Below are 57,671 nucleotides of genomic sequence, written 5' to 3'. Positions count from 1 at the left end.
TCCGAATCCATCCGGCATAACTTCAAGAATTCCATGTGCCTTCACACCGCTGTCTAAGTCCTTGTTTTCTTCTGCCACACGCTCCGTTTCATCTTTTTCCGAAATATGCTCATCCGGTGTATGTCTTACTGTGCTTCGACGCATCTCGCCCTCATGTCCCCTCGCTGCATTTTCCCGGTGCGGACGTTCTGCGCGATAGGTTCTGGTTTCTGCTACCTGCTCCGTAGTTTCTGTTGTACCTTCTGCTTCTTTCTTTGCTTCCTGCACCTTTGCTTCCTTTTCATCTTCCGCCAGCATAGCTTCTACTAATTCAGCTTTCTTTAAGGTAGAAATTCCTTTCATTCCCCTTGCTTTCGCCAGTTCACGCAGCACTGCCGCAGAAAGACTTTCATACTTCTCTCTCATTCTATTCTCCTTACCTCTTGCTTATTTGATTATCTGCTAAATAATTGGGATTTCTTTTTGAAATAAAAATAATTGGAACGTAAGATTCGTCTTTTCGTATTATACAACAGTTTCTTTCAAATAGGAAGTCCTTTTTCTTGCTTTAAAAATTTTTTAATGATATGATACTAGACGGAAGTAATCAATGGCTAAGAAAAGGAGACGAACTATGGATACCAACGAAAAAGCAATTGAAATGCATAAAAAATGGAATGGAAAATTAGAAACCATCTCCAAGACACCGGTAAAGACCCGGGAAGATTTATCTATCGCATACACACCTGGTGTTGCGGCTCCTTGCCGTATCATCGCAGAAAATAAAGAAGAAGCTTATACCTATACCATGAAGGCCAACACCGTTGCCGTTGTATCAGACGGAAGCGCTGTTCTCGGTCTCGGAAACATCGGACCGTATGCAGCCATGCCGGTTATGGAAGGAAAATGTGTACTGTTTAAAGAATTTGGAAATGTCAACGCTGTTCCAATCTGCCTTGACACACAGGATACCGAAGAAATTATAAAAACTGTTAAAAATATTGCTCCAGGATTCGGCGGCATCAACTTAGAGGATATTTCCGCCCCACGTTGTTTTGAAATTGAAGAGCGTTTAAAGGAAATGCTTGATATTCCGGTCTTCCATGACGACCAGCATGGTACTGCTATTGTTGTTCTTGCCGGAATCATCAACGCTTTAAAAGTAACCGGAAAAGAAAAAGAAAACTGCCGCGTTGTTGTAAACGGTGCCGGTTCTGCCGGTGTTGCCATCACCAAACTGTTACTGACTTACGGCTTTAAAAATGTTATTATGTGTGACCGCATGGGAATCATCGGCAAAGATTATCCTGACTTAAACTGGATGCAGAAGAAAATGACCGAAGTTACCAACCTTTCCAATGAATCGGGTACCCTTGCCGATGCATTAAAGGGTGCTGATATCTTCGTTGGTGTTTCCGCACCAAATATCGTGACTCAGGAAATGGTTGCATCCATGAATAAAGATGCCATTCTTTTTGCCATGGCAAATCCTACTCCGGAAATCATGCCAGACCTTGCCAAAGCTGCAGGTGCTAAAGTGGTCGGAACCGGAAGAAGTGATTTCCCGAATCAGGTAAACAACGTCGTTGCTTTCCCGGGAATCTTCAAAGGTGCTTTAGAAGGACACGCTTCCCAGATTACAGAAGAAATGAAGCTTGCTGCTGCAAAAGCAATTGCAGGGTTAGTATCTGATGAAGAATTAAATGAAGACTTTATTATGCCGGAAGCATTTGACCCGCGTGTTGCCGAAGTGGTAAGCCAGGCAGTCAAATCACACATCCGCTAATGAAAAACGACACGATTTCACTGTGGGGGGAGAAGCGCTACCACTCTCTGGACTACTATTTAAAAAATACCTATCACGAAAAGGTATACCGGATTGCATTAAATGCCGGACTCAGTTGTCCCAACCGTGACGGACGCTTAGATACCAGAGGCTGTATTTTCTGCTCTGCCGGTGGCTCCGGAGATTTTGCCGCCTCTCCCACACTTTCTATCACAGAGCAGTTAGAAACTGAGAAAAGGATTCTGAGAGCAAAAAGAAACTGCAACAAATTCATTGCATATTTTCAGGCATTCACGAATACTTATGGTTCTGTGGAACACCTGCGGGATCTTTATATGCAGGCAGTAAATGACCCGGATGTGGTTATTATTTCCATTGCCACAAGACCTGACTGTCTGCAGCCTGAGATTCTTTCACTGCTTGCCGAAATCAATGAAAAGAAAACCGTCTGGGTGGAACTTGGTTTACAGACAATCCATGATGACACCAGAGTGTTTACACGAAGCGGCTTTACTTATGAGACTTTTCAAAAGAGTCTCTTCGCCCTTCACGCCCTTTCTATCAAGGTGATTGTTCATCTGATTTTAGGACTGCCCCACGAAACAAGAGAAATGATGTCTGCATCCGTTCAGGCAATTGCAAATCTCCCGGTCTGGGGAATCAAGCTGCAGCTGCTTCATGTATTATCCGGCACCGATTTAGCCGCTTATTATGAAAAGACACATTTTCCGGTATTTTCCATGGATGAATACTGTGAAATGATTATTGACTGTCTGGAGCTTCTGCCTCCGGAAATGGTGATTCACCGGATTACCGGCGATGGTCCGAAGGATTTACTGATTGCGCCGATGTGGAGCACCGGAAAACGGACTGTTTTAAATCAGATTCACCGCCGCTTAAAAGAACGGAATACTTACCAGGGACGCTTAGCAACGAAGAGGTGATTTTATGGCTGAACCAGCTACTTTATATAAATTAATTATTCTGCACATGCTTGAACATATTGATTTTCCATTGTCCAATGCACAGATTTCAGATTTCTTTTTAGACAGGGAATATACCGACTACTTTACGATTCAGCAGGTCATTCATGACCTGATGGATTCCGGGCTTGTCCGTACGGAAAACACCCACAACAGTACACGGTATATCATTACTCCTGCCGGAAAAGAAACGCTGCATTTTTTTCATAACAAAATATCCCCTTCTATTGAAGAAGATATTGCTGCTTATTTTCAGGCAAATAAGCTTGCCATTAAAACAGAAAATGCATATCTATCCGATTATTACAAAACACCGGAACAGGAATACGGTGTGCGATGCCAGCTCCGGGAAAAAGGCCGTACCCGCCTTGATTTTACTTTAACTGTCCAGACAAAGGAACAGGCGGAAGCCATCTGCACCAACTGGCAGAATCAGGCAGATGATGTATTTGCCTGTCTGATGGATTTACTTTTAAAATAAATATCTAAAATAAATGTTATTCAAAAAGCGGAACAACGAGAAGATTTTTCTCTCTGTTCCGCTTTCCATAATTTCTTATATTTTCAGTTATTTTGTCCTTTTTATTTTATTCTTTTTTATTTCGCTCTTTTACTTCGCTTTCTTCTTTCTGCCATTCTTTGAAGGCTTCTGCTTCTTTACGCTGTAACCAAAGCTTCCAAGCTTCTTACCCAGCAGAAAATATTCTCCATGGGAATAAGTCACCAGTCCGCTCTGATTCAGTTCGAATTTACCTTTTTCATTCATATAGGAATCATCAACGGTAACGCCTACTACATCTGCCAGAAACATATCATGGCTTCCAAGATGTAATATCTGGCTTACCTTGCAGGCAATGTTTACCGGACTTTCTGCAATTCCCGGTGCCGATACCTGCGGAAGGTTCAGTGGTGTCAGATGCATGGCATCAAACTTGTCAACGTCACGGCCGGATTTTACGCCACAATAATCTGTGGCACAGACCAGATCCTTCGTCACAAGATTTACAACAAATTCACCAGTTTCCGTGATTATTCCATGGGAATATCGTTCCGGACGGACAGATATGGAAAGCATCGGCGGATTCGTACATACCGTTCCTGCCCACGCTACCGTAATAATATTCGGTTTTTCTGTCGGTATCTGACAGCTTACCATCACTGCTGGAACCGGATATAACATATTACCCGGCTTCCATGTTTCTTTCGCCATTTCAATTCTCCTGTATAAGTTGTTATCTTATTTCTGTCTCTGATATGGGCATTTATACCTGCTATCATCCTGCCGTAAGCATTTACGCTTGCTGCAATCCTGCCATTAATGTCGGAATCATCTGTTTCTTACGGGATACTACTCCCTTTAAGTAAAAGCTGCCTGATTCATCCGGCTCTCCAAAGCACTCCTTTAAAAGGCTGCCTGCCTGTGCTCCGGCATAGATTACTTCCGAATTCTCATCCAGAATGTCCGTCAGCATCACAAATACGGCATCCAGTTTCTGCTCTCCCAATGCAATTTCCAGATATGGCTGCAGCTTCTTCTTCGCCATGCCAAGCTGCACGTCACTCATGGCACTAAGCTGTGCTACACCAAAATCAAATTCATCGGTATGGAAGGTTTTAAAATCCTGATAAAACAGTTCTTCTGTTGTCTTTTTCTTAAAATCACTGCCGGCTTCAAACATCTTCTTGGCCAGCTCTTCAATATCTACTTCTGCAATCTTCGCCAGTGCTTCTGCTGCTGCCCGGTCCATCTGTGTACAGGTCGGTGAACGGAACATCAAGGTATCTGAAATAATTGCTGCCAAAAGAATTCCAGCTGTCTTTTTATCAATGATTGCTCCCTTTTCCTGATACATCTGATAAATAATCGTTGAAGTACAGCCCAATGGCTGGTTCCGGAAAAATACCGGAGCAATCGTCTCAAGGCTGCCTAGTCGGTGATGGTCAATAATTTCTAAGATTTCTGCATCTTCGATTCCATCTACTGCCTGGGATTTTTCATTATGATCAACAAGGATCACCTGTTTTTTCTGTAAATTTAAAAGATTTCGTCTGGAAAACATACCGACATATTTTCCATTCTCATCCAGTACCGGAAAATCACGATGACGCACTTTAGACATAGTCTCTTTCACATCATCCACATAATCCTCTAATTCGAATGTAATCAGATGCTCCTTTTTCATAATATATTTAATCGGCATACTCTGATTAATCAAACGCGCCACGGTAAATGTGTCATATGGTGTGCTGATAAGCATACAGTCTTTCTCTTCTGCAAGCTGCACAATGGTCTTTGTAATCTTCGCTCCGGAACAGACAATCACACAGCTTGCATTCATTTCCAATGCACAGAACTGTGATTCATAACGGTCTCCTAAGATAACCATATCGTCATCTTCAATATACTGCTCCATCATATCCGGTGTGGTAGCCGCAACAACAACCTTACCTTTTATGAAGTAACCATGCTCATTTCCTGTTACAAGAGTTCCATTTAAAGTCTCAACAATATTCTTATACTGCGTCCGGGCAGTTGCAAGAATCCGGTTGTCCAATACATCCATATAGGATTTTGCAATATCACTGGTAACAACCATTCCCTGCAGATTGTTCTCATTGTCAGTAATCGGCAATGACACGACATCTAAATTCTTCATCAGCTCCCATGCCCGTTTAATGGAAATGTGACTGCTGACGCCCTCCGTTCTACGATATTCAATATCCTTAATCTGTGCACCGACATCTGTTATCAGTTCCGGTTCCGGTACATCAAAAAATTTTAGGACATACTTCGTCTCTTCGTTCATATGTCCTGCTCTTTTCGGTATAAAAATACCGTCCTCTGTTTGATTTTTTAAATCTGCATAGGCAATCGCCGCACAAATAGAATCTGTGTCCGGATTCTTATGTCCAATTACCCATGTCTTTCTCTTTCCCTGTGTCATATAATTCCTCGTTTTAACTACTGCTTAAAAATTAAATACTCCAAGAGAATATAGAATAAATGCCACCAATACTACAAAATTGATAACAGAAAACCAGGTTAAGCATTTTGCATAACCTTTTACGGTATTCAAGCTCTTCTCTAAAGTATCATTTTCCTCTAACTTAACGGTAAGCTCTTTAATTAAGTCCTGCATATTGCGGTAGCACTTTACATCTTCGGTATGTATTTTCTCAGCCAGTTCCAGTTTCATGCTGTCTAACTGCTGGGAAATTTCCTGTAAAGATGCCTGCATCTGTGCAGTCTGTTCTGCGGTTCTTCCGGTGGAATCACTTACGTCTGCTGCAATCTTTTCAGACAGTGCATTCAATTTTTCTTCTACACGGTTAATCATTTCTTCCATCTGACCGTGTACTCCGGTAAGAAGAACATCTGCTTCTGATTTACGTGCATTTAAAACATGCTGCAGTTCTTTTGCTTTTTCTTCTCTTTCATCTACGATATTCTGTAATTCCTGCACTTTGTCTTCTTTTGTAACAAGCAAAGCCTGAAGCTGTTTTGCTTTCTCACGGAATTCATCAATCTGCTTTAATAAGAAATCTTCCTTATCCATTCCTTTATCCACCTTACTGTTTGTCCTCTCTGACCTGTTATGCTGTTCGTTTTCTTTTAACGAAGGGGCTGCCTTTCTGGTCTCTGTATTTCTTATCTGTACCTTCTGTTGTGTCACCGGCTCTTTTCTGCTCCGGTCCGGCGTCCCATAACTCTTCGCATTTTTACGGTAAAACATCGTTTTCAGCACATCAAAAAAGCTTTTCACTACCGTCTTCCTCCTGCGGAATCTCTTCCATTCCTATTACTGCTAGACACATTCTAGCATTTACCCTGTGATTTGTCCAGCAAATGCTCAACCATTGCTTTCTCCTTTGCTGTCAAATCTGCATCTGCCAGCAAATCCGGTCTTCGTTCCATGGTTCTTTTAATGGATTGTTCTCTCCTCCATGCTTCTACCTTTGCATGGTCTCCGGAAAGTAAAATAGCTGGAACTTTCTTTCCCATCCAGTCTTCCGGTCTGCTATACTGCGGATATTCCAATAAATTTCCTTCAAAGGATTCTGTGGTTCCGGATTCATCATTTGCCAGTACGCCAGGCACCATACGGGATATCGCATCCACCATGACCATTGCCGGAAGTTCTCCTCCTGTCAGCACATAATCTCCAATCGACACATAATCCGTCACAATTTCTTCTAACACACGTTCATCGATGCCCTCATAATGCCCACAAAGCAATACCAGGTCTTCTTCCTTCGCATAATCCTTTGCCATTTCCTGCTGAAACGTATTGCCCTGAGGTGTAAGATATACTGTTCTTGGCTTTCTTCCAATCTTCTGCGCCACTGCCTGCCACGCATCATAAATCGGCTGTGCCTGCATTACCATCCCGGCTCCGCCACCATACGGATAATCATCTACTTTTTTATGACGGTCTAACGTATAATCCCGGATGTTAATTGTTTCTATATTTAAAAGTCCTTTGCCAACTGCTCTTCCGATGATACTGGTATTCAGTCCCCGTTCTACCATATCCGGAAATAATGTTAATATATGAAAATTCATTTTGCTACCTACTTCTTATTAATATCACGAAGCCCATTTAAAAGGTGTACCGTAATGGTGCCTTCCTCTATATTGACATTTTTTACACAATCCTTAATTGCCGGAAGTAAAATATCATCTTCCCCATCTTTATGTAATACATAAATGTCATTTGCACCGGTCTGAAGTACATCCTTTACTTCACCTAAATCTTCTCCGTCATCTCCGACTGCCTTTAAGCCAATCAAATCAGCCACGAAATATTCATTCGGAGCCAGCTTTACAGCATTTTCCCTTGTTACATATAGCCCTCTGCTCTTATACTTCTCTACATCATTTATATTATCAAATTCTTTGAATTTTAATATTACCAGATTTTTAAAGAAGCGCGCCTGTGTAACCTGAAGCTCCATCGGTTCTTTTCCAGTATCCAAAAATACCTGCTTCAGCTTTTTAAAACGCATGACATCATCTGTTGTCGGATATACCTTCACTTCGCCACGCACACCATGTGTATTGGTAAGTACACCTACCTGCAGCATTTCTTCCTTCCAGTCTTCCTGCACTTTCTTCATATCCTATCCTCTTTCTCTTATACTTCCCGTTCTTCAGGCAAGCCTGAATTTAATTATACAAAAGAAGCATAACTGCCGCAAGTAAAAAAGGTAAGATTCTTAAGAATTCTTAGGAATCTTACCTTCTAACGGTCTCTTACTTTTTTATAATCAAAATTGCTCTTATAAATTAAAGTTTTCTACATTTCGCACTTTTGCAGTATCCGTTGCAGTAATCTGCCGGATTCCGCTCTGTTCAATGTTCTCTCCAACAAAGAACTGATACTGCTGCAGTACCTGATCTTTGTGCATATCGGATAATGCCTTCTCAACATCCAGACTATGTATATCACTTTCAGAACCTTTCATCTCGTAGGTACGATCCGGCTGATACTGTGCTGCATAATCTGCTGCCCCAAAATCCTGTTCTCTTCGTACCGGAGTCTCTAAGGTATCCTTCTGCTGCTGTTCAGATGCACCGGCATCTGCTGCCGTCTTAACAACCGGTGTATCTTCTACTGCATTCCGGATATTCTGTATGCTGTTGTAATCGTAAAATCCCGCATTGGGACGAATTCCTGAAATATTCATAACGATCACGTTCCTCACATCATAATTATCTGCTACTAATTTTATCGGATAAATTCAACAAAAGTTAACCCTTTTCTCCAAAAAGATTTTCTTTTATTTATCCAGCATTTTCTTTAACTCATTCATAAAGGTATTTACATCCTTAAATTCACGATATACAGATGCAAAACGAACATACGCCACTGCATCTAAATCTTTAATCTTATCCATCAGGATCTCACCAATTACAGTACTTGGGATTTCCTTTTCTTCCCGATTAAAAATCTCTGTCTCCACTTCATCAACCAGTCTGGTTATCTGCTCCACGGATACCGGTCTCTTATGGCAGGCACGAAGTACACCTGCTTCAATCTTGGAACGGTCATACTGCTCTCTGCAGTTATCCTTTTTTATTACAATCAATGGAATTGTCTCAACTTTTTCATAAGTTGTGAAACGTTTTCCACAATCGTCACATAATCTTCTCCGGCGAATGGAGTTATTGTCATCTGCCGGTCTCGAATCAATTACTCTGGTATTTTCACTGCTGCAAAATGGGCACTTCATCTTTTTTCTCCTATTCTAAAAGCTACGCAAAACACGCTTTGTGAATTTTGCGTAAATAATACCGTTTTTCCATCACCAAACGTTCATAAAGAACTGCTGATATCAGCTTTTACAAATATTGGTCGTACTATTTTTAGTATAACTTTCTCGGATTCTTATGTCAACTAACTTTTCACATCTTCTACACAGACATCTACCAGAATAATATCCGGTCCAATCCGCACAACACGTTTCCATGGAATAATATATTCGCATGCCGGACAAAAAATACAGAAAAATTTTCCCGGCGCAGCTACAACCAGTGCACAGATTCTTCCATTGCACTCATCCAGTTCCAAATCCACCACATTTCCCAGGCAGCAACAGTCTGCAATATTAATCACCTGCTTTTCACACAATTCACAATAACGTATCATGTGCCTGCCCCACTGTGCCTTTTCTTCTATTTATACTATGCCGGATTTTTCAAAAGGTTCCTTATACGTTGAAACGGAATAAAATAATATCGCCATCCTGAACAACGTAATCTTTTCCTTCCAATCTTACCAGTCCCTTTTCTTTTGCTGCTGTCATGCTTCCACACTCAATCAGATGGTCATAGGATACCACCTCTGCACGTATAAATCCACGCTCGAAGTCGGTATGAATCTTTCCTGCCGCCTGCGGTGCCTTGGTTCCCTTGGTAATAGTCCATGCTCTTGTCTCATCTTCTCCTGATGTAAGGTAGCTGATAAGTCCTAACAATTTATAGCTTGCTGCAATCAGTTTCTCAAGTCCGGATTCTTTTAATCCAAGGTCCTCTAAGAACATTGCTTTTTCATCATCATCTAATTCCGCAATTTCCTGTTCAATCTGTGCGCAGATAACAAATACTTCACTGTTTTCTGCGGCTGCCTGTTCTCTTACTCTTGCAACATGTGGATTATTTGCGCCATCATCTGCAAGGTCATCCTCACTTACATTTGCTGCATAGATAACCGGTTTTGCAGTTAATAAATTATAAGATGCAAACCATGCCTGCTCGTCCTCATCATCACTCAACGGATAAGTCTTTGCCATCTTTCCTTCTTCCAGATGTGCCTTTAAGGATTTCAAAAGTGCCTCTTCTTTTGCAAGTGTCTTGTCCATTCTTGCCTGTTTGGTAACTTTTGCAATTCTTCTCTCTAAGATTTCAATATCAGAAAAGATAAGCTCTAAATTAATGGTCTCAATATCACGAACCGGGTCAATGCTTCCGTCTACATGGACTACGTTGGTATCTTCAAAACAACGTACAACATGAACGATGGCATCTACTTCACGAATATTGGCAAGGAACTGGTTTCCAAGTCCCTCTCCTTTGCTGGCTCCTTTTACAAGTCCTGCAATATCTACAAATTCAATGACTGCCGGTGTTACTTTCTTGGAATGATACATCTCGCCTAACACCTTCAGACGGTTATCCGGTACGGTTACGATTCCCACATTCGGGTCAATGGTACAAAACGGATAATTGGCTGATTCTGCGCCTGCTTTGGTCAGTGAATTAAATAATGTACTTTTTCCTACGTTTGGTAAACCTACGATTCCTAGTTTCATTTTATCTTTTACCTGTTCGAAAATCCTTAAGTTATCAGGTTTTTCGCCTTTCTATGTTATTTTACTACATAATTTATCATGCAAATTTTTAAGCTGTATCAAACTCTTTTCTGCCATGTTGGCAAAAGGAGCTTAATACAGCCTATTATTATATCATAAGTCTTATTATTTTGAAACCATCAAAATTTAAAGTTCATGTTTTCCGCCTATTATCGGTGAAAACTTTATTCATCCACAGATACCTCTGCAAGATTCCGGACAGAAAAATTGTCCTTTTCAAGTTGTTCTTTGGATTCCCTCTTGTTCTTTTCAATAGCACTTGCTTTGTTGAGGTCTGTCTCTACAAACACACTATAGTCTTACCACCATTGCAGGCAACCAGTGAAAAGACCAGCTTCTTTTATCCGGCTTCCGGTTCTCTTTTTATAATACTCTTTGAATAGCATCTACTACCTGCTGCCACTCTTCCATGGCTTTCGGATAAAAATGCTCTATCTTTTCGATGTTTTTTTCTTTTCCGGCACACTCCAGCTGGTAAAAGAAATCTCCAAGCGTTCTGGCTCCGATGCCCCAGGCTTCACCCTTTAATCCATGGGACTGGGTTACGAATGTTTTCCATAATTCGTTCATGTTTTCTGTATCTGTTGTAGTTTCTGAATCTATGATAGTTTCTGCAGTTTCTTTCATTGTTACTACATGATTTATCTTAAGAGTTTGGAATGCTTTCTCTAAATGATGCTGCTTCTTCTCTTTTTCTTTTGCAAAGATGCCTAACAATTCTTTATAGAACTGTTCATCTCCATCCGCATAGGATAAGCCTTCCTCTGCTGCAATTCCATTCTTCTCAAGATAATGTAATAAGCCTCTTAGCTTTATTATCTTTGTATCATCCATGTTTCCCTGGAAAACCATATTTTCTTCCGGCTGATAATCCCTAAGATATTTCTGCAGCATAATCTCCAGTGTACCCGGTTTTACCGGCTTGGTAATATACTCTGCAAATCCTTCGTTTTTGTACAGTTCTTTTGCACCAGCTGTTGCATTAGCGGTAAATGCCACTGCCTGCGTATAATGATTTCGTCCTTTCTCATCTGCACGGATGAGGTGCAGCGTCTCTATGCCATCCGGCTTTGGCATCATATGGTCTAAAAGAAGTAAATCATATGTTTTCTCTTCACATTTTTGAACGGCAGTATTTCCATCCATCACGGTTTCCATTTTAACCTTTGTCTTATGTAAAAGATGTTCTAATACCATCAGATTCTGCTCATTATCATCTACCGCAAGAATGGTAAAGCTGCTGTAATCCGCATTCATACTTTTCTCACTCTGCTTTGTAAAATGATGTTTTTCCGATACTTCTATCCACGGAATCCGAACCGTAAAGGTACTTCCCTTCGTCACTTCACTAATCAGGCAGAGGCTTCCACCCATAGCCTCTGCCAGCTGTTTCGCAATATCCAGCCCGAGACCGATTCCGTCTTTTCTGCTGTTCCTGGCAGTATTGCCCCGTTCAAAGCTTTCAAAGATTTTATCCTGCTCTTCTTTTCCTATTCCAATTCCACTGTCTGCCACAGCTATCTTCAAAAAGGTATCTCCATTTTCTGCTGCTTTTTCTACACCCAGCTCCACAAAGCCTTCATCTGTGTATTTCACCGCATTTTCCAGTAGATTTATGATAATCTGACGGATATGTGCCTTGTCTCCATAGAAATGTTTTCCTGGTTTTAATAATGGTTCCTCCATCCGCAGCCGGAAGTTTAAAGATTTCTTCTCTGCCTGTGGCCTCATCTGGGCTGCTGCGTCATGGATAACCTCTTCTAAAGCAAATGCATCCTTCTTTATCTGAAGCGTACCACTTTCTAACCGGGAAGCATCTAACACTTCTTCTATCAGTGCAATCATACTGTCACCGGCAGATGCAATTTCTCTGGTATATCTACGGATTTTCTCTTCTGATGTTTCTTCCGCAATCACTTCATTCATACCAAGTATCGTATGCATCGGAGTCCGCAGCTCATGGCTCACTTTCATTAAAAATCTGGTCTTGGCTTCATCCGCACTACGAAGTCTCTGCATCATTTCCAAGTTTTCTGTCTGATCGATAAACCAGAGCATGCAGCCATCTTTCTCACCATTTTCCACAATATCCTCCATACGAAGTTCATAGATGCGGTCATTTTTATGCAACAGCCTTTCCCGGTTTGTCAGTGCCTGCAGGATTTCTTTTTGCCTGCTTGCGGCACTTCCTACCTTTATTTCCGGGAAAAGTTCCTTCATACGCTGATTGACGGAGATAATTTTATTTTCTGCATCCAGGATAATCAGGCCTTCTTTTCCATAATGAAATGCATTATCCACAGCAGCCTGCTGAGAACCAAAATATCCATAATGAATCATTGCCATCATCATGCAGAACATCATAGTTGTCATGGCAATGACTACCGGATTATAACTGCCAAATACACCCAGACCCTTTAAGATTAATTCCAGTGCAAAAGTTCCCACACCTGCTATCATATAGAGAATCCGTTTCTTATGAATTGGCGAACTCTCCCCGTAACGCATGATACACAAAATAAGTACCGCAAGTATTACCGTTCCCAGATGTATATAATGTAGTTTCCAGATGATTCCGGGTATAACTTCAATCCGGTGATATATGCCATCTTTCAATATCCGCATTGTTTTATAAAAATATGGATGATATTCTGCCGTAAATACTCCTGTCAAAACAATTGTATTAATTACTGCCTGAATAAAATAAATAAATTTAGGAATTTTAAGTCTTCCAAACTCCGATGCAAACCAGAGAAATGCCATTAAAAATCCTGCCTGTCCCACATACTGGATACACAGCCCGGCAAGTGCCTCACCAACGGTATCCGAATGCACCAGTTCCAGATGAACTCCCACCACAAACAGCATGGAAAAAATATCATAAATAATAAATGCAAGCTGTGCTTTGGAGCGCTTTTTACGAAGGCAGATTGCCAACATAAAAAGCATCAGGATAATCGCTATAATATTTACCGACACAAGAAAATAGAACATACTTATTTTCCTTTCGTAAAAGTCTTTTTGACTCTTTTACCATATTATAGCGGAATGCCTGATGCTTTTCCACTGATTTTATTTTGCAAATAAAGGAGTAGATAAATAGCGGTCCCCGGAATCCGGAAGCAATACCACAATGTTCTTTCCTTTATTTTCTTTTCTTTTTGCCAGCTCAACAGCTGCCTTTAATGCAGCTCCTGCACTGATTCCCACAAGAATTCCCTCGCTGCGGGCAAATGCTCTTCCTTCTTCAAAGGCATCATCATTTTTGATTGGAATAATCTCATCGTAAACAGAAGTATCCAGTGTATCCGGAATAAATCCGGCACCGATTCCCTGAATTTTATGAGGTCCGACTTTTCCCTGGGAAAGAACCGGACTGGTTGCAGGTTCTACTGCAACAATGTGTACGGACTTCTTCTGCTTTTTCAGATATTTTCCAACTCCGGTTATGGTTCCACCGGTTCCGACTCCTGCCACAAAAATATCAACGCTGCCTTCTGTCTGTTCCCAGATTTCCGGTCCTGTGGTTTCTTCATGGGCTTTTGGATTTGCCGGATTTTCAAACTGTCCTAAAATAATTGAACCTGGAATCTCTTTATGAAGTTCTTCTGCTTTTTCGATTGCACCCTTCATTCCCTTATACCCGGAGGTCAGTACAATCTGTGCTCCATACGCCTGCAGAAGATTCCGACGCTCTACCGTCATGGTTTCCGGCAATGTTAAAATTGCATGATACCCTTTTGCAGCCGCCACAGAAGCAAGTCCGATTCCCGTATTACCGGAAGTTGGCTCGATAATCGTAGCTCCCGGCTTTAATTTGCCCTTTCTCTCTGCATCTTCAATCATGGCAAGAGCCACTCGGTCTTTTACCGAACCTGCCGGATTAAAATATTCCAGCTTGGCAATGATTGCCGCATCCTCTACACCTGCCTCTTTCATATAATTATGAAGATAGAGCATCGGCGTCTTTCCAATCAGTTCCGAAGCACTGTCCACTATTCCTTTCACACACGTTTCCTTCTTTCTATTCCATTCCTTTGATATATCCGGTTGCAGACTGAATTGCCACTGCACCATCTGCAACTGCTGTGACTACCTGACGCAGGCTTTTCGTCCGCACATCTCCTGCCACGAACAGTCCCGCAAGACTGCTGCTGCAGTCTTCTCCTGCAATCACATAGCCTTTCTCATCGAGAACGTCAAGGCTCTTTAATAATTCCGTATTTGGAATCATTCCAACCGCTTCAAAAACACCATCTACAGCTATTGTCCCACCGTTATCTAAAATAATACCATCTACTTTATCTTCCCCGATGATTTCCTGTACTCTCGTATTGGTAAGTATCGTTACATTGGAAAGCTCTTCTAATTTCTTTTTTGTCTTCTCTGCTCCACGGAATTCTGCTCTCCGGTGAATGAGATATACCTGTTCGCAGATATCGGATAAATACAATGCATCATCCAAGGCGGTATCTCCACCACCGATGACTGCGGCTTTCTTTCCCTTATAAAAGGCACCGTCACAGACTGCACAAAAAGAAACTCCTTTTGCCAGCAGCTTTTCTTCTCCCGGCACCCCTAATCTGCGGTTCTGACAGCCTGCCGCATAAACTACGGTTTTCGTTTCTATGTTCTTTCCATCTTCACAGGAAATGACAAAGCTTTGCTCTTTTTTTGTAATGGCTGTAACCTCTGCCTCTTCAATGGTTACTCCAAGTCCTTCGGCATGCTCTAAGAATGCCTCTCCTAAAGAATAACCGTCTTTGCCCGGCAGTCCCGGGTAATTATCTACCCGGCTGCTGTATGCAATCTGTCCGGTTCCAAGATATTCTTTTTCCAGTACAACCGCATCGAGGTTTGCCCGCTTAGCATAGATTGCCGCACTTAAACCTGCCGGTCCACTTCCAATGATAACTACATCTAACATATTACCAGATCTTCCTTCGTTGATTCGTCGCCTTCAATATGAAATGAATTGAGTACCGGCTGTTCCGGTTCCATCAGAGAGAGAATCATATAGCTTGCTTTACTGTCATATGCAAGACGCTTATCTTCTTCGGATGGTCTTGAAGGAGATTCCGGATGGGAGTGCCAGTTGCCTAAAGGCATGAGACCATTGGCACGCATATCCTTTACGGCTGCTAACTGCTCTTTCGGATCCAGTGTAAAATGCTCATTGGAATGGTCGATATTGGCCAACAGATATACCTTTTCTACCACCTTATCCTCTCCGTCTTTGGTTCCGGCAATCAGTCCGCAAGCCTCTTCTGGTACACAGCTTTTGGCATGTGCCAGTATTTTTTCATAATCTGCTTTTTTTAATGAAATCATGCTATCCTCTTTCTATGTTTCATGGGTTATGTATCTGATAACATTTATTACTGATACATTTATTTATCTGTACATTCTGCCTGTTCATAATCAATCAGCTCTGTTATGGTCGGATGTTCTCCACAAACGGCACATCCCTTGCCATTCCAAGGAAGCTTAATCTTGTGGAATTCCTGCTTAATTGCATCATAGGTCAATAACTGACCGGTCAGCAGATCTCCTACTCCAAGGATGTATTTGATTGCTTCCATTGCCTGAAGGCTTCCGATGACACCACCCATTGCGCCGATAACACCAGCCTGCTTACAGGTCGGTACGGCATCCTTTGGTGGTGGATTCTTAAATACACAACGGTAACATGGTCCCTCTCCCGGAACATAGGTCATTAACTGACCTTTGAAACGGATGATTCCTGCATGGGAGAATGGTTTCTTTGCCATAACACAGGCATCGTTAATTAAGAATTTTGCCGGGAAGTTATCGGTTCCGTCAATGATAAAATCATAATCTGCAATGATGTCCATGATATTTTCACTGGTAATGAATTCACGATATGTACGTACTTCTACATCCGGGTTCATTGCATTAATAGTCTCTTTTGCAGACTGCACTTTTGCTTTGCCTACATCTGCTGTCTGATGAATAATCTGTCTCTGAAGGTTACTTAAATCTACTTCATCTGCATCTGCAATTCCGATGGTACCTACACCTGCTGCTCCAAGATACATTGCTGCCGGTGCTCCAAGTCCGCCTGCTCCGATGATTAAAACTTTTGCATTTAAAAGTTTTTTCTGACCCTTAGCGCCAACTTCTTTTAAAATGATATGTCTGGAATAACGTTCAATCTGCTCATCCGTTAATGCCATAGCTTCCACCTCCCATGAAGTAAAGGAATTCTACATTATCACCATCCTTAAGAACGGTTGTTGCCTTTGCTTCTGTTTCTATAAATTCATCGTTAATGGATACGGTTACATATTCCGGTGTCTCTACATTTTCCTGCTCAATTAATTCCGGAAGTGTTAATCCGTCTTTTACTTCTTTCTTTTCGCCTGCTACTGTAATCTGCATAATTTCCTTCCTCTCACTTTTCTTTATTTTTATTTGTCAAGGGACTGGGTAATCCACTCCTCAAGTACCGCTTTTTTCTCTGCACCACTCTTACGGGCAATTTCTTCGCCATCCTTGAAGAGTACAATGGTTGGTACAGACATTACACTGTATTTTTCTGCCAGTTCTGAATCAAAGTTGGTATTTACTTTATAGACATTTAATTTTTCTGCCTGTTCGTCTGCGATAGCACCAATGACCGGTGACATTTTCTTGCACGGAACACAACTGTCTGAGTAAAAATCAATCAGCACCGGAATGCTGCTCTTCAATACTTTTTCTTCAAAAGTGTCTTTTGTTACGCGTTCTGCCATTTTTTCTCCCTTCCAGATGTTTAGTCCTCAACCTTCTTTACAATGAGGTTATAGGTTCCATCTTCGTTATTAACCAGTTTTAAAATCTGATGTCCTTCTTCTTTAATACTGCGTGGTACGTTCTGTACCGGCTCGCCGTCATTCATACGGATTGCAATGACTTCGCCATCCTCTAACTCATCAATTGCAACCTTTGCCTTTACAAAAGTAAGCGGGCACACTTTATCGGTAATATCTACTGTGTCATCAATTCTGATTCCTTCGATTTCCATCTTATATCTCCTCGTATAATAATTTTTATTTTGAATTTTCATTCCGATTTTTTCTTTCTTTTTCTGCTGCTTCCGGCAACTTTATTTTTCTTCAAATGCATTGCGGATTACTTTGCGGAATTCATCTTCTCTTACACGCTGTAAAAGTAAACGGAAACGCTCACCCGGATTTGCATGCTCTTCAAAGAATCCAATGGCTGCATCGGTCACACGGAATAATGTCTCTTCATCGGTAATCAGTGGAAGTAACTGTTCTCCTTTGTAAATATGATTTCCAAATAATCCACCAAAGGATACGATATATCCGCTCTTTCCTTCCCATGCATCTGTCGGGCAGGATTTTACACAACGGCCGCAGTTGGTACATTTATCATAATCAATGGTAACTTCTGTTCCGGTACATTTGATAGCATCTTCACGGCATGCCTTTTCGCAGACACCACAATTGATACATTTATCTGCTACCCAGCTTACTTCCATACCACCTTTTACACCGATATCATTTTCTTCTGCCTTAAGACAGTTGTTCTGACATCCGGTAACACCAAATTTAAATTTGTGCGGAAGCTCTCTTCCGAAGTAATGCTCATCTAATTTCTTTGCCAGGCTATAGGTATCGATACATCCGCTTGGGCAGATTTCAGAACCCTGACATGCGGTAACGGTACGGACTCTCGGTCCACATACACCAGGTTTTACACCACCGTCTGCTAACTTTGCACGAACCTCTTCTATATCTTCAAAGTTAATAAATGGAATCTCAATGCCCTGTCTGGAAGTCATATGAACATAGCCTTTTCCATATTTTTCTGCCACATCTGCTACTGCTTTAATATTTTCTGCTGTCAGGTTTCCTCCAACTACCTGAATCCTTAAAGAAAAGAATCCTTTCTGTTTCTGGCGCATAAATCCGCCCTTTTTCAATGCCGCATAATCAATTTTTGCCATTATCTGCTTCCTCCATTTACTCTTCGCTTTTCTCTGGTTTGCTCTGATCCATTGCCTGTCTGAAGTCTTCGATTAAATCTTCGACATCTTCAATTCCGACACTGATGCGGATCAAATCATCAAATACTCCGGCGTCTCTTTTTTCTTCCGGGGTACTGTGTACATTTAATGTAGATTCCGGATGAATCACTAATGTTTTCGTATCTCCGATATTGGAAATAATCAGCGGAAGCTTTAATGCATTGATTATCTCAAATGCCCGTTTCTTGCTTCCGGTCCGTATGGTTAAGATTCCACCAAAACGGTCCTTAAACTGTTTCTTTGCGATTTCATGCCATGGACTGCTCTCCAATCCCGGATAATTGACTGTTACATCCGGATATTCTCTTACAAAAAACCTTGCCAGTTCTGCTGCATTGTCACAGATACGCTCCATCCGGATTCCCAGTGTCTCTAACCCGATACAGTTATAAAATGCATTCTGCGGAGACAGACAGGCTCCTGTGTTGCGGAACAGACCATTCCGAAGCTTGGCAGTATAGGCAAATGGTCCAAACTTCTTAAAGTCTGCCATGCCCGGATATTTTTCCACATCCCACTTAAATCTGCCGCTGTCCGTAATAATTCCGCTGATGGAATTGCTGTGACCATTGATGTATTTAGAGGAAGAATTCATTACAATATCCGCTCCTAGGGAAAGCGGCTTCACTAAGAATGCAGTAGCAACCGTATTATCTATAATGAGCGGTACCTGATGCTCATGTGCCAGATTTGCAAGTGCCGTAATATCTGTCACATCAAGTCTTGGATTACCAATGGTCTCTGCAAAGTAAAGACGGGTATGTTCATTGGTCTTTGCTTCAAATGCAGCCAGGTCATTGTTTTCCACATAATGTGTTGTGATACCAAATGCCTCTAAGTCACGGAATAAATCAATGCTGCCGCCATAGAGACTGGCACTGGATACGATTTCATCGCCGGAACGAAGGATATTACAAAATGCATTGTAGAGTGCTGCCATTCCTGATGCACAGGCAACGCTTGCTACGCCACCCTCTAACGCCGTTACTCTTTTTTCAAATGCATCTACCGTAGGATTACTGATTCTCGTATAGGAATATCCCGGTGCCTGATTATGAAAAATCTTTTCTAACCTCTCTGCCGACTCATGTGCAAATGCACTGGATTGATAAATCGGAGTTGTTGTTGCACCTGTATTCAGTTCTCCCTGAAAATCTCCATGTAATAATGCGGTATTAAACTTCATCTTACGCTCCAATTCCTGCACGTCTTATTGTGCACTAAATACTTTGAACTGCCTTAGGAATTCTATTTACGATTATTCCTATTGGTTTTGTATGAATTATATTTTACTATATTTTTCTAATTTGTCAATACTAATTTATCAGAGCATTGTTATTTCTCTCAGAATATGTTATTTTATTCACGCAAGCCGCATAAATAGGGGGGTTCTTGCAACAATACTTTTCAGGAAACACAATACATATTTCTGGAATAACGGAAAGGATTTCCTATGTACACGAGAAAAAAAATCATTTTATCTTTTGCCGGAATGTTTTTCCTGCTGCTTCTTATGATGTCAGCAAGTCTTTTTTTCGGCAGTGTTTTATTAAATCCGAAAGAGATTTTATCCTGTCTGATTCAAAATGACCGGACTTCTGTCACAGGTCTCTTACTTTTTCATATCAGAATTCCAAGGATGTTTGGCGCCATTGCTGCCGGCATGGGTTTATCCTGCGCCGGAGTTATCTTACAGACTGTTATGAATAATTCCCTTGCCAGCCCGAATACCATTGGTGTCAATTCCGGAGCCGGATTTGCCGTTATGATTGGACTTGCCCTCTTCCATGGCCGTGCAGCCCATAATGCCATTTTTGCTTTTACCGGAGCTTTCCTTACGACACTTCTTATTTTTGCTCTGGCATATATGGCAGACAGCAAACGTACTACCATCATTCTTGCCGGCATTACCGTTTCTTCTTTTTTAAGTGCCGGAATTAATACGGTAAAATTATTAAGTGATGATATCACTTTAAACCTCACTACCTTTATGATTGGTTCTCTTTCTGATGTCACCACAAAAACGCTTTTTGCTCCCGGCATTGCCATTGTCATTGCAGTTATCATCTCCTGCTTTTTCGGAAGCCACATGAATGTTCTGAGTCTTGGAGAAGATGTTGCCCGCTCCCTTGGCATTCCGGTATCGCTGCTCCGTTTTCTGCTGTTGATGCTTTCCAGTATACTGGCAGGCTGTGTGGTAAGCTATGCAGGACTTTTAAGCTTCGTCGGGCTGATTGTTCCTCATATTGCAAGACGGCTCTTCGGGAATGATATGCGGCTTTTAGTTCCCCTTTGTGCTCTCTTAGGTGCAAGTTTCGTCCTCTTTTGTGACACTCTTGGTCGTGTTATTGCCGCACCATATGAACTTCCTGCCGGCATTATTCTTTCTTTTGTTGGCGGACCGTTTTTCTTATATCTTTTATTAGGAAAGAAAGGAGGCCGCAGAGTCCATGCTTAAATTTGATTCCGTTTCCATTGGCTACCACAAGGTGCCTCTGATTAAAAATCTGTCCGTTGAAATTCCTACCGGCAGCATCACAACCATCGTAGGACCAAATGGCTGTGGCAAAACAACGCTGATTTCCGTATTAAATAAATCCAGCCAGCTTTTTAACGGCTCTATCACATTAGATGGCGAAGATATTTATCATATGAATGGACACCTTCGTGCCCAGAAAATTGCATTTTTACCGCAGATTCGCGAAGTAATTCCTGCTCTTCCTGTTCATACCTTAGTGGAGCATGGACGCTTTCCATATCTTGGTTTTTCGAGACGCCTCACCGAAGAAGACCGCAGACTGGTGGAAGATGCCATGGAATTTACCCATATTACGGATTACCGTAACGTTGCAACTGACACTCTTTCCGGCGGAATAAGACAGCGCGTCTTCTTTGCCATGACTTTAGCCCAGAACTGCGATACGATTATTTTGGATGAACCGACTACCTTCTTAGACTTGGTAAGCCAGAATAATTTCTACCGGATGCTTCCAATCTTAAAGGCACAGGGAAAAACAATTCTTTTGGTGCTGCACGACCTTGCCAAGGCACTTACTATTTCAGACAAACTTATCGTCATGGAATCCGGTGCCATCTGCTTTCAGGGCACTCCGGATGAATGCGTACAAAAAAACGTCTTAAATAAAGTATTTCATACTTCACTTAAGACGTTCTCTGATGCGGAAGGAACTTACTACTTCTTTGAGTAAGTTCCTTACTTTTCCAATGTTTCATTCATACTTCCCATCCGGTAACCGCAAAGGTCTAAGGTTACATAGGTAAATCCATATTCCCGGAAAGCTTTTGCAATTCTCTCCCGGTTCTCCTTTTCCATCAGCTTCGAAAATTCTTCCGGCTCAATCTCAATTCTTGCCATCATTCCATGAATTCTTACCCTCACCTGATGAAAACCTAAATCCAGTAATAATTGTTCCGCTTTATCCACCATTGTAAGTTTCTCTTCGGATATGGTCTCTCCATAGACAAACCGGGATGACAGACAGGCAAAGGACTGCTTTTCCCAAGTTGAAAGATTCAATGCCTTCGAAAGAACACGGATATCCTGCTTGGTAAAACCACAGTCTCTGAGCGGACTTTTTATTCCAAGCTCTGCCACTGCTTTTAATCCCGGACGATAATCTCCGTTATCATCAAGGTTAGAGCCTTCCACCACATAGGCAATTTTCTGTTCTTCTGCAATCTTTAATATCTTTTCAAATAATTCATGCTTGCAAAGATAACAGCGGTTCTTAGGATTCTGTGCAAATCCTTCGATTTCAAGTTCTTCCGATTCTGTAATAAAATGTCTTATATTTTCTTTCCGGCAAAATGCTTCTGCTTCCCCTAACTCTCTCTTTGGAAATGAACAGGAGGACGCAGTTACTGCAATTGCCCGCTCTCCCAATACATCATGCGCCACTTTCAAAAGATAGGTGGAATCCACACCACTTGAGAATGCAACTGCCACGCTGCCTAATTTTTCAAAATATTGTTTTAACGCTTCCTGCTTTTTTAACTGTTCCGGAGTTGGTGCTGCTATTTTATCCATTTCTTATGCCTCTACTTTGTTCCTTCTCTGAGTTCTTTCACCGTAGCAAGCTCCAGTCCGACCTTTTCTGCGATTATTTCATCTGTCAGGAGATCTAAAAGGTTTCTTGCAACACTGATTTTTTCTCTGGCTTCGCCTATTTTAATGCCCTGCGCTTCGCCAATTTCTATTCCTTTATTGGTCATCTCTTCTGCAAATGTACACATTGTAATCACCTCTCCTGCTTTCACACGTTCTGCTACTGTTTTCTCTATTTTGACATAGGTTTTATCATTTGTAAACACCCGAAGCAGATTCAAAACCGCTTCTACATGGCAGATTGCCTCCGGATGTTCCTTAGGATTATATCTTCCGAGACGTTTTTCTGCAAAAAAATCTGCTACTATTTTAAAATCACTTTTAAACTCTTTTCGGACTTTCTCCGGCAAAAATGCAATATTAAAAACAAATATTTTATAATCATTTACATAAGGTCTTAGTTCCGGAGAAACATCTAAAATATCAAATAATGCATTCGGACTTTTCCATTCTGTATCACTGAAATTTAAAACAATTGTAATTGCCGGATATTTTCGTTCTTCCTCACGGTCAATCTGCACCCGATACACGGCATAATCATACCCCATAATCCGGATGGGCATATTTTGGTCTATCCGACTTTCATTTTCAATCCCAAAAGATGCCACTTTGTATAACCCATTCTTATATAATTTCACAGTATCCCGAAACTGATTCCGAAAATTGTTTTCTTCCACCTTATAGATGCTTTCCGTTGGTCCCTCTTCCAATCCTTCTTCCAAAAGAATCTCCTTTCGAAAAAGTAATACATTATATATGTCAGCAAAAACATCCGAAAATGATTCCAGATATTTTTCTGCCAAATCCTTATCTGCCAAGTATTTTCCCCCTGTTAAATAAATATTTTGGATAAAAAGATTCTGAAAATATGAATATAAGATTATCACGAATGCAGACAGTTCAACACGCCTGCATAATAGATGAATAACGAATATTATTATGAACTGATTTTACTTAAGATATAATATCAAAAATATTCCGAAGAGCACAAGTACTCTGCGGAATATTTTAATCTAATTTAATAGAATTTATATAATCTTTACAAAGATAAAACATTTTTCTGTTTTTGTAACTATTTTCTTCTCATTTTTATCATTTTCCATGTAAACGTTTGCGCACATGTACTTTAACTGCATCACTTTAGATGTAATACTCCAGACGATTGGTATTTTCCACCGAAGTACAGCTTTCTTATTTTTATAACCAGATTTCATCCTTGAAAATAATCTTACGATAAGTCTCAAAATGTAACCACTTATTGAAGAAGTCGCTGGATGGTTTTTCACCTGCTGCAGCCAGCTCGTCTAAGAATGCCTGTGCATCCTGTGCAGATGTAATGGCAACGGCAAAGCCTCTTCCATTGATAACCGGAACATTGCTGTACTGATATTCTGCCAGCGGCGCAATCTTTTCTACCTTGCGTCCACGAACCTGTACAAAGATTCTTTCTCTTAAGATGACAATATCGAAGTCATCCGGATACTGATAGCTTTCTCCGCTTACCGGGATTTCATCTCCAATGGTATAGGTCTTCTGAACCGGACGTACCTTGGCAATCGTCATGCTCTCAAGGTTATAATAGAACTCTTCAAAAATGTCTCCATTTCCCTTAAGGCTTCCATATACAAAAGCTGCTTTTAAATCCTTGCTCTCATCTACGGCAGCATCTTCTACTACACCGCAGGCAGAAGTCATATTGGAAATACGGTCAATCAGAATCAGCTCTCCTAAAGTCTTATGCTTTTTGAATTCATCAATGACAACCGGCTCCTGCAAATCAAGGTCACAGACTGCAATCTCATTTTTCTTAAGCTGTCCTGCCGGAATAAATTCACCGGTATTTACATCAATCTTGTACTGGATGTTCTTTAAGATACCAGGAATCTGCTTTGTTCCAAGTTTTACCAGATAATCGGTTCCCGGTGTCAGCTCCTCATCATCCATCCAGAGAATGGTTGCAGTGAAGGATTTGCTGATTGGCAGATTATTGCCGGATGCAATGACACAGCCTCTGGATACGTCTACTTCTTTATCAAGCTGCAGTGTAACCGGCTGTCCCATAAAGGCACTCTGGCTGTCTTTATCTCCTACTAAAATGCTCTTGATATGCGCACGCTCATTGCTTGGCAGGGTAACGATTTCGTCTTCGACTTTTACTTCACCGGATTCAATCTGTCCCTGGAATCCACGGAAAGTATGGTCCGGACGGCACACTCTCTGTACCGGCATATAGAAGCCCTCTTCCTGCTTCTTCTCTGTTACATCTACTTTTTCAAGGTATGGAAGCAATGCCTCTCCCTTGTACCAGCTAATTTTATCGGATTTGGTTGTTACATTATCACCTTCTGTTGCAGAAACCGGAATAATGTAAATGCTCTCTAACTTCAGTTCGTCTGCTAATTCTTTAATCTGTGCTTCGATTTCTTTGAAACGCTCTTCGCTGTAGTCTACCAGATCCATTTTGTTTACTGCAAATACAAAGAACTTGATTCCCATTAATGCACAGATTCTGGCATGTCTTCTGGTCTGTACCAGTACCCCCTGTTTTGCATCAATTAAGATAACTGCAAGGTCTGCAAAGGATGCACCAACCGCCATGTTTCTGGTGTACTCTTCATGACCCGGTGTATCTGCTACGATAAAGCTTCTGTTGTCTGTTGTAAAATAACGGTATGCTACGTCAATGGTAATACCCTGCTCACGCTCTGCCATCAGTCCGTCCAACAGAAGAGAATAGTCAATTGCTCCACCGCGGCTTCCTACTTTGGAATCTAATTCCAGTGCTTTTTCCTGGTCTGTATACAAAAGCTTTGCATCATAAAGAATGTGTCCAATCAAAGTGGACTTTCCGTCATCCACACTACCGCATGTAATAAATTTTAATAATCCACTCATCTTAGAAATACCCCTCTCTCTTTCTTCTTTCCATACTGCCTGCTGCTTCGTTATCAATGACACGGGTAGTTCTCTCGGAAGATACTGCACTTAAAGTCTCATCGATAATTTCATCCAATGTAGTTGCTGTTGACTCTGTTCCTCCGGTCAAAGGATAGCATCCTAAGGTACGGAAACGTACACTCTTGTACTGGATTTCTTCTCCCGGAAGCAGACGCATACGGTCATCATCCACCATGATAATGTTTCCATCACGATATACTACCGGACGCACTGCTGCAAAATATAGTGGTACAATGTCAATTTTTTCACGTTTGATATACTGCCAGATATCAGTCTCTGTCCAGTTGGAAATCGGGAATACTCGAATGCTTTCGCCTTTATTGATTTTAGCGTTGTAAAGCTTCCACATTTCCGGTCTCTGGTTCTTCGGGTCCCAGGCATGATTTTCATTACGGAATGAGAAAATTCTTTCCTTTGCACGGGATTTTTCCTCGTCTCGTCTGCCACCGCCAAATGCTGCAGTAAATCCATATTTATTTAGTGCCTGTTTCAATGCCTGTGTTTTCATGATGTCGGTATATGCAGAGCCATGGTCGAATGGGTTAATCCCCTTCTTTACACCATCTTCATTGATATACTCTAACATTTCAATGCCAAACTTCTTTGCTGTCTCATCACGGAATTGAATCATTTCCTTGAATTTCCATGTGGTATTTACATGCAGGAATGGAAATGGCGGCTTCTCCGGATAAAATGCTTTCATGGCAAGATGCAGCATTACGGAGCTGTCTTTTCCAATGGAGTAAAGCATAACCGGCTTCTCGCACTCTGCGGCCACCTCTCTTATGATGTAAATTGCTTCTGCTTCCAGTTCATCCAAATGTGATAATTCACCCATACTTACCTCTTTCTGCCACCATGTGGCGATTTATTAATATTGATTCGATTGTTTTCTGTCAATAACGATGGTTTCTACGCTGCCATCCCGTTTCTCTATCTTCCAGTCCAGATATTGTTCCCGGCTTGCTACACTCATCTTACTTCCCATGCCGCCCATATCTGCACCCAAGTAAAGTGCTATGGCATCTACCTTACATTCCTTAATGCAGGAACAACAGCCCCAGCAGTCCTTCGGATACAGCATACATGCCTTTCCGTCAGAACCCATTCCAATCAGTGTTCCCGGACAGACCTGACTGCATCTGCCACATCCCACACATTTGCTTTGATTAATAGCTATGCTCATAGGTCTCACCTCGCTTTACTAATTCCCGGAAGAGCACTTGGATTTTTCCATTTTCTTTTCTGGTATTCACATATTTTAACCACTCATCACTCTTATCCGGATAATCTAAGTTTTCTGCAAAACTGTGCCAGCGGGTTTCCTTTCTGGCTCTCAGATGATAAATCAGTGTCTCACAGACCGTCAGCCGGTTCTTAAGCTCATAGACAAACATCAGCTCATGCATATTGGAAGCGCCAAGCTCCTTCGAAAGTTCCTTTAACTTTTCGATTTTCTCTTCTGCCAGATTCAGCTGGTTTTCATTAAACTGATAATGATTACTGATTCCACCTGCATAGGTATCCATTACCTTCTGCATAGCTTCCTCTAACTGTTCTGTATCATATAAACCAGACTGATTTGTTAAAATCTTATCATACTCTTTTATTTTTTCTTCAAATCTGCTATCACAGAATGCTTTCTCTTCTCCGGTCATTTCATGGCTTGCAGCATTTTCTTTTGCAAGGTCTTCTACCATTGCCTTTGCTGCAATCTCGCCCTCGACCATGGCTCCTGTTACATATTTCTGTGGACAGCCTCCTGCCACATCTCCGGCTGCATACAGCCCGTGAATCGTAGATTCTCTTCTGGTGTCAACCCAGTAACCACTGGCGGTATGTCCACCTACCACATACGGCTCGGTTCCTTCGATTTCCACATTCTGCTCACTTGGGTTCTTTCCCTGCTCAATCCATTTTAAGGTCTGGCCCGGTGCCATGTTAAGATAAGCCTTCTTTAAGGAATCGTCCTGCTCTGCACTGATTCCTTCTGTTCGAAGATAACATGGACCATGTCCTAATAAATTCTCTTTTACGGTTCCATACACACGCTGTGAAGTGGTAAGTCCGTATTTTGTCTCATATACTTCGCCAAGAGCATTTACCTGCTTTGCCCCCACACCCTGTGCAATGGTTCCGGTCGGTGCGATGGTATCTTTGCAACGCAGTGCAATAAAACGCATTTCAAAGGTGGTCATCTCTGCTCCCGACTCAATTCCCATGGCATAACCGGCTCCGGTATTAAATGGCGGATACCACATCTTATGTCTGGAGAATCCCGGATTGTTCGGCCGGTAAAGACCGGATGCTCCACCGGTTGCACAAAGCACTTTCTTCGCCCGGATTTCTACTGCTGTCTCATTTTCAATGGAAAATCCCACTGCACCATAAATCCTGTTCTCCTTTACCAGATAATCGGTAATTGCCACCCGGTTTAATATGGTAACATTCAGCAGTGCTTCTACTGCAGAAGCAAGTAACGGCTTGATATTCTCACCGTTGATTTTGATATTCCGGTTTCCTCTTGCCACATATTTACCATTCTCATCTTTTAAAATGACAAGACCAATCTTCTCCATTTTCTCTGTTACACGGTTTAAGCCATCCGACATGGTAAGAAGTAAATCCTCTCTTACGATGCCGTCTGCATCCTTTTTGGCATAATCCACATAGTCTTCCGGCTTTCTGCCCTCTACGATATATGCATTAATGGCATTTACTCCGGCTGCAAGACAGCCGCTTCTTTTGATGTTGGCTTTCTCTGCAATGATAACTTTCGCATCGGACTGTTCTGCAATGGTCAGTGCTGCATAACAGCCTGCGGTTCCACCGCCAATAATTAAAATGTCTGTATCCAATATTTTCCTGTTCTTAATTTCCATAGCAACTTAGATGTAGAATACATCATCCTCCTGCATTTCTTTATTTTCACAGAGATAAGTCCGCTCTTTATCCAGTACATATAACCGGTAAATCAAAAGGCTTACCTTCTCTCCGATTTCAAGACTTTCTTTTTCCAATGGCCATTCACAGATTATCTCTATGCCGCCTACGTCTACCGTAACATCCAGACGGTTTCCACGGAATACGATATCCTTTACAATGCCATCCTGAGATGCACTCATATAGCGGTCAATTTTGCCAAATTTATGTATCTTTACAAATTCCGGTCGGATGACTGCTTTGGCTGCACCCTCGATTTTATCAAATCCATGCAGTTCTTCGTAATGTTCCACCAGAGAAGAACGTCCGATAAACTGTGCTACAAACGGAGTATCCGGTGTATTATAAATCTCTGCCGGTGTTCCAATCTGTTCGATGGTTCCGTGATTAGTAATGATAATCTCATCTGCCACCTCAACAGCTTCATCCTGGTCATGGGTTACGAAAATGCTGGTGATTCCAAGCTTTGTAACCACACTGCGAAGCCAGAGTCTTAATTCCGAACGAACTTTGGCATCAATTGCTGCAAACGGTTCATCCAGAAGCAGTACCTGTGGTCTTGGTGCCAATGCCCTTGCAAAAGCAACTCTCTGCCGCTGTCCGCCGGACAACTGGTTCGGATACCGCTTCTCCACACCGGAAAGTCCGGTAATCTCCAAAAGCTCCGTTACCCGCTTCTTAATTTCTTTCTTTGGCACCTTCTGAAGCTCCAGTCCAAATGCCACATTGTCATATACCGTCATATAGCGGAACAATGCGTAGTTCTGAAAAACAAATCCGATGCCTCGTTTGGAAGCCGGTACATCATTGACCCGTTTTCCGTCGATGTAAATATCTCCGGAATTTGGGATTTCCAGTCCTGCAATCATACGAAGCAGTGTTGTCTTTCCACTGCCGGATGGTCCAAGCAGTGCCACCAGTTTTCCTTTTTCAATACCAAAGCTGACGTGATCAGAAGCTTTAAAACTGCCATATTGTTTGCATATATCTTTCATTTCAACATACATATCAGCGACTCTCCCTTCTTGTTTTTGCCCGATATTCCAGAATATTTCGAAGGAATAATATAATAACTGCCAGAATAACCAAAAGCGAGGATACTGCAAATGCTGCAGTAACGGACTGCTCTGTACCCGACATATATAATGCATCGATTTCCAGTGGAAGTGTAAAGGTCTCTCCTCTTGTCTTTGACAGAGCATTGACCGCACCGAACTCTCCCAACGCTCTCGATGTACAAAGGATGACTCCATAGAGCAATGCCCATTTCATCTGTGGAAATGTAATCTTAAAAAAGATTTTCAGTCCGCCGGCTCCCATCAGGGCTGCTGCTTCCTCTTCGTCCTTGCCCTGGGCATTTAAAACCGGAATCACTTCCCTTGATACATAAGGGAATGTTACAAATACCGTTGCTAAAATAACGCCCGGAATTGCAAAAGCGATTCTGATATTCGTTCCAAAGAACTGGTTGATTGCCCGGATAAATGGATATGTCCAGCCCAGTCTTCCAAATGTCATCAAAAATGCCAGTCCCACGATAACCGGTGAAATGGAAAACGGAATATCGATTAAGGTTGCCAGCATCTGTTTTCCTCGGAAGGAAAACTTGGTTAAAAGCCATGAAACACATAATCCAAAGAATATGTTAATCACCACCGCTGCCACTGTTGCAATCAGAGTTACCTTTAAAGCACTCTTTACATAATCTGTCCGGATGGACTGCATGTAAAAGGCAAATCCTTCTTTTAAGGAACTTGCAATGATGCATAACAGCGGAAGAACCAGCATCAGGAATATGAACAGTACACTGACTGTAATCAGAATATGACGCGTACTTTTTTTTCTTTTTTCCAGTTTTTCAAGCTCGTTCATACTTTTCTCCTTCTATAACTGATTCATGCGTTGTGCCTGCTTCATCTGAATGATATTTACCGCAAATAAAATAAGGAATGATATGATTAACATAACCAGTGCAATTGCTGTTGCAGAGGCATAATCAATATAATTTAATTTCTGCATAATGACATAGGAAATTACCTGTGTATGCTCCTTGGCACTATTACCGGATATGTAGATAACACTTCCATATTCTCCTACCCCTCTGGCAAATGCCAGTCCAAATCCGGTTAAAATTGCCGGTTTCATCTCAGATAAGATTACTTTGAAAAATGTTTTCGAAGGTGTTGCTCCAAGGATATAAGCTGCCTCTTCATACTGTCCATCCAATTTTTCCAATACAGGCTGGACAGAACGCACGACAAACGGAATTCCCACAAATACCAGTGCAATGACCAGTCCCACATGGGTATATGCTACTTTTATTCCAAGAGCTGCTAACGGCTTTCCAATGATTCCGGTGTCGGAATACATCTTTGATAAAGTAATACCCGCAACTGCAGTAGGCAGTGCAAATGGAAGTTCAATAAATCCATCTAAAATCCGTTTTCCCGGAAAATCATACCGGGTCAGCGTCCAGGCTAATATCACACCAAATACAACATTGATACATGCTGCTAAGAAAGAACATCCGATGCTGGTGGCAAATGCATATAATACATTTGACTTGGTCAGAAGTCCGAAAAATTCTGACGGAGATAACTTTAAGGAATATACCATTACGGATGCCAGTGGAATCAGCACAATCAGTGAAAGCATTGTAACTGTAATTCCAAGCGTTAAATGAAATCCCGGTATGACTCTGATTTTTTTATTTTTACGGAATCGTCTTTTCATACTTGCCTCTTCTTCTAGTAGTTATATATCTCATCGAACCAGGCATCATCATCAAAATAATCTTTGTATGCCTGATCCCAACCACCAAAATCATCAATGCTCCAAAGTGTCATCGTCAGATCAAAGGTATCTTCATATTCCTTTAAAATTTCCTGATTGGATGGACGGTAACCATTCTCTGCGGCGAGCCGCTGTGCATCATCTTCATATAAATAAGATAAATATGCTTCTGCCACATCTCTTGTTCCATTGAAATCTACATTATCATCTACCACTGCCACACTGGGCTGTGCTAAGATACTGACCGTCGGAGAAATCAGTTCATATTCTCCCGGATAATTCTTAAGTACTGTCATGGCTTCATTTTCCCATGCAATCAGAACATCGCCTTTTCCATTTTCCACAAAGGTGGTTGTGGAACCTCTTGCTCCGGAATCCATCACGGAAACGTTGGCATAAAGTTCTCTTAAAAATTTCTTTTGTTCTGCTTCACTGTAACCCTTTTCCTTCGCATAGCTTAATGCTGCCAGAAAGTTCCAGCATGCACCACCGCTGCTCTTCGGGTCCGGTGTGATTACTTCAACACCCGGTTGAATCAAATCATCCCAGTCTTTGATATTTCTCTCATTTCCCTTTCGTACCAGAAAGACAATGGTTGAAGTATATGGTGCGGATTCATCCGGGAACTGATCCATCCAGCCCTCATTAATCAATCCGGTATCCTCTATCAACGAAATGTCATGTGCCAGTGCCAGTGTCACCACATCCGCATTACAACCTTCCACTACGGAACGTGCCTGCATGCCGGAGCCTCCATGAGACTGGATGACTTCCACTTTTTTTCCGGTTTCTACTTCATAATGCTGTATGAACATTTTATTATATGCTTCATAAAACTCTCTGGTGGGGTCATAGGAAACATTGGTTATGGTAATGACATCACTCTTTTGTCTGCCACATCCACTGAGCAGCAACATCATGACTGCAAGTAAAAGTGCAGTCATGCGGTAACGATATGTAGTTTTCTTTCCCTGCTGTTTTCTGCTCTTTTGCATGTCACCCAACATTTCCTTTCTATCTCTTTTCATTGATTTTATAATTCGAATAAAGAGGTGGATAAATACCGCTCTCCGCTGTCCGGCATTAAGATAACAATATTTTTATCTTTATTATCCGGTCTGCCTGCCAGTTCTTCTGCTGCATGTAAGACTGCACCGGACGAGATTCCAATCAGGAGTCCATCCGTCTTTGCCACTTCTCTTGTGGTATCAAATGCCACATCATTATCTACCGGAATAATCTCATCAACCAGTGACAAATCCATAACCTTCGGAATAAATCCTGCGCCGATTCCCTGTATCTTATGTGGTCCCGGTTCTTTTCCGGAAAGAACGGCGGAAGTTGCCGGTTCTACTGCCACAATCTTAATGTCTGCTTTCTTTGCCTTTAAGCCTCTTGCTGTTCCGGTCAGTGTTCCACCGGTTCCTACAGAAGCTACAAAAATATCTATCCTGCCATCTGTATCCCGCCAGATTTCCTCTGCGGTAGTAAGCTCATGGATTTTTGGATTGACCGGATTTTCAAACTGTTGCGGAATAAATGCATTTCCATATTCTTCTTTTAACTGGGCTGCCTTCTCAATAGCGCCCCGCATGCCAAGCCGTCCCTGGGTCAGTACCACTTCTGCTCCCAGTGCTGTTACAATCTTTCTTCGCTCAACACTCATGGTATCCGGCATGGTTAAAATCAGATGCAGCTTCTTTGCCGCACATACAAATGCCAGCCCGATTCCGGTATTGCCACTGGTCGGCTCTATAATAACGGTCTTGTCATTAATCAGCCCGTCTTTTATTCCCTGTTCTATCATTGCTTCTGCCACACGGTCTTTTACGCTGCCCAATGGATTAAAATACTCAAGCTTTGCTAAAAGGTGTGCCGGAAGATGCTTTGCTTCTTCGTAGTTTTTCAGTTCCAGTATTGGTGTATTACCAACTAATTCTGTCAGAGATTGTGCTATTTTCGCCATTTCCTTTTTTCTCCTTTCCTGTAACTATTTACCATAATACCCTATAATTCATATATGGTCAATAGGAATTGTAAGAAAATTTTTTCAGGACTTCGTTTTTCCGAAAAGTCCTGAATTTTTTTCTTTTTCTTACTCCGGTAAACGGACGGTATCTCCTACCACAATCACTGCCGGCATTGGAATCTGTTTCTCCTGCACTTCTTTTTCGATGGTAAGAAGTGTTCCATATGCTGCCCAGCTGCTTCCATCAGAAGTTCCATGAATTACTGCTACCGGTGTCTCTGCCGCTGCACCGCCGTTTTGTAATTCTCTTACAATCTCCGCAAGTCTTGTGTATCCCATTAGAAAGACACAGGTTCCATCCATGGCAGCCATTTTGTGAATCTCATCTTTTAATGATTCCTCATCTCCGGCAAAATGCCCGGTCATTACATGAAAGCTCCGGCTGACCTTCCGCTCCGTCACCGGAATTCCGGCAAGTTCCGGCACTGCAATGCAGGAGGAAATGCCGGGAATTACTTCTGTTTCAATGCCTTCCTCCGTCAGTGCGTCTACTTCTTCATTTCCTCTGCCAAAGACAAATGGGTCACCGCCTTTTAACCTTACAACATGCGCACCTTCTTTTGCCTTCTCTATCAGCAGCATATTAATCTCTTCCTGCTTCATGCTGTGTCTGCCACTGCGTTTTCCTACACAGATTTTTTCACAGTTTTCAATGGTAAAATCAAGAAGCCTTGTATCAATTAACGCATCATAAATCAGCACCTGTGCTTTTCTGATTTCCTGCATGCCGCGCAGTGTTATGTATTCATAGGACAGACAACCGGCTCCCACCAGAACCACCTTTCCTGGGGATACTTTCCTGACCGGACAAGCTTCTTTTCCTGATTGTGCCTCCTTATCCGAAAGTGCTTCTTTATCTGCAAATGCTTCTTTTAGGGTTTTGCTTTGATAATTTTCCAGTAAAATTTCACATTCAGTTTCTGTCAGGGGACGTCCTTTTCCCATACACACATCTGCCAATTCCATCAGAAAAGCAGCTCTCTTTTTGTCATCTTCGATTGCCATTTTTGCAAAAGGACGAATCTTTTCAAGATAATCCAAGATTTCTTCCATCCGCTCCGGGATGTCTGCGCTTAACCGGGCACGGAACGTGGTTGCTACTCTTGGACTTGCTCCTTCGGTAGAAATGCCGATACTGAGCTTTCCTTCCCGAATCAGCGACGGGAACAGGAATCCACATTTTTCCTTATCATCTACAACATTTACCAGAATATTCCTCTCTTCACAAAGCTTTGCAATCCTTGCATTCAATGTTTCATCCGAGGTTGCCGCAATAACAAAATCCATTTTTTCCAGATTTGTAGTTTCAAAATCCCGCTCGGATAAAATAAGTTCCGACGTATCTTCGTTCTTTTTTCTTTTCTCTTTTATTTCTTCGGAAAGTTTCCAGATTCCATCATCAATCTCTGGTGCAACAACCAGAAGCTCCGGTTCATAAGGCAGCAGCTTTCTTACCTTGCGTTCTGCTACAATACCGCCACCGACAATCAGTCCTCTTTTTCCTTTTAGTTCCACAAAAAATGGAAAATATCCCATCCCGCTTCTCCTTTATTGCCTATACTCTGTCACTTAAGTTTCTGCGTCTTAGTTTTCCTGATATAAAATGTCTGCCAGTTCTTTATACGCTTCTCCCCAGCGGGCATTTGGTTTCAGGTTGTAAAGCCGTTTATCCAGTACATAATAGTGATTCTCTTTCACTGCAGTAAGACTGCTCCATACCGGACTGTCAGTTAATGTTTCCTGCACATTTTCCAGTGCCGCATCTGTATCGGTTCCCTGTGTAGTCACGAAAATATAATCCGGATCTGCGGTTACGATTGCTTCAAGGCTCAGATTGTCCAATAATCCGCTGTCGCTGTCTGCAATATTCACACATCCCAAATCCTTTAACAGCTCACCACCTACGCTGCCTTCACTTCCTTTGGCTTTTACACCACTTGCTGCTGCACGTAAAAATAATACGCTTGGATGGGAATCATCTACCCTTGCCTTGATTTCTTCAATCTGTTTCTGAACTTCAAGTCCGTTTTTCTCATATAAATCTTTTCTTCCGGTAATATCTGTACAAATGTCTAACATCTGAAGATATGCGTCAAAATCAGATACATCAAAATATGCTACTGTAACGCCTGCTTCTGTCAGCATATTTTCCATCTCCACATTAGAAGTAGTATTGGTGCTTGCAATTACAAGATCCGGCTGTGCGGCAAGCAATGCTTCTGTATTTGGCTCCTGAATACTTCCAAGATTTACCACATCATCTCCTAAGTCAAGGTCTAATGACTCCCAGGAGTCATTGGCTGTTGCCACCAGTTCACCACCGGATAATAACCAGACATCTGCAAAGCTTCCAATCATGGTTGCCACACGGTCATGGGAAGTTACGGTTACATCTCTTCCCAGTGCATCCTTAAAAGTAACCGGATTCTCTTCACTGGCTCCCTCTGTCACTTCATTTCCTGCTTCTGTCACATTTTCTGTACTCTCAATTACCTCTGTCACAGACTGCTGCTCCGTGCTTAAGTTCTCCTTTGTATCCTTATTTCCACATCCTGTCAGTGCTGTAAACATTAATGTTACGCAAAGACCGAGTGCTGTTATTTTTGTTCTTACACTTCTGTTCATTTTTTCTTTTCATCCTTTTCCTATTTATTTACTATGAATTGTATTGTACTATATTTTTTTGATTTGTCAAGATAGAAACGGTCTTTCCGTTAAAAGAATAATGGCACAGTCTATCCGCTCCAATACAAGCATAAAGCCTGCCGGAGCACTAAGAATTTCGATAGCATCTTTCATCAGTTCCGGCAACCGGCGCATATTCACATCCTTGTTCAAATGCGCCTCGCTGGCACTTCCCTGTGCCAGCGTTGCCTGTTGTCGGACGAAATTCCAAGTGCTCCTAGCAGACTTTATAATGTATTTGTGGCGGACAGACTGTGCCGCTATTCTGTCAAACAAAAAAGAGACCTCTTTCCGTCCTACAGAATTCAGTCTCATAAAAATCAGTCTCTTGATTCAATCATAATCAATATTCCGTTTTTTAAATCTATCACCGCTTCGTCCTCTACAATTTCATTGCTGACGCCCAATGTATTATCACTGGTAAATGCGGCATCCTGCAGAGGATATTTCATTCCGGTCAATGTTACTCCGGTTACTTCTGTTGTAAGAGGAAGTAAGGATACATACTTTCCGAACTGCTGACTCTTTCGAAGAACCGCGCGCTCTTTCAACAGGCGAATCCGGTTATGGGAATCTATGAGAAAGCATGGAATGTCTTTTGCCAGCGGCTGCATCAGAAGCTGTATATTACCTAACACATGGTCAAGCCTTGTGCCGGTGCCGCCCAATATATGGATTTCACTGCTGTTTCGCTCCATAGCTTTTCCGATGGCAATTTCAGAATCGGTATAATCCTTCTCCGGCTGATACTGGTGCCACTCAATGCCGCTTTGCCGTCGAAATGCTTCCAATATGGTTTTATCTGCCGAATCATAATCTCCTAATATGACATCCGGTTTTATCTGATTGCGGTAACAGAATTCCATGCCACGGTCTGCTGCTAAGATACAATCCGGTTTTACCCTCTCTATATAACTTAATGCAAATGCATCCTCTATGGTTCCGCCATTGATAATCAATGTTTTCATCTTATTTACCACCATTAATGAGATTTAAGAAACATCTGGTGTTCTCTTCCGCATCTCCGCCAAAAACTGCGCTTCCGGCAACAATAATATTTGCTCCTGCATCCATCAATGTTTCAACATTGGAAAGGTTTACGCCGCCATCCACTTCAATATCAAGCTTCAGCTTCCGCTCCTGCACCATTTTCTTTAACTGACGCACTTTATCGATAGTATAAGGAATCAGCTTCTGTCCACCAAAGCCCGGATTTACTGTCATAATTAATACCATATCCACTTTTTCTAAAATATGTTCAATGGCAGTTAATGGTGTAGCAGGATTTAATGCTACTCCTGCAATGATGCCACGTTCCTTAATAGCTTCAATGGTCCGGTCTAAATGCTTACAGCTTTCTGCATGCACCGTAATCAAATCGGCTCCACAGTCTACCAGCTCATCAATATAACGGATTGGCTCATCAATCATCAGATGAACATCAAATATTTTATCGGTGCATTTTCGAATGGAGCGGATTACCGGCATTCCAAAAGAAATGCTTGGCACAAAGCTTCCATCCATTACATCGATATGAATGTACTGCGCCCCGGCTTCATCTACCGTCTTAATCTCTTCTCCTAATTTACTAAAATCTGCTGATAAAATAGATGGGGATAAACAATTCATCGTCTGATTCCTTTCTGTATCTGATATTTCTTTCGTATCTTATTTGGCTGTACTTTATTTTCGATATCCTATTTTCTATCTCTTCTCTTTCGATACTCTAATTATTTAATACTTCTTTCTGTCCTTTAATTCTCCATAGAGCTGGCAGTAATTTTCATAACGCACCGGATGAATCTTTCCTTCTGATAAAGCTTCTTTGACTCCGCAGTCCGGCTCATTGATATGGGAACAGCCCTGAAATCTGCAATACGGTTCAAAGGCTGCAAACTCCGGATAACAATCCTGCAATTCTTCCTTCTCCATTTCCGGAAGATAAAGAGAACTAAATCCCGGTGTATCCATAATATAACCGTCGCCCTTAAGCTGAATCAGTTCCGCATGTCTTGTGGTATGACGGCCGCGCTCTATCTTCTTACTGATTTCACCGGTCTCCATACAGGCTTCCGGTGCCAAAAGATTAATAAGTGAAGATTTTCCCACTCCGGAAGGTCCTGCTACCGTTGTAGTCTTTCCTTCTAATATTTCCTGAAGTTCTTTCAGTCCCAGTTCCTTTTTTGCACTGACAAAAAGTATCTTGCAGCCGCTTGCTTCATAAATAGCTGCAATCTCCTGCTGCTGTTCCTCCGTAATCAAATCACACTTATTAAAACAAAGGATTACCGGAACATCCTGCCGTCCCATCATTACCAGAAAGCGGTCTAAAAGATTAAAATTCGGATTGGGACTTGCCGCCGCAAAAATCAAAAGAGCCTGATCCACATTGGCAACTGCCGGACGAATCAGTGCATTTTTTCTAGGAAGAATTGCTGCGACATTTCCGGTCTTCTTTTCTTCTGAAATAATATCAATCTCTACATCGTCTCCCACCAGCGGTTTCATCTTCTGCTGGCGGAATATTCCTTTTGCCTTACATTCATAAATTCCGGATTCCACTACATGAACGTAGTAGAATCCGGAAATTCCTTTGACTATTTTTCCCTGCATGTGCATCCTTATTTTTCAGTAAAGTTTACAGAGGTCGATACCACATTGGTTCCTGTTGTACCATCTTCGTTGGTATATGTCCAGTCAACCTCAAGGGTACCGCTGCTCATATTTTTAATATTATCTACATTCACAGAACCAGGTGTTGTTCCCTCGAAGGTTGTTGTCCAGAGGGTACTTCCATCAGAACCTTTCAGTGTAACGGTTCCGCCAATGTAATTCTTACCATCCTGCGGTACTGCTAATGTATCACTCTTATAAGAATAATATGTGGTCTTCTTGCCCAAACTGATGGTCAGGGTAACGGTTGTTCCACGGTCAACAAATTTACCATTTACCGGATCCTGACTGATAACAAGGCCTTCTGCCACATCATCACTGTAATCGGTCTTGGTTGTAACATTTAAGCCTGCACCGGTTAATTCGTTTTTCGCATCAGATTCTGATTTTCCTCTGACATCCGGTACCTGTACGCTTTCAATACCACGGCTCAAAATCAGGGTAATGGTATCACCCTTCTTCGCATTGGTTCCGATATCTGGTGTAGTCTTGATAACATAATCCTGCTGTACGGTATCGCTGTAATCATAATCCGTGCTTACCTTAAAGCCCATATCCTCTAATTTTTTCTGTGCTTCCGAAGACTTATAACCGGCTACGTCAGGAATCGGAACATCTCCTGCTCCGCTGCTGATACGGACAGTAACGGTATCGCCAGCCTTTACAGATTCACCCTTCTTCACACTCTGCTCGGCAATCTGTCCTTCCTCATAATCATCAGAGGAAATCTCCTCGCCTTCTTCTAACTTGATATCAAGCTTCTTATCTTTGATTTCATTCTGTGCTTCTTCAAAAGTAAGACCACGCAAATCAATCATTTCGATTTTATCTTCGGTGTCTGTTTCGGTTTCTGTTGCAATCTCTGTCTCGGTATCATTTTTCTTGTTGCCGCCAAATCGGAAAATTCCAAGGATATTACCAACCAGGCAAATGACGATTCCTACGATGATAACTGCAGCGACAATTCCCATAATAGTAACTGCTTTTTCCATCTTCGGATTGAGAATTCCATTCTCCTTCTCCTCATCCTCTGTTAATTCATCCTCATCCGGTTCTTCTTCCTCTCCTGCTTCTTCCTCTTCATCATAGGAAACTTTTCCGGAGCCTTCCCGGATCTGCTCTAATTCATCCTGTCCGATGACTCTTGTCTTATCATTGCTGCCAAGTGGAACCATGGTAACAAAATCTTCATTCGGACTAATCAGACATTTCTTTAAATCAATCAACAGTTCACCCATATTCTCATAACGGCGGTCCGGGTTCTTCTGGGTACATTTTAAAATAATCTTCTCTAAGCTGATTGGAAGGTCCGGTGTATACGCAGTTGGTGGAACCATTTCTTCCTGTAAATGCTGGATTGCTACCGCAACCGTAGTATCTCCATCAAAAGGAACTCTTCCGGTTACCATTTCATACATGACAATTCCAAGAGAATAAATATCACTCTTGCCATCTACGAAACCGTTTCTTGCCTGCTCCGGAGAAGAATAATGTACGGAACCCATAACATCTGAATTAATGGTGTTGGAAGTTGCTGCACGGGCAATTCCAAAATCGGTTACCTTTACTTTTCCTTCTGTGGAAATAATAATATTCTGTGGCTTGATATCACGGTGCACAATATTCTTATTGTGTGCAGCCTCAATACCTCTGCCTACCTGAATGGCAATGCTGACTGCTTCTTTGTAAGTCAGTTTGCCTTTCTTCTCAATATATGTCTTTAATGTGATTCCATCCACATACTCCATGACAATATAATGCATGCCGTTTTCGCTTCCGACATCATAGATATTTACGATGTTTGGATGCTCTAATCCTGCTGCTGACTGTGCCTCCGTACGGAACTTTGTCACAAAATTAACATCTTCACTGAATTCCTGCTTTAAAACCTTAATTGCCACAAAACGTCCTAAGACATGATCCTTTGCCTTATAAACATCAGACATTCCGCCTGCGCCTATTTTCCCAATAATTTCATAACGTTCTGCGATAAACATTCCCTCTGTTAACATATTTTCACCTCATCCGAAAATGGTTTTATTACAATTACTGTAATGTTGTCTTTACCGCCATTTTCATTGGCAGTCTTTACCAGTCTTTCTGCTTGTTCTGCAATATCACGCTGACTGAGCATAATATTTCTGATATCTGCATCCTCTACCATGTTGGTTAATCCATCGGTACACATAAGTATTTCATCTTCCGGATCCAGATTAATCTCAAAGAAATCCACATCCACTTCCGGGACTGCTCCGATTGCCCTTGTAATAATGTTTTTATCACGGTGATTCCGGGCTGTTTCTTTGTCCATCTCACCCATCCGCACCATTTCTTCTACCAGCGAATGGTCTTTCGTAATCTGCCTGATTTCCTGATTTACTACATATAGTCTGCTGTCTCCCACATTGGCAACCGTAAGCACGTTGTCATGAATGGTACAAATTACCAGAGTAGTTCCCATTCCCTTCATTTCCTCATGGTTATTCGCTTCCTCTAACAGCATGGTATTTGCCTGCTTTACTGCAGACTCAATAATTGCAGCCGGCTCTGACAATGTCGACTCACGAATCAGCTTCTCCAATGTCTCTACCGTATATCTGGAAGCATAATCTCCCGCTTTATGTCCTCCCATTCCATCTGCAACAATGAAAAGATTTGGCAGATTACCAATCGGCTGCTCAGAGGAAAAGACATAGTCCTGATTGGAGCTGCGCTTTTGTCCGATATCTGTAATTGAAAAAGTCTTCATGATAGTCCACCTACCTTTCTAAAAATTTCTTTCTTAACTGTCCACAGGCACCATCAATATCTCTGCCCATTTCCCTTCTAATAGTAACATTAATTCCGTTTTTTTCAAGTTTATTTTTAAATTTGAGGATTTCCTCATGGTCTGACTGCACATAATCCCGCTCTTTAATGGGATTTACCGGAATCAGATTAATGTGGCAGTTCATGCCGGAAACCAGCTTAACCAGCCGCTCTGCATCCTCATCCGTATCATTGACGCCGCCCACCAGACTGTACTCAAAAGTGATTCTTCGTCCTGTCTTGTCAAAATAATATCTGCAGGCATCTAAGACCTCGGAAAGCTCATAACTGTTGGCAACCGGCATCAGCTCTTTCCTCTTTTCCTGTGAGGATGCATGCAGGGAAAGTGCCAGTGTAATCTGAAGCTTCAAATCAGCGAGCTGCTTCATCCGTGGCACCAGTCCACAGGTAGATACCGTAAGATTTCTCTGGCTGATATGAAGTCCATGCTCGTCTGTCAGCAGTTCAATGAATTTTACAATATTATCATAATTATCCATAGGTTCTCCGCTTCCCATGACTACCACATTGGAAATACGTTCTCCGATGCTCTCCTGAATCCGGTATATCTGCTCTAAGATTTCCGATGGTGTCAGATTTCGCACCAATCCGTCCAGTGTTGATGCACAGAAACGGCAGCCCATACGGCAGCCCACCTGGGAAGAAACACATACGGAATTGCCATGCTTATATTTCATCAGCACACTTTCTATCATATTCCCATCTGCCAATGCAAATAAGTACTTTCTCGTTCCGTCAATCTTCGAAATCTGTACCAGTTCTTCTTCTAATACTATAAGGTCTGCTTTCTCTTTTAATGTCTCCCTTAAATTCTTCGAAAGATTTGTCATTTCATCAAAGGAGGTGACATGATGGATGTGCATCCATTCATATATCTGCTTTGCCCGGAATTTCTTCTCTCCCAGAGACAAAAGAAATTCTTCTAATTCTTTTAAATTCAAGGATTTTACATCAACTTTTTCTATCATACATTCTGTTTCCTTAATCTGGCAATGAAAAATCCGTCACTGCCTAATTCATCCGGCAGAATCTGTTCCATGCTTTCTACTTCAAATTCTTTATGATTTGCCGTAAACCATGCAACATTTTCTTCATTCTCTCCCGCATCAATGGTGCAGGTACTGTAAATCATTCTGCCACCCGGCTTCACATACTGATGAACCGTGGATAAAATCTCCCGCTGTAATGCGATCAGTGACTTGATCTCTTCCGGCTGCATCCGGTATTTGATGTCCGGTTTCTTCCGGAGCACACCCAGTCCGGAACATGGTAAATCGGCAATAACTACATCTGCTTTTCCGATACTGCCTTTATCTGATACACGGGCATCCCACTGCTCGGCTGTCATATTGGTCACCTGATGACGTCTGATATTCTCTTCTATCAAAGAGACTTTATACTCACTGACATCCCTGGTGATGACCCTTCCACTGCCGGAAAGCAGCTGTGCAATATGTATACTCTTTCCACCGGGTGCTCCGCACACATCAATGACAGTATCATTTGCTTTTACCTCTGCCGCCTCAGCCACCTTCATGGAGCTTAAATCCTGCACATAAAAAAGTCCTTCCGCAAATTCCGGAATGCTGCCAAGATAATCCACACCTCTTACATGCAATGCATAAGGAAGTTTTTCATCTATGTTCACTTCCATACCACGATTTTTTAAACGCTTCATCAATACTTCCGGTGTAATCTTCGTAAGATTACATCTTATGGTCAGTGGTTCTTCTTTCAAAAATGCTTCTGCTATCTTTTCAATCCGTTCCAGAGAATAATTTTTCTCCCAGAGCGTAATCATCCATTCCGGGATGGAACAGGTTACGGATAAATACTGTTTATAAGCTTTTTTCTTATCCGGGTATGCAATCTTATCAAGATTTCTTCCGATATTCCGAAGCACTCCATTGACAAATCCGGAAAGCTTTCCAAAGCCTTTTTTCTTTGCAAGCTTTACTGCTTCGTTGCAGGAAGCCGATACCGGAACACTGTCCATATATTTCATTTCATAGACGGCACTCCGGATAATACAACGGATTACCGGCTTCATTTTATTCACCTTCACACTGGAAAACTGATTGATAATATAATCAAGTTCCAGCATGCGCTCCAATGTGCCCTCGCTGACTCTGGTAATAAAGCTGCGCTCCTGTTTCTCAAGATACTGATATTTGGTCAGTACATCAGAAATCGCCACATGACTGTATATGCCATCCTTTGTTACCGCCAGCAAAATTGCAAGCACCAGTTCCCGGCTGTTCACCGAATCAGTCATCCCGTCGTCCTCCAAATAATAAAATCAGACGCAGTAACTGAAGAATCGCTGAAGCTGCTCCCGCTACATAAGTTAACGCTGCAGCTCCTAAAACTTTTCTCGTATAGCCCAGTTCCTGTTCTCCTAAGATTCCTGTCTCTCCAAGGATTCTTACTGCTCTTCTCGATGCATTAAATTCTACCGGAAGTGTTACAATCTGAAATAATACTGCCAGTGAAAAGCAGATGATTCCTGCTGTAATCAATGCCTGACCACTACGGCTGCTGATAAATAATCCAATCAGAATCAGCGGCCATGCCAGTGTAGAACCGATATTGGCTACCGGAACAATGGCACCACGAATGGTAAGCGGTGCATAATTCTTCTGATGCTGGATAGCATGTCCACACTCATGGGCTGCTACACCAACCGCTGCAACAGATGTCGAACCATAGACACTGTCTGAAAGACTTAAGGTCTTATTTCTCGGGTCATAATGGTCGGTAAGCTTTCCGGAAATATGGCGGATTTCCACATCATAAATGCCTGCTGCATTTAAGATTCTCTGTGCCGCCTGTGCACCTGTCATTCCGGACATACTGCGGTATTTTGAATATTTTTTAAACGTATTGTTTACATGGGCAGATGCCAGAAGGCAGATTACTGCACCAATAATTACTAAGAAATAAGTCGGGTCCCACCAATAATAATATGGCATATGAATTCCTCCTTTTTATTGCTGTTTTGTTCCAAGCACCGTTCCGTTTTCAATTGTAAATCCACGTAAGAAATCAGCAACCGGCATACGCTTTTTTCCTTCTAACTGCACTTCTTCCAGCGAAAGACGGTCAACGCCTGTCTGTATGACAAGGCTCTGTTTGTCTGCCTTTACCACTGTTCCCGGTGCAGCATCCGTATTGCCCGGATGTACCGTTGCCTTCCAGATTTTCAATGTCTTACCGGAAAGGTAAGTATAGGCACTCGGCCATGGATTCAGTCCACGAATCAGCCTCTCAATCTGCACTGCAGATAAAGACCAGTTAATCTTTCCCAATGACTTCTGAATCATTTTGGTATGCGTTGCAATCTCATTATCCTGTGGTGTATACACTGCTGTACCATCTTCAATGGATTTCATGGTTTCTACACATAATCGTGCCCCAGCATCCTGCAATTTATCAAAAAGGCTGCCACCGGTCTCCTGTGCATCCAGTTCCACAGCCACAGATGCTATCATATCTCCGGTATCCAGGCCTTCATCCATACGCATAATCGTTACGCCGGAAGCCTTCTCTCCATTGATTACTGCCCACTGGATTGGTGCAGCCCCACGGTATTTTGGAAGCAGGGATGCATGGACATTGATACAGCCATATTTTGGCATCTCTAAAATTTCTTTTGGAAGTATCTGTCCAAAGGCTGCTACCACAATGATGTCCGGCTGATATTTTGCCAGATATTCTATGCATTCTAGGCGACGTACCCGCTCCGGCTGATACACTTCAATTCCATAGGCGATTGCAGCTTCCTTTACCGGAGGATACTGCATGCTCTTTCCTCTTCCCTTGGGTTTATCCGGCTGTGTTACCGCAAGCACTACTTCATGGCCTGCTGCCACAATTGCCTCTAATGTACCCACCGCAAAATCCGGTGTTCCCATAAATATTACTTTCATTTCTAGCCCTCCTCATAGACTACGTCATGAAGCTCGCCCTCTACTTTTTCCATATACATATGTCCATCCAGATGGTCTAATTCATGACAGATTGCTCTTGCTAAAAGCTCTGTTCCCTCAATCTCATATTCATCACCATCTTCATTAAATGCACGGGCTTTTACATAATTTGGTCTTGTAACTGTTCCTGCCTTGCCCGGAAGACTTAAGCAGCCTTCATCTCCAGTCTGGGTTCCGGAAGTCTCGATAATCTCAGGATTAATCATAAGAATCGGGCCATCTCCGATATCAATAACTACCATTCTCTTTAAGATTCCAACCTGCGGTGCAGCAAGTCCCACACCATTGGCTTCATACATGGTTTCTAACATATCATCTGCCAGTTCTAAAATCTTTGGTGTTATCTCTTTAATTTCTTTACAGGTCTTTGTCAATACCGGATCTCCTACGGTCCGAATCTGTCTTAATGCCATTTTTGCTTCCTCCTTAAATTCCTTTCTCTAAAAGCCATTTACCGGGTCAAAATCAAATTGCACCGATATATTTTTTACTCCCTGTTTTTCTTCCATAAGCTGTTCTACTTTATCTTTTATCTGAATCAACACACCATAATCCGGGTGTTTGAAATAAAGTACTTTTTTATAAATGTCATTTACCTTGGCTACTGCTGCATCTGCTGGTCCAATCATCTGAAGCTTTTTATCAGCCTGCACTTTTTCCATGGTATCTGCAAGCTCTTTTGCACATGCATAGGCTTCTGCTTCTTCTTTTGATGCACAAAGCACAACCAGCATATGCCATACCGGCGGATAACGCATTGCCTGCCGGTAGAAAATTTCCTCTTCATAGAACTGGTTATAATCCTGATTCTTTGCACAGATGACGCTATAGTGCTCCGGATTATAAGTCTGGATAATGACCTCTCCCGGTTTCTCACCTCGTCCTGCCCTTCCGGCTGCCTGGGTCAGAAGCTGAAAGGTTCTCTCAGCGGCATGATAATCGGATACATAAAGAGATAAGTCTGCCGCCAGCACTCCTACTAATGTTACATTTGGAAAATCATGTCCTTTTACAATCATCTGGGTTCCAATCAGGATATCTGCTTCCTGATTGGCAAATGCGGAGAGGATTTTCTCATAGCTGTCTTTGCTTCTTGTGGTATCAAAATCCATCCGAAGAATCCTTGCCTTAGGAAATTCTTTTTTTACCAGTTCCTCAATTTTCTGGGTTCCGGCTTTAAAACCACTGATATATTTTGAACCACAGTTCGGACATATCTTAACATGATTTTGCTCATAACCACAATAGTGACATATCAGTTTTCCATTATTATGTGCATGCAATGACACATCACAGTGGGGACATTTCATTACATGACCACAGGCACGGCAGGATACAAAGCCTGCCATTCCCCTGCGGTTAATAAATAGCATAACCTGTTCTTTCCGCAATAACCGCTGCTCTATTTTTTTATGAAGGCTTCTGCTTAAAATCGAAAAGTTTCTTGCCTTTAATTCTTCTCTTAAGTCCACAATTTCACATTGCGGCAGTGGCTTTTCCTTCACCCGCTTATCCATGGAAAGGAGTAAATAATCACCCTTTTTCGCATGATAAAAGCTTTCTATGGAAGGGGTCGCCGAGCCTAAAATCACGGTGGCACCGGACATTCTCGCCCGCTCTATTGCGGTTTCCCTTGCATGATACCTTGGTATCGTCTCACTTTTATAAGTGCCCTCATGCTCTTCATCTATTATAATATACCCAAGATTTGAAAAAGGTGTGAACAAAGCAGAACGAGGGCCAATCATAACATCAATTTCACCTTTTTTTGCCCGTTCAAACTGGTCGGAACGCTCTCCCGGTGACAGTTTCGAATTCATAATGGAAACCCGGTCGCCAAACCTATGGTAAAACCGCATCACCGTCTGATAGGTCAGTGCAATCTCCGGAATTAATACGATGGACTGCTTTCCCCTGCCGGCAGCTTCTGCAATCAGCTCCATGTAGACTTCTGTCTTACCGCTTCCGGTCACTCCGTGAATGAGGCACGGCTTCTTTTCTGTTCTGGCATTTTCTATCACTGCATCCACCACTTTTTGCTGCATTGCATTTAAGGTCAGGGTATAGGCTCCCTTCTCCTGTGTACGGACAGGGTTACGGTAAGTCCGCACTTCTTCTACCGTTATAACGCCCTGCTGCATCATTGCTTTGATGACATCTGCCGTAATATGAAGCTTTTTGGTTATTACATCATAACTTAAGACAGTTTCTTCTAACAGTGCTTCTAACAGTCTTGCCCTAGCAGTTCTGTGCTTTCTTTTCAATTCTTCCAAAAGGCTTGCCGCCTCGTTAAAGGGAAGTACAAGACGCACCAGACGGCTCTTTTTTTCCTTTGCTTTCTCTTTAATCGGAATCACTGTCTTTAATGCCTGGTTCATGGTTCCGCCATAATTTTTACGCATCCATGCTGCCAAGGCAATAAACTGTGATTCGATTTGCATGGCATTGTTATCAACAGCTTTAATGTCCTTTAATTTTGCCGTGTCAAATTCTGCTTTATCTGTCAGTTCTATCACGTAGCCCTTTATCGTCCGGTTTCCAAAGGGAACAATGACCTGCATTCCTTCCGTTATCTCATCCTTTATTTCCGGTGGAATCCGATACTGAAAAGTTTTATCTAATTTTTCATGAGAAATATCAATTATGATATTGGCATATTTTGCCATAGATTCACCTCATATACTGTTCTCTATCATTTCCCGTTCGTTCATCGGATAAAAATGTCCTTCTATCTCCTGATACTCTTCATGACCTTTTCCTGCCACTACAATCAAATCGCCCTCCTGTGCCTGGGAAATAGCATAAGAAATGGCTTCTCTTCTATCCGGGATAATTTTATACTTTCCTTTCGTTCTCTTCATTCCCTGTTCGATGTCAGAAAGGATTGCCTCCGGCTTTTCATATCTTGGATTATCCGATGTCAATATCGTGACATCCGAAAGTCTTCCGGCTGTCTCACCCATCTGAAACCTCCGCAGCGGAGAACGGTTTCCACCGCAGCCAAACAATAATACCAGACGCTTGGGCTGATACTGCCGCAATGTCTTTATCAGGGATTCCAGACTTGCCGCATTATGGGCATAATCAATGACTACATCAAATTTATCTGAAATTCTTACTTCTTCAATTCTTCCTTTTACTGAAACATTTCTTAAGGTTTTCCTTATCGTCTCCGGGGAAATTCCAAGGAGATATGCTGCTTCCATGGCAGCAAGGGAATTATATACATTGGCAGTTCCGGGCATTTTTAATACGATTTCATCCTTTATCCACCCGGTTGTCTGATATGTGACATTTAATCCACGACTGCTTCTTTCATATACGATATGCTCCGCTTTTACATCGCAGGGTTGTTCGATTCCATAAGTATAAACCGGAGCCTCAAGATTCGCTGTCATAAAACCATGATATTTATCATCTGCATTGATACAAATCATCCGGCTACGCTCAAAAAGCCGTTTTTTACAGCAGGCATACTCCCGAAAACTCCGATGCTCCCCCGGTCCGATATGGTCCATGGACAGATTAGTATAAATTCCAATGGCAAAGGTGATTCCTTCCACCCGGTAATGCTTCAGTCCCTGGGAGGATACTTCCATCACACAACAACTGCATCCGGCATCCGCCATTTCCCGCAGTTCCTTCTGTAATACCAGGGCATCTGGTGTCGTATTGCTGCCTGGCTTTTTTAATCCATCGCTTCTTCGTATGCCAAGAGTTCCGATCAGTCCGCATTTTACCCCGGCTTCCTTTAACATCTGATACAGCATACAGGCCGTCGTGGTCTTTCCTTTTGTTCCGGTAATTCCTATCATCTGCATGGCTTCTGCCGGTGCACCATAATAATTTCTGGCTATCCATGCCATGGCTTCACTGGTATTGCGTACCCGGATGACTGTCACATCACCTTCCACCCAGACATGCTTTGATACTACACAAACTGCTGCTCCTTTACGAATTGCCTGAGCAAGATAATCATGCCCATCTTCCCTGCTTCCCGCAAGGCAGATAAACATGCTTCCTCTGACCACCTGTCTGGAATCATGGCAGATATGTGTCACCTTACAATCCATCGTTCCCCGTGTACAAATATATGTAACCTGCTTTAGTAAATCCTTAAGATATGCCATAGACGTATCCTTAAAAATACACTTTTATCATTATATGCTACCGGGTGGGTTTTTACAAGTTTTCCACTTTTTATTTATGAAAGATTTCATAATTTCTTACAGATATTTTATGAAATCACGAAACAGGGTAATGCTGCGAATGTATTTATTGTGTAATCGAAATAACCGGATGTTCACGAAATCCGAATGCAACATAATGACCTGTAAGAAGCACTAAGAATTCTGATATTGTTATGATTTGTTCCGGCAACCAGCGCAAATTCACATCCATGTTCATATGCGCTTCGCTGCCACATCCATGTGTCAGCGTTGCCTGTTTTTATACAGAATTCCAAGTGCTTCTAACAGTCCTTATCATGCATTCGTCCTTTCGTGAACACCCAGTTATTTCACACACAAAAATTACCAGTTGCATTCCATCCCTGTTTCATAATTTCATAGTATTTTTCTAAATTCAAAGGAGATACTTTTCTTATGATGAAGAATAATTTTATGATATGCGGACTCACGGGCTGGTGCATGGAAATTATCTTCACCTCCCTTGATTCTATCCGCAATAACAATTTTAAACTGACGGGGCATACTTCTATCTGGATGTTCCCGATTTATGGCATGGCGGCGGTTATTCCGCCGGTTTATAAGCACATTCATAAACTGCCTGCCATCTTCCGGGGTTCCATTTACTCTGCCGGTATCTTTGTCTGTGAGTATCTGACCGGAACCTTCTTAAAGAAAAAGGGCATCTGTCCATGGGATTACAGCAATGCCAAAACCAATATCAACGGTGTCATCCGCTTAGACTATGCGCCTCTCTGGATGATGGCAGGTCTCCTATTTGAACGTGTTACCACTGTTTCCCGGAGAAAATCTTAAATCCCCTTTCCTGCATAAAACAGCATCGCACGGAACTTCTTTATTAAGTCCGTGCGATGCCTGAATCCTGCAATGTCCTGTTACGCTTATGAGTCTAAATCATCAATATCTGCGCCAGCTCCAATATCTAACGTATTTAAAGTACGGCGTTTCATTCTTGCAATTTCGGATGCTTTTAAGATGTAATTTTTTACTTCCCTGGAATGTTTGATATGTGTCAGCCGAAGCTCCGGTGTGGTAACATCTCCGGTATAACAGATTACAGTTCCAAGTCCGAACATCCGCTCCAGCAAAGTTGCCGTTAATTTTACATCCTGTACCTTATACATATAGCAGTCATTTTCTTCAATTTTGAATAAGCCTGCATCTACAGTAATTACACTTGGTTTGATGTTATATTTGGTAAAGGTCCATGGCAGACCGAAAAAGAGTATTCTCTTGCGTTCTGTGTACTGGGCATCCTCATCAAAGTCCATCTGCATGTCATTTCTTTCCTCAATCATTTTTGCTCTCCTTCTCTTTGCATCACCTTATGATACCCTACTTTATCATATACTGAAAAATTTTTCAAATTTCAGAATATTGCGTCTTTATATTTTACCTTGAATTTTATATTTTATTATTATATGATAGTAAAAATGCCTAGATGACATTACTAAAAACATCATACAGGAGGAATCTTATGCGACACTTAATGAGTCCCCTCGATTTATCTGTAGAGGAGCTGGATCAACTGCTGGATTTAGCAGGTGATATTGAAAAAAATCCACAAAAATATGCACATGCCTGTGATGGCATGAAACTTGCGACCTGTTTCTATGAACCAAGTACCCGTACCCGTCTTAGTTTTGAAGCTGCCATGTTAAACCTTGGTGGTTCTGTTCTTGGTTTTGCCAGTGCAGACAGTTCATCCGCAGCAAAAGGCGAAAGTGTTTCCGATACTATCCGAATCATTTCCTGTTACGCAGATATATGTGCCATGCGTCATCCAAAGGAAGGGGCACCTCTCGTAGCTTCCCAGAAATCTTCTATTCCAGTAATCAACGCCGGTGATGGCGGTCATCAACATCCAACCCAGACATTAACTGATTTATTAACCATTCGTTCTTTAAAAGGAAAATTAGACAATATGACAATCGGTTTATGCGGTGATTTAAAATTCGGCCGGACTGTTCACTCTCTGATTAATGCACTGATTCGTTATCCCGGAATCCGCTTCGTTCTTATTTCTCCGGAAGAACTTAAAATTCCGGACTATATCCGCGAAGACGTTCTGGTAAAAAATAATATTCCGTTTGAAGAAGTAACAAGACTGGATGATGCAATGCCAAAACTTGATATTCTTTATATGACAAGAGTGCAGAAGGAACGTTTCTTCAATGAAGAAGATTATGTCCGTCTGAAAAACTATTACATATTAGACAAGGAAAAAATGAAACTTGCCAAGGACGATATGTATGTTCTTCATCCACTTCCTCGTGTCAATGAAATATCCGTAGAAGTAGATGATGACCCAAGAGCTGCTTATTTCCGTCAGGCACAGTACGGTGTCTATGTGCGAATGGCTCTGATTCTTACACTATTAAAATGGAGGTAATCAATATGTTAAATATCAGTGGAATTCATGAAGGTTTCGTTCTCGACCATATCAAAGCCGGTATGAGCCTTTCTATCTATCATAATTTAAAGCTGGACAAGTTAGACTGTACCGTTGCTATTATCAAAAATGCCAAAAGCAATAAAATGGGAAAAAAGGACATCATCAAAGTAGAATGCCCGATTGATGCCTTAGACTTAGATATTTTAGGTTTTATCGACCACAATATTACCGTAAATATTATCAAAGGCGATAAAATCGTTGAGAAAAAAGAACTGCACCTTCCAAAGCAGGTAAAAAATGTAATCCGTTGCAAGAACCCACGCTGCATCACTTCCATCGAACAGGAATTAGACCAGATTTTCCTGCTCACAGATGAAAATGAAGAAACCTATCGCTGCAAATATTGCGAAGAAATGTATACCGACTACGGTTTTCGCGCATAAGTAAAATTGTTAAAAAGTGCACAGGAACGAATTCCTGTGCACTTTTTATGAAACTATATAACTGCTTTTCTTTATTTCCCCTAGAAAAAACTTACAGTTTTATCTTTTTATCCTGACAATTGTCCACAGATTTTCTCTACATCATAGTCTGGTGCCATATCTCTTGCCAGTTCATATATATTTTGAATTTTTTCCGGAGTTTCTTCTAGCATATCCGCAATTTCTTCTACAGATTTTCCTTTTTTCATTTTCTTTATTACAAGTGAAACTAAACTCTGCTCTATTCCATGCTCGACTCCTGCCTCAAATTCTGCTTTCCTTAATTTCTTTTCCTCTTCCTCTTTGTCATATTCAAATATACTCATAGCAATTACCTCCGCCTGATTTTTCCTAAGGAAATCTGCCAGAATATTTTCATGGATGCATTCTGCAACTGCTTTTTGTACAGCAGCATCTACTGGCATCTGTTCCGTAAAAACACGCACTTTTGCGACATAAATGGAATATTCCCTCAATATCTGGCACTGGGACATTAACTCCGTGTTGTGCCCCACATTCACATTAAATGTGGTAACAACAAGCTCCAAAGATGGATTGTCTGTTGCATGATAAAACGCATCTGACAGCCGTCTGGTACAACAATCCTCTATCGGCATGCTTCCGTTATAAAATACAATAAAATGGGGATTGGGAATTTTCTGTAATGCAGAAGAATATAGGGATTTCTTATCTACAAGCCTCTGGTATTCTGCTGCAATATAAAATAAATCCCGAAGCGGAATGTTCGGATTTATTGTGGATTGATGTTCATATAGATAAAGATTCATATCCAGAATAAAAGCCAGGTCATTCTTCATTCCCATATAAATAGCATTTTCTAAAGTTACAATTTCCAGTGCATCTGCATCCGTATAATTACTGCCATTAACCGCATTATAAAGTGACAGCAAAGCTTCCTTTTCCGAAAATAGCATGCGAAAAATAGTGTCCTTGAATTTACGGTTTGCTACCGGTGTGTTTTCAGTTGTTTCTCTTGTCATAGGCAAGTTCTCCTTGTATGTGGCAGGAGAACCATTGCTACAAAATCCACTGCTGTACCTCTCCTGCTTTTTTGATTAATTAGTGAATAAAAGCATAGATAGATACAGAAATGTCATGTTCAAAATGAAACAAGATTTGAATAATAGAATTTGCTATTTCGATTGTATTAATGTATGCTTTTTTGTATTTTAACATATGTCGCACAATGGGACAAGATGGAAAAGTGCACAGGAACGAATTCCTGTGCATAATTATTAGCATATAGATAAAAAGGAAGCAACAGATTACTCTGCTGCTTCCTTTTATGTCATCGATATTATTACATAATATCAACGATTACTTTTTTGTTTTCTTTTGAGGCTGCTGCTTTCACAACAGAACGGATTGCCTTTGCAATGCGTCCCTGTTTTCCGATTACCTTACCCATGTCGGACTGAGCTACGCGCAGTTCCAATACGATGGCTTTCTCGTTCTCTGTCTCTGTGACATTGACCTCATCCGGGTAATCTACAAGTGATTTTGCAATTACTTCTACTAATTCCTTCATAGGTACACCTCACTATTTTACGATACCGGTTGCTTTGAAGATACGGTTTACGGTTTCTGTTGGCTGTGCGCCGTTTGCTAACCATTTCTTAGCCAGTTCTTCATTTACATGGTACTCACTAGGATCCTTAGTTGGGTCATAAGTTCCAATCTCTTCGATGCATTTTCCATCTCTTGGGGAACGGGAATCTGCAACTACGATTCTATAGAAAGGAGCCTTTTTCTGTCCTAATCTTCTTAATCTAATCTTTACTGCCATTACTGTTTCACCTCCTTGAATTATGCTATCCTAAGCAAATGCTTATATGTTAAAAAGGAAACTTGAATTTTCCCATTTTACCACCGCGTCCACGTCCACCCATAAGTCCGGGCATCTGTTTCATCATTTTCTTCGCCTGTTCAAACTGCTTTACCAGACGGTTTACTTCACTAATATCTACGCCTGCACCTTTTGCAATCCGGTGCTTACGGCTCGGATTCAAAAGTGAAGGATTACTTCTTTCCTTCTTTGTCATGGAATAGATGATGGCTGTTGTACGTGCCATATTTTTCTCAGCTTCACCTTCATCAATATCCGGCATCTTTCCGCCGCCCAGTCCTGGCAGCATTCCAAGAATATTACCAAGACCGCCCATTTTCTTCATCTGTTCCATGGAAAGCAGATAATCATCAAAGGTAAAGTCTGCTTTCTTCAGACGCTGCTGCATGTCTTTGGCTTTCTCTTCATCTATATCAATCTCACTCTGTGCTTTTTCAATCAATGTAAGCACATCGCCCATGCCAAGAATTCTGCTTGCCATACGGTCCGGATAGAACTGTTCCAAATCGGAAAGTTTCTCACCCATACCAACATAAAGAATCGGCTTTCCGGTTACCGCACGGATGGATAATGCTGCTCCACCCCGGGTATCACCGTCTAACTTCGTCAATACGACTCCGTCAATTCCAATCTTCTCGTCGAACGTTCCTGCCACATTTACGGCATCCTGTCCGGTCATGGCATCTACAACCAAAATGGTCTGTGCCACATCGACATTTTCTTTTATCTCAATCAACTCATCCATCATATCTTCATCTACATGAAGACGTCCGGCGGTATCTAAGATTACAACCTGATTGCCATTCTTTGCTGCATGCTCAACTGCCGCTTTTGCAATATTTACCGGCTTATTCTTATCGCCCATGGAGAATACTTCAACTTCCTGCTTCTCTCCATTGATTTTCAACTGCTCAATAGCAGCCGGACGATACACATCACAGGCTGCCAGCAGTGGTTTCTTGCCCTTCTGCTTTAACTTACCTGCAATCTTGGCGGTTGTGGTGGTTTTACCAGCTCCCTGAAGACCTACCATCATAATAACGGTAATCTGCTGTCCCGGGCGAAGTGCTATCTCCGTTGTCTCGGAACCCATGAGCTTAACCATCTCTTCATTTACAATTTTAATTACCATCTGTCCAGGATTCAGTCCGTTCATTACATCGGAACCGATTGCACGCTCCTGCACCGCTTTGGTAAACTGTTTTACTACCTTAAAGTTAACATCTGCTTCAAGCAGAGCCATCTTTACTTCTTTCAGTGCTGCCTTCACATCATCTTCCGTAAGCCTTCCCTTACTGCGAAGATTCTTAAATACATTTTGAAGTTTCTGTGAAAGACTGTCAAATGCCATATTACAGCTCCTCCAATATTTCTCCCGAAATTCTCTCTATTTCATCAATTACTGTATCCTTGCGTCCTGCCCGGAAGCTTTCCGCTAATTTGTTAATCTCTTCTACCTTCTGCTTCGTCTCTAAGAATTTCTTCACCAGATGAAGCTTCTCTTCATAGCCTTCCAGCATCTTATTACACCGCTTAATCAGGTCATGTACACCCTGGCGGCTGATGCCCTCGCAGGAAGCTATCTCGCCTAAAGATAAATCATTGAACACGAAATCTTCGTAGATTCTTCTCTGATGTTCATTGAGCAGCTCTCCATAAAAATCATATAAATAAGCCTGTTCTACTTTTTCTTCCATGCTCTCACTCCTTGCGACCTTAGCTATCATACTATAAAGCAGGCAGGGTGTCAAGTATTTTTTCTTGACACCCTGCTTTTTCTTTTTATAACCAATATTATTTTATATGTTATAAAGCAATGTTCCGTTTCTTTTCCATTGTTTCTAATATAGAAGTAAAGGTAACTTTCTTATCCATCCAGTTTCCAACAATAGCGATTCCTTTTCCCATGGTAAATGCTGCCGCAATGGTTCCGATACCCAGTCCCATGATTTTTCCCAGGCAAAAATATGTCATACCGGCAGTTACCAAAAGACAAATTACATCGAATCCGATTTTGATTCTGGCATACGGTACTTTCGTAATATCTGCCACTTCTCTCGGGAATAAATCCGTTGGAATAATTGGAAGTTTGCATCGATTGGATAATGCAATTCCAATGCAGATAATCAGATAACTCAGTGCAAAATAAAGTATCCGAAGCGGAATATTAAGCGGAAGTCTTGTAATCCAGAGCTCATGCACATCCATCATTTCGCCAAATGCAAATCCTACCACAAAGCTGAATAAGTAGGAAGGCACAAATTTCTTTCTCATAATCATCAAAGAAAGAACTAATAAGCCCTGAAATATGTATGTCCACGTTCCTAATGTCAGTTTTGGAAACACCTGATGAAATGCATATGGTACGCTGGATATTGCCGAAATTCCCGAACCGGACTGCAACATCAATAATACACCAAGACTGTTTATTATTACTGCAATGATAAGTGCTGCTTCTCCCCGTAGCACCATTTTCTTCTGTTCCATTCTATTACACGCTCTTTTCTTTCTTTTTTCCGAATATTTGTTATACGCTCCTTTTTTCGATTCGTCAAGAAATTTTGGAGTTGCAAAGTCTGCCACTGTAGTTTCCTGCAGATATTTAACCATAAACTATCTGGGCAATTCATTACGCATCAAGACCACGTAAGGGCTGAAAGGGGTACTAAGAATTTCCACTACATGCTTTTCTTCCTGCAACCGGTGCATATTCGCATCCATGCTCAGATGCACCTCGCAGGCACATCCCTGTGCCTGCGTTGCTAAATATATCAGGAAATTCCAAGTCCCCCTAACACCCCTTACCAGGCTTGTCAACGAATGATTTGCCCTGATAGTTTGCGGTATATTCGAATCTGCATTTCAAATTACACCTAAAGAACCTGTCACCAGCAGCTTCTTGCGGATGCTTTGTAACAACAAAAAAGGGGCTGTAAAATAAGTCCCTAATTAAGAAACGCCAACTCCGGCAAATGTCGGTTTTGGCGTTTCTTTGTATGAATTTTTCTATTTTTGATC

The 57,671-nt window shown here is 41.7% G+C and carries 62 protein-coding genes (1 of these 62 running past the window's edge); 8 read left to right on the top strand and 54 right to left on the bottom strand.

Annotated features, from left to right (window positions below; translation table 11 throughout):
- On the bottom strand, window positions 1–405 hold the beginning of the coding sequence (gene rho, locus OCV43_RS09585; RefSeq protein WP_117699010.1) for a transcription termination factor Rho. The gene continues 1,074 nt to the left of window position 1, outside the view; the window shows 405 of its 1,479 coding nt (coding positions 1–405); it begins with the start codon at window positions 403–405; its stop codon lies beyond the left edge, outside the window.
- Window positions 406–613: 208 nt separating this feature from the next.
- Here rho and OCV43_RS09580 point away from each other — a divergent pair, with 208 nt between their 5' ends.
- The 3 genes from OCV43_RS09580 to OCV43_RS09570 are packed head-to-tail and all read left to right on the top strand — an operon-like array spanning window position 614 to window position 3,229.
- Window positions 614–1,765, top strand: a complete 1,152-nt coding sequence (locus tag OCV43_RS09580; RefSeq protein ID WP_022243131.1) for an NAD(P)-dependent malic enzyme — start codon at window positions 614–616, stop codon at window positions 1,763–1,765.
- Entirely contained in the window at window positions 1,765–2,709 is a 945-nt protein-coding gene (gene mnmL, locus OCV43_RS09575; protein ID WP_262623958.1) for a tRNA modification radical SAM protein MnmL/YtqA, read from the top strand. The genes OCV43_RS09580 and mnmL overlap by 1 nt, the downstream gene beginning before the upstream one ends.
- Before the next feature lie 4 nt (window positions 2,710–2,713).
- Window positions 2,714–3,229, top strand: a complete 516-nt coding sequence (locus OCV43_RS09570; protein ID WP_117947616.1) for a DUF4364 family protein — start codon at window positions 2,714–2,716, stop codon at window positions 3,227–3,229.
- 129 nt (window positions 3,230–3,358) lie between these two features.
- Here OCV43_RS09570 and OCV43_RS09565 read toward each other — a convergent pair whose 3' ends face one another.
- The 19 genes from OCV43_RS09565 to OCV43_RS09475 all read right to left on the bottom strand — a co-directional run bounded on the left by OCV43_RS09565 (window position 3,359) and on the right by OCV43_RS09475 (window position 19,862).
- Entirely contained in the window at window positions 3,359–3,958 is a 600-nt protein-coding gene (locus tag OCV43_RS09565) for a flavin reductase family protein (RefSeq protein ID WP_117947615.1), read from the bottom strand.
- Window positions 3,959–4,040: 82 nt separating this feature from the next.
- The gene (locus OCV43_RS09560; protein ID WP_262623957.1) at window positions 4,041–5,693 is read right to left on the bottom strand and encodes a putative manganese-dependent inorganic diphosphatase; all 1,653 of its coding nucleotides are present in this window, start codon (window positions 5,691–5,693) and stop codon (window positions 4,041–4,043) included.
- A 24-nt stretch (window positions 5,694–5,717) separates the two neighbouring features.
- A complete protein-coding gene (locus tag OCV43_RS09555; RefSeq protein WP_022243136.1) occupies window positions 5,718–6,512 on the bottom strand; it encodes a hypothetical protein in 795 nt (264 codons plus the stop codon).
- A gap of 53 nt (window positions 6,513–6,565) precedes the next feature.
- Window positions 6,566–7,312 carry a tRNA (guanosine(37)-N1)-methyltransferase TrmD gene (gene trmD / locus OCV43_RS09550; protein ID WP_118056818.1) on the bottom strand — a complete coding sequence of 249 codons (747 nt, stop codon included), beginning with the start codon at window positions 7,310–7,312 and terminating at the stop codon, window positions 6,566–6,568.
- A gap of 8 nt (window positions 7,313–7,320) precedes the next feature.
- Complete coding sequence (gene rimM / locus OCV43_RS09545; RefSeq protein ID WP_022243138.1) at window positions 7,321–7,866, bottom strand: ribosome maturation factor RimM; 546 nt, start codon at window positions 7,864–7,866, stop codon at window positions 7,321–7,323.
- 162 nt (window positions 7,867–8,028) lie between these two features.
- The gene (locus tag OCV43_RS09540) at window positions 8,029–8,436 is read right to left on the bottom strand and encodes a hypothetical protein (RefSeq protein ID WP_117840898.1); all 408 of its coding nucleotides are present in this window, start codon (window positions 8,434–8,436) and stop codon (window positions 8,029–8,031) included.
- A 93-nt stretch (window positions 8,437–8,529) separates the two neighbouring features.
- Window positions 8,530–8,982 carry a transcriptional regulator NrdR gene (gene nrdR, locus OCV43_RS09535; RefSeq protein ID WP_022243140.1) on the bottom strand — a complete coding sequence of 151 codons (453 nt, stop codon included), beginning with the start codon at window positions 8,980–8,982 and terminating at the stop codon, window positions 8,530–8,532.
- A gap of 164 nt (window positions 8,983–9,146) precedes the next feature.
- Entirely contained in the window at window positions 9,147–9,398 is a 252-nt protein-coding gene (locus OCV43_RS09530; RefSeq protein WP_022243141.1) for a YlmC/YmxH family sporulation protein, read from the bottom strand.
- A gap of 61 nt (window positions 9,399–9,459) precedes the next feature.
- A complete protein-coding gene (ychF, locus tag OCV43_RS09525; RefSeq protein WP_022243142.1) occupies window positions 9,460–10,560 on the bottom strand; it encodes a redox-regulated ATPase YchF in 1,101 nt (366 codons plus the stop codon).
- A gap of 423 nt (window positions 10,561–10,983) precedes the next feature.
- Entirely contained in the window at window positions 10,984–13,614 is a 2,631-nt protein-coding gene (locus OCV43_RS09520) for an ATP-binding protein (RefSeq protein ID WP_262623955.1), read from the bottom strand.
- A gap of 78 nt (window positions 13,615–13,692) precedes the next feature.
- Window positions 13,693–14,628 carry a cysteine synthase A gene (gene cysK / locus OCV43_RS09515; RefSeq protein WP_022243144.1) on the bottom strand — a complete coding sequence of 312 codons (936 nt, stop codon included), beginning with the start codon at window positions 14,626–14,628 and terminating at the stop codon, window positions 13,693–13,695.
- A 16-nt stretch (window positions 14,629–14,644) separates the two neighbouring features.
- On the bottom strand, window positions 14,645–15,547 hold the full coding sequence (locus OCV43_RS09510) for an NAD(P)/FAD-dependent oxidoreductase (protein WP_262623954.1): 903 nt from the start codon (window positions 15,545–15,547) through the stop codon (window positions 14,645–14,647).
- Entirely contained in the window at window positions 15,541–15,951 is a 411-nt protein-coding gene (locus OCV43_RS09505) for a M67 family metallopeptidase (RefSeq protein ID WP_262623953.1), read from the bottom strand. The genes OCV43_RS09510 and OCV43_RS09505 overlap by 7 nt, the downstream gene beginning before the upstream one ends.
- A 59-nt stretch (window positions 15,952–16,010) precedes the next feature.
- A complete protein-coding gene (locus tag OCV43_RS09500; RefSeq protein ID WP_117699072.1) occupies window positions 16,011–16,817 on the bottom strand; it encodes a HesA/MoeB/ThiF family protein in 807 nt (268 codons plus the stop codon).
- Window positions 16,801–17,022, bottom strand: a complete 222-nt coding sequence (gene thiS, locus OCV43_RS09495; protein ID WP_022243148.1) for a sulfur carrier protein ThiS — start codon at window positions 17,020–17,022, stop codon at window positions 16,801–16,803. The genes OCV43_RS09500 and thiS overlap by 17 nt, the downstream gene beginning before the upstream one ends.
- A gap of 29 nt (window positions 17,023–17,051) precedes the next feature.
- Entirely contained in the window at window positions 17,052–17,375 is a 324-nt protein-coding gene (trxA, locus tag OCV43_RS09490) for a thioredoxin (RefSeq protein ID WP_262623952.1), read from the bottom strand.
- Between the two features lie 20 nt (window positions 17,376–17,395).
- On the bottom strand, window positions 17,396–17,647 hold the full coding sequence (locus OCV43_RS09485) for a sulfurtransferase TusA family protein (RefSeq protein WP_022243150.1): 252 nt from the start codon (window positions 17,645–17,647) through the stop codon (window positions 17,396–17,398).
- A gap of 81 nt (window positions 17,648–17,728) precedes the next feature.
- Window positions 17,729–18,595: a 4Fe-4S binding protein gene (locus OCV43_RS09480; protein WP_262623951.1), complete on the bottom strand. Its 867-nt coding sequence runs from the start codon at window positions 18,593–18,595 to the stop codon at window positions 17,729–17,731.
- A 16-nt stretch (window positions 18,596–18,611) separates the two neighbouring features.
- The gene (locus OCV43_RS09475) at window positions 18,612–19,862 is read right to left on the bottom strand and encodes an O-acetylhomoserine aminocarboxypropyltransferase/cysteine synthase family protein (protein WP_262623950.1); all 1,251 of its coding nucleotides are present in this window, start codon (window positions 19,860–19,862) and stop codon (window positions 18,612–18,614) included.
- Window positions 19,863–20,129: 267 nt separating this feature from the next.
- On the opposite strand from OCV43_RS09475, the gene OCV43_RS09470 reads away from it, so the two are divergent.
- Together OCV43_RS09470 and OCV43_RS09465 are read left to right on the top strand one after the other, a co-directional pair.
- On the top strand, window positions 20,130–21,134 hold the full coding sequence (locus OCV43_RS09470) for a FecCD family ABC transporter permease (RefSeq protein ID WP_262623949.1): 1,005 nt from the start codon (window positions 20,130–20,132) through the stop codon (window positions 21,132–21,134).
- A complete protein-coding gene (locus tag OCV43_RS09465; protein WP_262623948.1) occupies window positions 21,127–21,885 on the top strand; it encodes an ABC transporter ATP-binding protein in 759 nt (252 codons plus the stop codon). Before OCV43_RS09470 ends, OCV43_RS09465 begins: the two co-directional genes overlap by 8 nt.
- A gap of 5 nt (window positions 21,886–21,890) precedes the next feature.
- On the opposite strand, the gene larE is transcribed toward OCV43_RS09465, so the two are convergent.
- From larE to OCV43_RS09335, 26 genes are all read right to left on the bottom strand, one after another.
- Window positions 21,891–22,724 carry an ATP-dependent sacrificial sulfur transferase LarE gene (larE, locus tag OCV43_RS09460; RefSeq protein ID WP_262623947.1) on the bottom strand — a complete coding sequence of 278 codons (834 nt, stop codon included), beginning with the start codon at window positions 22,722–22,724 and terminating at the stop codon, window positions 21,891–21,893.
- Between the two features lie 11 nt (window positions 22,725–22,735).
- Window positions 22,736–23,620 carry an Rpn family recombination-promoting nuclease/putative transposase gene (locus tag OCV43_RS09455; RefSeq protein ID WP_262623946.1) on the bottom strand — a complete coding sequence of 295 codons (885 nt, stop codon included), beginning with the start codon at window positions 23,618–23,620 and terminating at the stop codon, window positions 22,736–22,738.
- A 379-nt stretch (window positions 23,621–23,999) separates the two neighbouring features.
- The gene (locus tag OCV43_RS09450; RefSeq protein ID WP_262623975.1) at window positions 24,000–25,697 is read right to left on the bottom strand and encodes a sulfate adenylyltransferase subunit 1; all 1,698 of its coding nucleotides are present in this window, start codon (window positions 25,695–25,697) and stop codon (window positions 24,000–24,002) included.
- Between the two features lies 1 nt (window position 25,698).
- Window positions 25,699–26,598 carry a sulfate adenylyltransferase subunit CysD gene (gene cysD, locus OCV43_RS09445; protein WP_262623945.1) on the bottom strand — a complete coding sequence of 300 codons (900 nt, stop codon included), beginning with the start codon at window positions 26,596–26,598 and terminating at the stop codon, window positions 25,699–25,701.
- Window positions 26,599–26,631: 33 nt separating this feature from the next.
- A complete protein-coding gene (locus OCV43_RS09440) occupies window positions 26,632–26,946 on the bottom strand; it encodes a 4Fe-4S dicluster domain-containing protein (protein WP_117698501.1) in 315 nt (104 codons plus the stop codon).
- Window positions 26,930–28,642: an adenylyl-sulfate reductase subunit alpha gene (locus OCV43_RS09435; RefSeq protein ID WP_262623944.1), complete on the bottom strand. Its 1,713-nt coding sequence runs from the start codon at window positions 28,640–28,642 to the stop codon at window positions 26,930–26,932. Before OCV43_RS09435 ends, OCV43_RS09440 begins: the two co-directional genes overlap by 17 nt.
- Before the next feature lie 6 nt (window positions 28,643–28,648).
- Entirely contained in the window at window positions 28,649–29,710 is a 1,062-nt protein-coding gene (locus tag OCV43_RS09430; RefSeq protein ID WP_262623943.1) for an ABC transporter ATP-binding protein, read from the bottom strand.
- Window position 29,711: 1 nt separating this feature from the next.
- The gene (locus tag OCV43_RS09425) at window positions 29,712–30,575 is read right to left on the bottom strand and encodes a sulfate ABC transporter permease (protein WP_262623942.1); all 864 of its coding nucleotides are present in this window, start codon (window positions 30,573–30,575) and stop codon (window positions 29,712–29,714) included.
- A gap of 12 nt (window positions 30,576–30,587) precedes the next feature.
- Window positions 30,588–31,436, bottom strand: a complete 849-nt coding sequence (cysT, locus tag OCV43_RS09420; RefSeq protein WP_262623941.1) for a sulfate ABC transporter permease subunit CysT — start codon at window positions 31,434–31,436, stop codon at window positions 30,588–30,590.
- Window positions 31,437–31,450: 14 nt separating this feature from the next.
- Window positions 31,451–32,440 carry a sulfate ABC transporter substrate-binding protein gene (locus OCV43_RS09415; RefSeq protein ID WP_262623974.1) on the bottom strand — a complete coding sequence of 330 codons (990 nt, stop codon included), beginning with the start codon at window positions 32,438–32,440 and terminating at the stop codon, window positions 31,451–31,453.
- An 89-nt stretch (window positions 32,441–32,529) separates the two neighbouring features.
- A complete protein-coding gene (gene cysK, locus OCV43_RS09410) occupies window positions 32,530–33,462 on the bottom strand; it encodes a cysteine synthase A (protein WP_227709386.1) in 933 nt (310 codons plus the stop codon).
- 129 nt (window positions 33,463–33,591) lie between these two features.
- The gene (gene cobA / locus OCV43_RS09405; RefSeq protein WP_227700225.1) at window positions 33,592–35,061 is read right to left on the bottom strand and encodes a uroporphyrinogen-III C-methyltransferase; all 1,470 of its coding nucleotides are present in this window, start codon (window positions 35,059–35,061) and stop codon (window positions 33,592–33,594) included.
- 48 nt (window positions 35,062–35,109) lie between these two features.
- Window positions 35,110–36,150, bottom strand: a complete 1,041-nt coding sequence (locus tag OCV43_RS09400; RefSeq protein WP_262623940.1) for an ABC transporter substrate-binding protein — start codon at window positions 36,148–36,150, stop codon at window positions 35,110–35,112.
- Between the two features lie 66 nt (window positions 36,151–36,216).
- Window positions 36,217–36,486, bottom strand: coding sequence for a hypothetical protein (locus OCV43_RS09395; protein ID WP_262623939.1), 270 nt, complete (start codon window positions 36,484–36,486; stop codon window positions 36,217–36,219).
- A 44-nt stretch (window positions 36,487–36,530) separates the two neighbouring features.
- Window positions 36,531–37,178 carry a thiamine diphosphokinase gene (locus tag OCV43_RS09390; RefSeq protein WP_118172907.1) on the bottom strand — a complete coding sequence of 216 codons (648 nt, stop codon included), beginning with the start codon at window positions 37,176–37,178 and terminating at the stop codon, window positions 36,531–36,533.
- A gap of 1 nt (window position 37,179) precedes the next feature.
- On the bottom strand, window positions 37,180–37,839 hold the full coding sequence (gene rpe / locus OCV43_RS09385; protein WP_022243170.1) for a ribulose-phosphate 3-epimerase: 660 nt from the start codon (window positions 37,837–37,839) through the stop codon (window positions 37,180–37,182).
- A 105-nt stretch (window positions 37,840–37,944) separates the two neighbouring features.
- Window positions 37,945–38,823 (bottom strand): ribosome small subunit-dependent GTPase A, encoded by an 879-nt coding sequence (rsgA, locus tag OCV43_RS09380; RefSeq protein WP_262623938.1) that lies wholly within the window; start codon window positions 38,821–38,823, stop codon window positions 37,945–37,947.
- A gap of 8 nt (window positions 38,824–38,831) precedes the next feature.
- Window positions 38,832–40,895, bottom strand: coding sequence for a Stk1 family PASTA domain-containing Ser/Thr kinase (gene pknB, locus OCV43_RS09375; RefSeq protein ID WP_262623937.1), 2,064 nt, complete (start codon window positions 40,893–40,895; stop codon window positions 38,832–38,834).
- Window positions 40,889–41,632, bottom strand: a complete 744-nt coding sequence (locus OCV43_RS09370; RefSeq protein ID WP_022243173.1) for a Stp1/IreP family PP2C-type Ser/Thr phosphatase — start codon at window positions 41,630–41,632, stop codon at window positions 40,889–40,891. Before OCV43_RS09370 ends, pknB begins: the two co-directional genes overlap by 7 nt.
- Window positions 41,633–41,642: 10 nt before the next feature.
- Complete coding sequence (gene rlmN / locus OCV43_RS09365) at window positions 41,643–42,680, bottom strand: dual-specificity RNA methyltransferase RlmN (protein WP_022243174.1); 1,038 nt, start codon at window positions 42,678–42,680, stop codon at window positions 41,643–41,645.
- Window positions 42,677–43,987 (bottom strand): 16S rRNA (cytosine(967)-C(5))-methyltransferase RsmB, encoded by a 1,311-nt coding sequence (rsmB, locus tag OCV43_RS09360; RefSeq protein WP_262623936.1) that lies wholly within the window; start codon window positions 43,985–43,987, stop codon window positions 42,677–42,679. Before rsmB ends, rlmN begins: the two co-directional genes overlap by 4 nt.
- The gene (locus tag OCV43_RS09355) at window positions 43,980–44,684 is read right to left on the bottom strand and encodes a zinc metallopeptidase (RefSeq protein WP_262623935.1); all 705 of its coding nucleotides are present in this window, start codon (window positions 44,682–44,684) and stop codon (window positions 43,980–43,982) included. Before OCV43_RS09355 ends, rsmB begins: the two co-directional genes overlap by 8 nt.
- A gap of 15 nt (window positions 44,685–44,699) precedes the next feature.
- Window positions 44,700–45,641, bottom strand: a complete 942-nt coding sequence (fmt, locus tag OCV43_RS09350) for a methionyl-tRNA formyltransferase (protein WP_262623934.1) — start codon at window positions 45,639–45,641, stop codon at window positions 44,700–44,702.
- A 2-nt stretch (window positions 45,642–45,643) separates the two neighbouring features.
- Complete coding sequence (def, locus tag OCV43_RS09345; protein WP_117698487.1) at window positions 45,644–46,114, bottom strand: peptide deformylase; 471 nt, start codon at window positions 46,112–46,114, stop codon at window positions 45,644–45,646.
- 27 nt (window positions 46,115–46,141) lie between these two features.
- On the bottom strand, window positions 46,142–48,367 hold the full coding sequence (gene priA / locus OCV43_RS09340) for a replication restart helicase PriA (RefSeq protein WP_262623933.1): 2,226 nt from the start codon (window positions 48,365–48,367) through the stop codon (window positions 46,142–46,144).
- A 9-nt stretch (window positions 48,368–48,376) separates the two neighbouring features.
- A complete protein-coding gene (locus OCV43_RS09335; protein WP_022243180.1) occupies window positions 48,377–49,831 on the bottom strand; it encodes a UDP-N-acetylmuramoyl-L-alanyl-D-glutamate--2,6-diaminopimelate ligase in 1,455 nt (484 codons plus the stop codon).
- 474 nt (window positions 49,832–50,305) lie between these two features.
- Between OCV43_RS09335 and OCV43_RS09330 the strand changes: the two genes are divergently transcribed.
- Entirely contained in the window at window positions 50,306–50,704 is a 399-nt protein-coding gene (locus tag OCV43_RS09330) for a putative ABC transporter permease (protein ID WP_262623932.1), read from the top strand.
- A gap of 86 nt (window positions 50,705–50,790) precedes the next feature.
- Here the strand turns inward: OCV43_RS09330 and OCV43_RS09325 are convergent, their stop codons facing one another.
- Window positions 50,791–51,207 carry a PH domain-containing protein gene (locus OCV43_RS09325; RefSeq protein WP_022243182.1) on the bottom strand — a complete coding sequence of 139 codons (417 nt, stop codon included), beginning with the start codon at window positions 51,205–51,207 and terminating at the stop codon, window positions 50,791–50,793.
- A 179-nt stretch (window positions 51,208–51,386) separates the two neighbouring features.
- On the opposite strand from OCV43_RS09325, the gene pyrB reads away from it, so the two are divergent.
- Together pyrB and OCV43_RS09315 are read left to right on the top strand one after the other, a co-directional pair.
- Window positions 51,387–52,301 carry an aspartate carbamoyltransferase gene (gene pyrB, locus OCV43_RS09320; protein ID WP_022243183.1) on the top strand — a complete coding sequence of 305 codons (915 nt, stop codon included), beginning with the start codon at window positions 51,387–51,389 and terminating at the stop codon, window positions 52,299–52,301.
- Window positions 52,302–52,306: 5 nt separating this feature from the next.
- Entirely contained in the window at window positions 52,307–52,747 is a 441-nt protein-coding gene (locus tag OCV43_RS09315; protein WP_117840865.1) for an aspartate carbamoyltransferase regulatory subunit, read from the top strand.
- Between the two features lie 107 nt (window positions 52,748–52,854).
- Here OCV43_RS09315 and OCV43_RS09310 read toward each other — a convergent pair whose 3' ends face one another.
- From OCV43_RS09310 to OCV43_RS09280, 7 genes are all read right to left on the bottom strand, one after another.
- On the bottom strand, window positions 52,855–53,787 hold the full coding sequence (locus OCV43_RS09310; RefSeq protein ID WP_262623931.1) for a hypothetical protein: 933 nt from the start codon (window positions 53,785–53,787) through the stop codon (window positions 52,855–52,857).
- 320 nt (window positions 53,788–54,107) lie between these two features.
- Entirely contained in the window at window positions 54,108–54,335 is a 228-nt protein-coding gene (locus OCV43_RS09305) for a KH domain-containing protein (RefSeq protein ID WP_022243186.1), read from the bottom strand.
- Between the two features lie 12 nt (window positions 54,336–54,347).
- Complete coding sequence (rpsP, locus tag OCV43_RS09300) at window positions 54,348–54,593, bottom strand: 30S ribosomal protein S16 (RefSeq protein ID WP_022243187.1); 246 nt, start codon at window positions 54,591–54,593, stop codon at window positions 54,348–54,350.
- Window positions 54,594–54,642: 49 nt separating this feature from the next.
- Complete coding sequence (gene ffh / locus OCV43_RS09295; protein WP_262623930.1) at window positions 54,643–56,004, bottom strand: signal recognition particle protein; 1,362 nt, start codon at window positions 56,002–56,004, stop codon at window positions 54,643–54,645.
- Between the two features lies 1 nt (window position 56,005).
- On the bottom strand, window positions 56,006–56,350 hold the full coding sequence (gene ylxM / locus OCV43_RS09290) for a YlxM family DNA-binding protein (protein ID WP_117946616.1): 345 nt from the start codon (window positions 56,348–56,350) through the stop codon (window positions 56,006–56,008).
- A gap of 109 nt (window positions 56,351–56,459) precedes the next feature.
- Window positions 56,460–57,140, bottom strand: a complete 681-nt coding sequence (locus tag OCV43_RS09285; RefSeq protein WP_262623929.1) for a DUF6198 family protein — start codon at window positions 57,138–57,140, stop codon at window positions 56,460–56,462.
- A 304-nt stretch (window positions 57,141–57,444) separates the two neighbouring features.
- Window positions 57,445–57,671, bottom strand: a 227-nt coding sequence (locus OCV43_RS09280) for a hypothetical protein (protein ID WP_262623928.1), incomplete at its 5' end; no start/stop codon positions are given.

Source organism: Roseburia amylophila (genome assembly GCF_025567465.1).
GTDB lineage: Bacteria > Bacillota > Clostridia > Lachnospirales > Lachnospiraceae > Roseburia_C > Roseburia_C amylophila.
The sequence above is the reverse complement of the archived record's forward strand: the minus strand, read 5'-3'. Positions and strand labels throughout refer to the sequence as shown.

Coding starts and splice junctions, on each gene's coding strand:
- OCV43_RS09500 (WP_117699072.1), bottom strand. CDS start 16,817: ATGGCATTAACGGATGAGCAGATTGAACGTTATTCCAGACATATCATT.
- pyrB (WP_022243183.1), top strand. CDS start 51,387: ATGCGACACTTAATGAGTCCCCTCGATTTATCTGTAGAGGAGCTGGAT.
- cobA (WP_227700225.1), bottom strand. CDS start 35,061: ATGGGATATTTTCCATTTTTTGTGGAACTAAAAGGAAAAAGAGGACTG.
- rlmN (WP_022243174.1), bottom strand. CDS start 42,680: ATGATAGAAAAAGTTGATGTAAAATCCTTGAATTTAAAAGAATTAGAA.
- OCV43_RS09305 (WP_022243186.1), bottom strand. CDS start 54,335: ATGAAGGAATTAGTAGAAGTAATTGCAAAATCACTTGTAGATTACCCG.
- OCV43_RS09560 (WP_262623957.1), bottom strand. CDS start 5,693: ATGACACAGGGAAAGAGAAAGACATGGGTAATTGGACATAAGAATCCG.
- OCV43_RS09510 (WP_262623954.1), bottom strand. CDS start 15,547: ATGTTAGATGTAGTTATCATTGGAAGTGGACCGGCAGGTTTAAGTGCG.
- pknB (WP_262623937.1), bottom strand. CDS start 40,895: ATGTTAACAGAGGGAATGTTTATCGCAGAACGTTATGAAATTATTGGG.
- ychF (WP_022243142.1), bottom strand. CDS start 10,560: ATGAAACTAGGAATCGTAGGTTTACCAAACGTAGGAAAAAGTACATTA.
- OCV43_RS09430 (WP_262623943.1), bottom strand. CDS start 29,710: ATGTATGTTGAAATGAAAGATATATGCAAACAATATGGCAGTTTTAAA.
- ylxM (WP_117946616.1), bottom strand. CDS start 56,350: ATGGAAGAAAAAGTAGAACAGGCTTATTTATATGATTTTTATGGAGAG.
- OCV43_RS09325 (WP_022243182.1), bottom strand. CDS start 51,207: ATGATTGAGGAAAGAAATGACATGCAGATGGACTTTGATGAGGATGCC.
- OCV43_RS09505 (WP_262623953.1), bottom strand. CDS start 15,951: ATGATTTCATTAAAAAAAGCAGATTATGAAAAAATACTGGCACATGCC.
- ffh (WP_262623930.1), bottom strand. CDS start 56,004: ATGGCATTTGACAGTCTTTCACAGAAACTTCAAAATGTATTTAAGAAT.
- OCV43_RS09450 (WP_262623975.1), bottom strand. CDS start 25,697: ATGAGTGGATTATTAAAATTTATTACATGCGGTAGTGTGGATGACGGA.
- OCV43_RS09470 (WP_262623949.1), top strand. CDS start 20,130: ATGTACACGAGAAAAAAAATCATTTTATCTTTTGCCGGAATGTTTTTC.
- fmt (WP_262623934.1), bottom strand. CDS start 45,641: ATGAAAGTAATATTTATGGGAACACCGGATTTTGCGGTGGGTACATTA.
- cysD (WP_262623945.1), bottom strand. CDS start 26,598: ATGGGTGAATTATCACATTTGGATGAACTGGAAGCAGAAGCAATTTAC.
- OCV43_RS09580 (WP_022243131.1), top strand. CDS start 614: ATGGATACCAACGAAAAAGCAATTGAAATGCATAAAAAATGGAATGGA.
- OCV43_RS09570 (WP_117947616.1), top strand. CDS start 2,714: ATGGCTGAACCAGCTACTTTATATAAATTAATTATTCTGCACATGCTT.
- OCV43_RS09485 (WP_022243150.1), bottom strand. CDS start 17,647: ATGGAAATCGAAGGAATCAGAATTGATGACACAGTAGATATTACCGAT.
- OCV43_RS09355 (WP_262623935.1), bottom strand. CDS start 44,684: ATGCCATATTATTATTGGTGGGACCCGACTTATTTCTTAGTAATTATT.
- OCV43_RS09440 (WP_117698501.1), bottom strand. CDS start 26,946: ATGAGCATAGCTATTAATCAAAGCAAATGTGTGGGATGTGGCAGATGC.
- OCV43_RS09315 (WP_117840865.1), top strand. CDS start 52,307: ATGTTAAATATCAGTGGAATTCATGAAGGTTTCGTTCTCGACCATATC.
- rpsP (WP_022243187.1), bottom strand. CDS start 54,593: ATGGCAGTAAAGATTAGATTAAGAAGATTAGGACAGAAAAAGGCTCCT.
- OCV43_RS09530 (WP_022243141.1), bottom strand. CDS start 9,398: ATGATACGTTATTGTGAATTGTGTGAAAAGCAGGTGATTAATATTGCA.
- OCV43_RS09520 (WP_262623955.1), bottom strand. CDS start 13,614: ATGTTCTATTTTCTTGTGTCGGTAAATATTATAGCGATTATCCTGATG.
- trmD (WP_118056818.1), bottom strand. CDS start 7,312: ATGAATTTTCATATATTAACATTATTTCCGGATATGGTAGAACGGGGA.
- trxA (WP_262623952.1), bottom strand. CDS start 17,375: ATGGCAGAACGCGTAACAAAAGACACTTTTGAAGAAAAAGTATTGAAG.
- def (WP_117698487.1), bottom strand. CDS start 46,114: ATGGCATTAAGACAGATTCGGACCGTAGGAGATCCGGTATTGACAAAG.
- OCV43_RS09480 (WP_262623951.1), bottom strand. CDS start 18,595: ATGGCAAAAATTGATTATGCGGCATTGAAAAAGGGCGGATTTATGCGC.
- cysK (WP_227709386.1), bottom strand. CDS start 33,462: ATGGCGAAAATAGCACAATCTCTGACAGAATTAGTTGGTAATACACCA.
- OCV43_RS09425 (WP_262623942.1), bottom strand. CDS start 30,575: ATGAACGAGCTTGAAAAACTGGAAAAAAGAAAAAAAAGTACGCGTCAT.
- rimM (WP_022243138.1), bottom strand. CDS start 7,866: ATGAAGAAAGTGCAGGAAGACTGGAAGGAAGAAATGCTGCAGGTAGGT.
- priA (WP_262623933.1), bottom strand. CDS start 48,367: ATGGCAAAATATGCCAATATCATAATTGATATTTCTCATGAAAAATTA.
- rpe (WP_022243170.1), bottom strand. CDS start 37,839: ATGAATTGTTTATCCCCATCTATTTTATCAGCAGATTTTAGTAAATTA.
- nrdR (WP_022243140.1), bottom strand. CDS start 8,982: ATGAAGTGCCCATTTTGCAGCAGTGAAAATACCAGAGTAATTGATTCG.
- larE (WP_262623947.1), bottom strand. CDS start 22,724: ATGGATAAAATAGCAGCACCAACTCCGGAACAGTTAAAAAAGCAGGAA.
- OCV43_RS09415 (WP_262623974.1), bottom strand. CDS start 32,440: ATGACTGCACTTTTACTTGCAGTCATGATGTTGCTGCTCAGTGGATGT.
- cysT (WP_262623941.1), bottom strand. CDS start 31,436: ATGAAAAGACGATTCCGTAAAAATAAAAAAATCAGAGTCATACCGGGA.
- OCV43_RS09475 (WP_262623950.1), bottom strand. CDS start 19,862: ATGAAGTTTAATACCGCATTATTACATGGAGATTTTCAGGGAGAACTG.
- mnmL (WP_262623958.1), top strand. CDS start 1,765: ATGAAAAACGACACGATTTCACTGTGGGGGGAGAAGCGCTACCACTCT.
- OCV43_RS09335 (WP_022243180.1), bottom strand. CDS start 49,831: ATGGCATATCTTAAGGATTTACTAAAGCAGGTTACATATATTTGTACA.
- thiS (WP_022243148.1), bottom strand. CDS start 17,022: ATGCAGATTACAGTAGCAGGCGAAAAGAAAGAAGTAAAAGACGGATTA.
- OCV43_RS09285 (WP_262623929.1), bottom strand. CDS start 57,140: ATGGAACAGAAGAAAATGGTGCTACGGGGAGAAGCAGCACTTATCATT.
- OCV43_RS09540 (WP_117840898.1), bottom strand. CDS start 8,436: ATGAATATTTCAGGAATTCGTCCCAATGCGGGATTTTACGATTACAAC.
- OCV43_RS09390 (WP_118172907.1), bottom strand. CDS start 37,178: ATGAAAACATTGATTATCAATGGCGGAACCATAGAGGATGCATTTGCA.
- OCV43_RS09435 (WP_262623944.1), bottom strand. CDS start 28,642: ATGGAAATTAAGAACAGGAAAATATTGGATACAGACATTTTAATTATT.
- OCV43_RS09565 (WP_117947615.1), bottom strand. CDS start 3,958: ATGGCGAAAGAAACATGGAAGCCGGGTAATATGTTATATCCGGTTCCA.
- OCV43_RS09310 (WP_262623931.1), bottom strand. CDS start 53,787: ATGACAAGAGAAACAACTGAAAACACACCGGTAGCAAACCGTAAATTC.
- OCV43_RS09330 (WP_262623932.1), top strand. CDS start 50,306: ATGATGAAGAATAATTTTATGATATGCGGACTCACGGGCTGGTGCATG.
- OCV43_RS09465 (WP_262623948.1), top strand. CDS start 21,127: ATGCTTAAATTTGATTCCGTTTCCATTGGCTACCACAAGGTGCCTCTG.
- rsgA (WP_262623938.1), bottom strand. CDS start 38,823: ATGCAGGGAAAAATAGTCAAAGGAATTTCCGGATTCTACTACGTTCAT.
- OCV43_RS09400 (WP_262623940.1), bottom strand. CDS start 36,150: ATGAACAGAAGTGTAAGAACAAAAATAACAGCACTCGGTCTTTGCGTA.
- OCV43_RS09370 (WP_022243173.1), bottom strand. CDS start 41,632: ATGAAGACTTTTTCAATTACAGATATCGGACAAAAGCGCAGCTCCAAT.
- rsmB (WP_262623936.1), bottom strand. CDS start 43,987: ATGACTGATTCGGTGAACAGCCGGGAACTGGTGCTTGCAATTTTGCTG.